48 protein-coding genes, 1 tRNA gene and 1 pseudogene (1 of these 50 cut by a window edge) are annotated in these 57,671 nt (G+C 61.3%); 31 read left to right on the forward strand and 19 right to left on the reverse strand.

Annotated elements, in window-relative coordinates; all coding sequences use genetic code 11:
• Nucleotides 1–166: 166 nt before the first annotated feature.
• The gene (locus ACIPO9_RS17900; RefSeq protein ID WP_274136780.1) at nucleotides 167–796 is read right to left on the reverse strand and encodes a response regulator transcription factor; all 630 of its coding nucleotides are present in this window, start codon (nucleotides 794–796) and stop codon (nucleotides 167–169) included.
• On the reverse strand, nucleotides 793–2,808 hold the full coding sequence (locus ACIPO9_RS17905) for a histidine kinase (protein ID WP_400782531.1): 2,016 nt from the start codon (nucleotides 2,806–2,808) through the stop codon (nucleotides 793–795). Before ACIPO9_RS17905 ends, ACIPO9_RS17900 begins: the two co-directional genes overlap by 4 nt.
• 194 nt (nucleotides 2,809–3,002) lie before the next feature.
• Between ACIPO9_RS17905 and ACIPO9_RS17910 the strand changes: the two genes are divergently transcribed.
• A complete protein-coding gene (locus ACIPO9_RS17910; RefSeq protein ID WP_400782534.1) occupies nucleotides 3,003–3,974 on the forward strand; it encodes an alpha/beta hydrolase family protein in 972 nt (323 codons plus the stop codon).
• A gap of 227 nt (nucleotides 3,975–4,201) precedes the next feature.
• Here the strand turns inward: ACIPO9_RS17910 and ACIPO9_RS17915 are convergent, their stop codons facing one another.
• Genes ACIPO9_RS17915 through ACIPO9_RS17925 form a run of 3 tightly spaced genes read right to left on the reverse strand, consistent with a single transcriptional unit; the run spans nucleotide 4,202 to nucleotide 6,719 of the window.
• Complete coding sequence (locus tag ACIPO9_RS17915; RefSeq protein ID WP_400782535.1) at nucleotides 4,202–4,972, reverse strand: TerB family tellurite resistance protein; 771 nt, start codon at nucleotides 4,970–4,972, stop codon at nucleotides 4,202–4,204.
• Nucleotides 4,973–5,641, reverse strand: a complete 669-nt coding sequence (gene murU, locus ACIPO9_RS17920; RefSeq protein ID WP_274131438.1) for an N-acetylmuramate alpha-1-phosphate uridylyltransferase MurU — start codon at nucleotides 5,639–5,641, stop codon at nucleotides 4,973–4,975.
• A gap of 55 nt (nucleotides 5,642–5,696) precedes the next feature.
• Nucleotides 5,697–6,719 (reverse strand): aminoglycoside phosphotransferase family protein, encoded by a 1,023-nt coding sequence (locus ACIPO9_RS17925; protein ID WP_400782537.1) that lies wholly within the window; start codon nucleotides 6,717–6,719, stop codon nucleotides 5,697–5,699.
• Nucleotides 6,720–6,848: 129 nt separating this feature from the next.
• On the opposite strand from ACIPO9_RS17925, the gene ACIPO9_RS17930 reads away from it, so the two are divergent.
• The 11 genes from ACIPO9_RS17930 to ACIPO9_RS17980 all read left to right on the forward strand — a co-directional run bounded on the left by ACIPO9_RS17930 (nucleotide 6,849) and on the right by ACIPO9_RS17980 (nucleotide 21,012).
• The gene (locus ACIPO9_RS17930) at nucleotides 6,849–9,653 is read left to right on the forward strand and encodes an LPS-assembly protein LptD (RefSeq protein ID WP_274131442.1); all 2,805 of its coding nucleotides are present in this window, start codon (nucleotides 6,849–6,851) and stop codon (nucleotides 9,651–9,653) included.
• The gene (locus ACIPO9_RS17935; RefSeq protein ID WP_274131445.1) at nucleotides 9,634–10,956 is read left to right on the forward strand and encodes a peptidylprolyl isomerase; all 1,323 of its coding nucleotides are present in this window, start codon (nucleotides 9,634–9,636) and stop codon (nucleotides 10,954–10,956) included. Before ACIPO9_RS17930 ends, ACIPO9_RS17935 begins: the two co-directional genes overlap by 20 nt.
• The gene (gene pdxA, locus ACIPO9_RS17940; protein WP_400782539.1) at nucleotides 10,953–11,942 is read left to right on the forward strand and encodes a 4-hydroxythreonine-4-phosphate dehydrogenase PdxA; all 990 of its coding nucleotides are present in this window, start codon (nucleotides 10,953–10,955) and stop codon (nucleotides 11,940–11,942) included. The genes ACIPO9_RS17935 and pdxA (ACIPO9_RS17940) overlap by 4 nt, the downstream gene beginning before the upstream one ends.
• Nucleotides 11,939–12,742, forward strand: coding sequence for a 16S rRNA (adenine(1518)-N(6)/adenine(1519)-N(6))-dimethyltransferase RsmA (gene rsmA, locus ACIPO9_RS17945; protein WP_274131449.1), 804 nt, complete (start codon nucleotides 11,939–11,941; stop codon nucleotides 12,740–12,742). Before pdxA (ACIPO9_RS17940) ends, rsmA begins: the two co-directional genes overlap by 4 nt.
• Nucleotides 12,743–12,861: 119 nt before the next feature.
• On the forward strand, nucleotides 12,862–13,242 hold the full coding sequence (gene apaG / locus ACIPO9_RS17950; protein ID WP_400608606.1) for a Co2+/Mg2+ efflux protein ApaG: 381 nt from the start codon (nucleotides 12,862–12,864) through the stop codon (nucleotides 13,240–13,242).
• The gene (locus ACIPO9_RS17955; RefSeq protein WP_274131453.1) at nucleotides 13,242–14,123 is read left to right on the forward strand and encodes a symmetrical bis(5'-nucleosyl)-tetraphosphatase; all 882 of its coding nucleotides are present in this window, start codon (nucleotides 13,242–13,244) and stop codon (nucleotides 14,121–14,123) included. Before apaG ends, ACIPO9_RS17955 begins: the two co-directional genes overlap by 1 nt.
• A 56-nt stretch (nucleotides 14,124–14,179) precedes the next feature.
• Nucleotides 14,180–14,500 (forward strand): thiosulfate sulfurtransferase GlpE, encoded by a 321-nt coding sequence (gene glpE / locus ACIPO9_RS17960; RefSeq protein ID WP_400782542.1) that lies wholly within the window; start codon nucleotides 14,180–14,182, stop codon nucleotides 14,498–14,500.
• Between the two features lie 287 nt (nucleotides 14,501–14,787).
• Nucleotides 14,788–16,710: a PrkA family serine protein kinase gene (locus tag ACIPO9_RS17965; protein WP_274131456.1), complete on the forward strand. Its 1,923-nt coding sequence runs from the start codon at nucleotides 14,788–14,790 to the stop codon at nucleotides 16,708–16,710.
• Between the two features lie 169 nt (nucleotides 16,711–16,879).
• Nucleotides 16,880–18,151 (forward strand): YeaH/YhbH family protein, encoded by a 1,272-nt coding sequence (locus ACIPO9_RS17970; RefSeq protein ID WP_274131458.1) that lies wholly within the window; start codon nucleotides 16,880–16,882, stop codon nucleotides 18,149–18,151.
• On the forward strand, nucleotides 18,148–19,710 hold the full coding sequence (locus tag ACIPO9_RS17975) for a SpoVR family protein (RefSeq protein ID WP_274131459.1): 1,563 nt from the start codon (nucleotides 18,148–18,150) through the stop codon (nucleotides 19,708–19,710). The genes ACIPO9_RS17970 and ACIPO9_RS17975 overlap by 4 nt, the downstream gene beginning before the upstream one ends.
• Nucleotides 19,711–19,782: 72 nt before the next feature.
• Nucleotides 19,783–21,012 carry a multifunctional CCA addition/repair protein gene (locus tag ACIPO9_RS17980; RefSeq protein ID WP_400782545.1) on the forward strand — a complete coding sequence of 410 codons (1,230 nt, stop codon included), beginning with the start codon at nucleotides 19,783–19,785 and terminating at the stop codon, nucleotides 21,010–21,012.
• A 101-nt stretch (nucleotides 21,013–21,113) separates the two neighbouring features.
• Here ACIPO9_RS17980 and folK read toward each other — a convergent pair whose 3' ends face one another.
• Nucleotides 21,114–21,641: a 2-amino-4-hydroxy-6-hydroxymethyldihydropteridine diphosphokinase gene (gene folK, locus ACIPO9_RS17985; protein ID WP_400782547.1), complete on the reverse strand. Its 528-nt coding sequence runs from the start codon at nucleotides 21,639–21,641 to the stop codon at nucleotides 21,114–21,116.
• Nucleotides 21,632–21,985 (reverse strand): dihydroneopterin aldolase, encoded by a 354-nt coding sequence (folB, locus tag ACIPO9_RS17990; protein WP_274131462.1) that lies wholly within the window; start codon nucleotides 21,983–21,985, stop codon nucleotides 21,632–21,634. The genes folK and folB overlap by 10 nt, the downstream gene beginning before the upstream one ends.
• Before the next feature lie 74 nt (nucleotides 21,986–22,059).
• Here folB and plsY point away from each other — a divergent pair, with 74 nt between their 5' ends.
• Nucleotides 22,060–22,629, forward strand: coding sequence for a glycerol-3-phosphate 1-O-acyltransferase PlsY (gene plsY, locus ACIPO9_RS17995; RefSeq protein WP_400608611.1), 570 nt, complete (start codon nucleotides 22,060–22,062; stop codon nucleotides 22,627–22,629).
• Between the two features lie 54 nt (nucleotides 22,630–22,683).
• Here the strand turns inward: plsY and tsaD are convergent, their stop codons facing one another.
• Complete coding sequence (gene tsaD / locus ACIPO9_RS18000) at nucleotides 22,684–23,709, reverse strand: tRNA (adenosine(37)-N6)-threonylcarbamoyltransferase complex transferase subunit TsaD (RefSeq protein ID WP_400782550.1); 1,026 nt, start codon at nucleotides 23,707–23,709, stop codon at nucleotides 22,684–22,686.
• A 196-nt stretch (nucleotides 23,710–23,905) separates the two neighbouring features.
• Between tsaD and rpsU the strand changes: the two genes are divergently transcribed.
• From rpsU to ACIPO9_RS18030, 6 genes and pseudogenes are all read left to right on the forward strand, one after another.
• Nucleotides 23,906–24,121, forward strand: a complete 216-nt coding sequence (rpsU, locus tag ACIPO9_RS18005; RefSeq protein WP_002551877.1) for a 30S ribosomal protein S21 — start codon at nucleotides 23,906–23,908, stop codon at nucleotides 24,119–24,121.
• A gap of 246 nt (nucleotides 24,122–24,367) precedes the next feature.
• On the forward strand, nucleotides 24,368–26,338 hold the full coding sequence (gene dnaG / locus ACIPO9_RS18010) for a DNA primase (RefSeq protein ID WP_400782553.1): 1,971 nt from the start codon (nucleotides 24,368–24,370) through the stop codon (nucleotides 26,336–26,338).
• Nucleotides 26,339–26,405: 67 nt separating this feature from the next.
• Complete coding sequence (rpoD, locus tag ACIPO9_RS18015; protein ID WP_274131466.1) at nucleotides 26,406–28,253, forward strand: RNA polymerase sigma factor RpoD; 1,848 nt, start codon at nucleotides 26,406–26,408, stop codon at nucleotides 28,251–28,253.
• Between the two features lie 429 nt (nucleotides 28,254–28,682).
• Nucleotides 28,683–31,640: pseudogene (locus ACIPO9_RS18020) on the forward strand (EAL domain-containing protein); the annotation flags it as partial.
• Nucleotides 31,641–31,656: 16 nt separating this feature from the next.
• Nucleotides 31,657–31,733 (forward strand) — tRNA-Ile (locus ACIPO9_RS18025).
• A gap of 62 nt (nucleotides 31,734–31,795) precedes the next feature.
• Nucleotides 31,796–32,425, forward strand: a complete 630-nt coding sequence (locus tag ACIPO9_RS18030; RefSeq protein WP_400782554.1) for a hypothetical protein — start codon at nucleotides 31,796–31,798, stop codon at nucleotides 32,423–32,425.
• Here the strand turns inward: ACIPO9_RS18030 and ACIPO9_RS18035 are convergent.
• On the reverse strand, nucleotides 32,422–33,114 hold the full coding sequence (locus ACIPO9_RS18035; protein WP_400782556.1) for a CatB-related O-acetyltransferase: 693 nt from the start codon (nucleotides 33,112–33,114) through the stop codon (nucleotides 32,422–32,424). The two genes, ACIPO9_RS18030 and ACIPO9_RS18035, sit on opposite strands and share 4 nt — an antisense overlap.
• A gap of 119 nt (nucleotides 33,115–33,233) precedes the next feature.
• Here ACIPO9_RS18035 and ACIPO9_RS18040 point away from each other — a divergent pair, with 119 nt between their 5' ends.
• A complete protein-coding gene (locus ACIPO9_RS18040; RefSeq protein WP_400782558.1) occupies nucleotides 33,234–34,280 on the forward strand; it encodes an FUSC family protein in 1,047 nt (348 codons plus the stop codon).
• Nucleotides 34,281–34,829: 549 nt separating this feature from the next.
• Here the strand turns inward: ACIPO9_RS18040 and ppk2 are convergent.
• The 5 genes from ppk2 to ACIPO9_RS18065 all read right to left on the reverse strand — a co-directional run bounded on the left by ppk2 (nucleotide 34,830) and on the right by ACIPO9_RS18065 (nucleotide 40,005).
• The gene (ppk2, locus tag ACIPO9_RS18045) at nucleotides 34,830–35,741 is read right to left on the reverse strand and encodes a polyphosphate kinase 2 (RefSeq protein ID WP_274131476.1); all 912 of its coding nucleotides are present in this window, start codon (nucleotides 35,739–35,741) and stop codon (nucleotides 34,830–34,832) included.
• A gap of 154 nt (nucleotides 35,742–35,895) precedes the next feature.
• On the reverse strand, nucleotides 35,896–36,666 hold the full coding sequence (locus ACIPO9_RS18050; protein WP_400608619.1) for a DeoR/GlpR family DNA-binding transcription regulator: 771 nt from the start codon (nucleotides 36,664–36,666) through the stop codon (nucleotides 35,896–35,898).
• A gap of 54 nt (nucleotides 36,667–36,720) precedes the next feature.
• Nucleotides 36,721–37,722: a 4-hydroxythreonine-4-phosphate dehydrogenase PdxA gene (pdxA, locus tag ACIPO9_RS18055; protein WP_274131480.1), complete on the reverse strand. Its 1,002-nt coding sequence runs from the start codon at nucleotides 37,720–37,722 to the stop codon at nucleotides 36,721–36,723.
• On the reverse strand, nucleotides 37,715–39,004 hold the full coding sequence (locus ACIPO9_RS18060) for a four-carbon acid sugar kinase family protein (protein WP_400782561.1): 1,290 nt from the start codon (nucleotides 39,002–39,004) through the stop codon (nucleotides 37,715–37,717). The genes pdxA (ACIPO9_RS18055) and ACIPO9_RS18060 overlap by 8 nt, the downstream gene beginning before the upstream one ends.
• Nucleotides 39,001–40,005 (reverse strand): 2-keto-3-deoxygluconate permease, encoded by a 1,005-nt coding sequence (locus ACIPO9_RS18065; protein WP_400782563.1) that lies wholly within the window; start codon nucleotides 40,003–40,005, stop codon nucleotides 39,001–39,003. Before ACIPO9_RS18065 ends, ACIPO9_RS18060 begins: the two co-directional genes overlap by 4 nt.
• 263 nt (nucleotides 40,006–40,268) lie before the next feature.
• Here ACIPO9_RS18065 and ACIPO9_RS18070 point away from each other — a divergent pair, with 263 nt between their 5' ends.
• The 10 genes from ACIPO9_RS18070 to ACIPO9_RS18115 all read left to right on the forward strand — a co-directional run bounded on the left by ACIPO9_RS18070 (nucleotide 40,269) and on the right by ACIPO9_RS18115 (nucleotide 51,202).
• Nucleotides 40,269–40,730 (forward strand): Lrp/AsnC family transcriptional regulator, encoded by a 462-nt coding sequence (locus ACIPO9_RS18070; RefSeq protein WP_274131486.1) that lies wholly within the window; start codon nucleotides 40,269–40,271, stop codon nucleotides 40,728–40,730.
• Nucleotides 40,731–40,849: 119 nt separating this feature from the next.
• Complete coding sequence (locus ACIPO9_RS18075) at nucleotides 40,850–42,544, forward strand: flavin monoamine oxidase family protein (RefSeq protein WP_400782564.1); 1,695 nt, start codon at nucleotides 40,850–40,852, stop codon at nucleotides 42,542–42,544.
• Between the two features lie 10 nt (nucleotides 42,545–42,554).
• A complete protein-coding gene (locus tag ACIPO9_RS18080) occupies nucleotides 42,555–43,355 on the forward strand; it encodes a carbon-nitrogen hydrolase family protein (protein ID WP_400782567.1) in 801 nt (266 codons plus the stop codon).
• Nucleotides 43,356–43,537: 182 nt separating this feature from the next.
• The gene (pqqF, locus tag ACIPO9_RS18085) at nucleotides 43,538–45,943 is read left to right on the forward strand and encodes a pyrroloquinoline quinone biosynthesis protein PqqF (protein ID WP_400782568.1); all 2,406 of its coding nucleotides are present in this window, start codon (nucleotides 43,538–43,540) and stop codon (nucleotides 45,941–45,943) included.
• A 174-nt stretch (nucleotides 45,944–46,117) separates the two neighbouring features.
• Nucleotides 46,118–46,189, forward strand: coding sequence for a pyrroloquinoline quinone precursor peptide PqqA (pqqA, locus tag ACIPO9_RS18090; protein ID WP_008365141.1), 72 nt, complete (start codon nucleotides 46,118–46,120; stop codon nucleotides 46,187–46,189).
• Nucleotides 46,190–46,287: 98 nt separating this feature from the next.
• Entirely contained in the window at nucleotides 46,288–47,199 is a 912-nt protein-coding gene (pqqB, locus tag ACIPO9_RS18095) for a pyrroloquinoline quinone biosynthesis protein PqqB (RefSeq protein WP_400782570.1), read from the forward strand.
• A 9-nt stretch (nucleotides 47,200–47,208) separates the two neighbouring features.
• On the forward strand, nucleotides 47,209–47,964 hold the full coding sequence (gene pqqC, locus ACIPO9_RS18100; protein WP_400782573.1) for a pyrroloquinoline-quinone synthase PqqC: 756 nt from the start codon (nucleotides 47,209–47,211) through the stop codon (nucleotides 47,962–47,964).
• Nucleotides 47,961–48,236, forward strand: a complete 276-nt coding sequence (gene pqqD, locus ACIPO9_RS18105; RefSeq protein WP_274131494.1) for a pyrroloquinoline quinone biosynthesis peptide chaperone PqqD — start codon at nucleotides 47,961–47,963, stop codon at nucleotides 48,234–48,236. Before pqqC ends, pqqD begins: the two co-directional genes overlap by 4 nt.
• The gene (gene pqqE / locus ACIPO9_RS18110) at nucleotides 48,208–49,410 is read left to right on the forward strand and encodes a pyrroloquinoline quinone biosynthesis protein PqqE (protein WP_400782575.1); all 1,203 of its coding nucleotides are present in this window, start codon (nucleotides 48,208–48,210) and stop codon (nucleotides 49,408–49,410) included. The genes pqqD and pqqE overlap by 29 nt, the downstream gene beginning before the upstream one ends.
• Nucleotides 49,376–51,202, forward strand: a complete 1,827-nt coding sequence (locus ACIPO9_RS18115) for a prolyl oligopeptidase family serine peptidase (protein WP_400782576.1) — start codon at nucleotides 49,376–49,378, stop codon at nucleotides 51,200–51,202. Before pqqE ends, ACIPO9_RS18115 begins: the two co-directional genes overlap by 35 nt.
• 205 nt (nucleotides 51,203–51,407) lie before the next feature.
• On the opposite strand, the gene ACIPO9_RS18120 is transcribed toward ACIPO9_RS18115, so the two are convergent.
• Both ACIPO9_RS18120 and ACIPO9_RS18125 read right to left on the reverse strand, forming a co-directional pair.
• The gene (locus tag ACIPO9_RS18120; protein WP_274131500.1) at nucleotides 51,408–51,569 is read right to left on the reverse strand and encodes a YqaE/Pmp3 family membrane protein; all 162 of its coding nucleotides are present in this window, start codon (nucleotides 51,567–51,569) and stop codon (nucleotides 51,408–51,410) included.
• Nucleotides 51,570–51,742: 173 nt separating this feature from the next.
• Nucleotides 51,743–52,399 (reverse strand): aminotransferase class III-fold pyridoxal phosphate-dependent enzyme, encoded by a 657-nt coding sequence (locus ACIPO9_RS18125; protein WP_400782578.1) that lies wholly within the window; start codon nucleotides 52,397–52,399, stop codon nucleotides 51,743–51,745.
• A gap of 162 nt (nucleotides 52,400–52,561) precedes the next feature.
• Between ACIPO9_RS18125 and ACIPO9_RS18130 the strand changes: the two genes are divergently transcribed.
• Complete coding sequence (locus tag ACIPO9_RS18130; protein WP_274131502.1) at nucleotides 52,562–53,470, forward strand: LysR family transcriptional regulator; 909 nt, start codon at nucleotides 52,562–52,564, stop codon at nucleotides 53,468–53,470.
• 245 nt (nucleotides 53,471–53,715) lie between these two features.
• On the opposite strand, the gene ACIPO9_RS18135 is transcribed toward ACIPO9_RS18130, so the two are convergent.
• From ACIPO9_RS18135 to ACIPO9_RS18145, 3 genes are all read right to left on the reverse strand, one after another.
• Complete coding sequence (locus ACIPO9_RS18135; protein WP_400782580.1) at nucleotides 53,716–55,494, reverse strand: acyl-CoA dehydrogenase C-terminal domain-containing protein; 1,779 nt, start codon at nucleotides 55,492–55,494, stop codon at nucleotides 53,716–53,718.
• Between the two features lie 221 nt (nucleotides 55,495–55,715).
• Complete coding sequence (locus ACIPO9_RS18140; protein ID WP_400608630.1) at nucleotides 55,716–57,011, reverse strand: GGDEF domain-containing protein; 1,296 nt, start codon at nucleotides 57,009–57,011, stop codon at nucleotides 55,716–55,718.
• A gap of 317 nt (nucleotides 57,012–57,328) precedes the next feature.
• Nucleotides 57,329–57,671: the end of a phenylacyl-CoA dehydrogenase gene (locus ACIPO9_RS18145; protein ID WP_274131508.1), read on the reverse strand. It continues 1,463 nt past the right edge of the window; 343 of the gene's 1,806 nt are visible here — the last part of the coding sequence; its start codon lies off the right edge, out of view; its stop codon occupies nucleotides 57,329–57,331.

Here is a 57,671-nt window from a genome sequence, read left to right on the forward strand (position 1 = left end):
GGGGGGGGTTTTTTTTTTTTTTTTTTTTTTTTTTTTTTGGGGGGGGGGGGGCGGGGGGGGGGGCGGGGCGCCCGCTGGGGGTTTTGGGGGGGTTTTTGGGGCCGCCCCCCCCCCCCCCGCGACAGCGATTCAACTCACATCGCAAGGGTCGTTTTTAGGCACGCCCTCAGACCAGCTTGTGCTCCATCGCGTACTTCACCAATTCAGCCAGCGACGTGATATTGAGCTTCTGCATCAACCGCGCCTTGTGGGTGCTGATGGTCTTGCTGCTCAGCGCCAGTTGCTGGGCGATGTCATTGACGTTGGCCCCTTGGGCGAGGCGTTCGAATACCGAAAACTCACGCTCGGACAACAACGAGTGCAGAGGCCGGCTGTCGGTCAGGCCCACCTCGAACACCATGCGGTCGGCCAGGTCAGGGTCGATGTAGCGCCCACCCGACGCCACCCGTCGGATCGCCGTCAGCAGCAGCGCGGGGTCGCTGTCTTTGGTGGCGTAGCCGGCGGCACCGATCTTCAGGGCGCGCGCGGCCATCTGCGCCTCATCGTGCATCGACAGCACCAGAATCGCTGGCGGATTGTTCAGCGCGCGAATCCGGGGAATCGCTTCCAGGCCGTTGACGCCGGGCATGGAGATATCCAGCAGCACCACTTCGCATTCGATATGACGCAGGGCCTCCAGAAGCTGTTCGCCATTCGCGGCCTCCCCCGCCACCTGAAGATCCTTGGCCAGGCCGATCAACTGCTTGATGCCCTCACGGACGATGGTGTGATCTTCGGCGACCAATACACGAATCACTGCACTTGCTCCTGCGCGACCTGTTCCAGCGGAATCTGGATACGCAAGGTTGTGCCTTCTCCCAGCGTGCTGTCCAGATGCAATCGTCCGCCCATGATCAGCACCCGCTCGCGCATGCCCACCAGACCAAACGACGCCGGGCGGTCCGCCGCCTGATCGAAGCCCTTGCCATCGTCCGCCACGCTCATGCACAGCACGCCCGCCTTGAGGCTCAGGTTCAGCTCGACCGAATGCGCCTCGGCATGCCGCATGACGTTGGTCAGCGCCTCCTGAAGAATGCGAAACAGGCCGATGGCCGTCGCATCGGCAAGCCTTGGCAGGTTGTCCGGCACCTGCACCAGACACGGAATCTGCGTGCGCGCCTCGAAGCGCCGGGCCTGCCACTCGATGGCGGACGCGATGCCCGCGTCCAGGATCGGCGGACGCAACGCCGTGGCCACGTCCCGCACCAGTTGGAACAGTTGGGCGATCAGGCGCTTCATGCTGTTGAGCCGCTCGCGCAATCCGGGATCAAGATCCGCGTAGGCCAGTTCGCACATGGAGGTTTCCAGCTTGAGCACGGTCAGCATCTGACCCAGCTCGTCGTGAACTTCCCGGGCGATGCGGGCCTTTTCCTCTTCCCGTACCGTTTCCAGGTGGGCCGACAACTCGCGCAACTGCTCGGCCAGCACCTGCAGGCGCGCCTCGCTTTCCTGCAATGCCGCCAGGGAACGTCGGCGCTCGGTGACGTCGGTGATGAATACCACCAGGTATTCAGCGGAGCGAAAGCGCAGGAAACTCAGGGAGACGTCAGCCGGGAGAATGCTGCCATCGGCGCGTACGCAATTGCTTTCGAAGTTCTGCGGCGCGTCGTCGCTGGCCCGGGCGTTCTTCCACAGGTTGAGCCAGCGGTCCATGTTCAGGCCCGGCTCGAAGTCGATCAACGGCCGGTCCACCACCCCGCCGCGCCCGTAGCCCAGCATGCTTTCGGCCGCCTGATTGGCGTAGCGCACGTGGCTGTCCCAGTTGACCCAGAGAATGCCCACGGTGCTCTGGTCGATGGAGAACTGCGCCAGACGCAGCGCCTCTTCGCCGGCCAGCCGCCTGGTGATGTCTTCGCGGGCGGCCAGCAACTCACGTTCGAGGGTCTGCTGCTGTTTGCGCTGCCAGTAGACAATCGCCGCGCTGGCCAGGAACAGCACCAGGAACAGCAGCGCGAGGTTCTTCCACAGCCCCGGCGACTCGCTGACCCGCGCGTACTTGGGCTGCAGCCACTGGGCATGCAATTGATCCAGATCCTTGGGGGCAATCGCGTTCAGCGCCTGGCTGATGATGTCGGCCAGTTCCGGCGCATCGCGTCGCGAGGCCACGCGCAACAGTTGCGGGAAGCCGATATCGCCCACCACCGCCAGATCGGCGAACTCGTTTTCCCGGGACAGGCGGCTGAGCTGGGCCTCATCGACCACGGCGTAGCGTGCCTGCTGGCTGAGCAGCAGTTGCAGGGCCTGGCGATCCAGCGGCACGCCCTGCAGATTCAGATGGGTGTAGTTGGAACGCAGGTAGTCAGCAGTCGCGCTGGGCATGCGCACGGCGATTCGCACCTGTTCGCCGAGCTTCTCAAGATCCACGGCGCCCGCACCGTCCCGCTCGCCCACGATCAGTTGCGGCACGCGCATGTAAGGGTCGGAAAACAGCCACATGCGCAGGCCCGCCGGGGTCTGGGTCAGGCCCGGGGCGAAATCGATCTGTCCCTCGGCGAGGGCTTTCTCAAGCTCGGCCTGATCGGAGAAGTTGCGCCACAGCAATTCGACCTGCAGGGTCCTGGCCATCAGGTTGACCAGATCCACGTTGGCCCCCGACAACACCTGCGCCCTGCGGTCGAACTGGGCATAGGGCGCCTGCAACACCAGGCCGACGCGCAGTTGTCCATGCTGGTTGAGCCAGTCACGCTGGGCGGCATTGAGCGGATCCGGCGGCGCGGGCGCCACGCCAGCCTGCGCCAGGCAGGACATGGCAATCAGCAGCACGCCCATCAAGAGCGCTCCCGGACAGCCGATAACCCGAAGGCACAGCACGCGGATTCTCAATCTGTCATCCCCACTTCCCTGAATCCTCGATCAATCATCTGGTGTGCATGGCGCCTGAAAGCGGGCGGCGCTACCCGGCCTGACAAACCGTCATCAACCCTTTAGGCTGCCAGAATTGTTTCTGGCCTTTGGAATATTCGATGTCCTACACCATTCGCGCAATGTTTCCCGCGATTTGCCTGACACTGATCTTACCTTGCTCGCAGATGACACTGGCGGCAGATCCAGCCCCGGCCAGCGGCGCGAAGCCTGAAGAAAAGGCGCCGGAACGTGCCGTGCTGCCATCACGCAGCCAGGAGGACTCACTGGCGCTGGAGCGGCGGATTCCTCAGATCGAACAGCAGCAGTTGCAGGCCGGCGATGAAAGTTTTCTGGCGTTGTGGAAGCCTGCCAACGTCGACGAGCCCAAGGGCGCGGTGGTGATCGTTCCTGGCGCGGGAGAGTCGGCGGACTGGCCCAACGCGGTCGGCCCACTGCGCAACAAACTGCCGGACGTGGGCTGGGCCAGCTTGAGCCTGACCCTTCCGGATGCTTACGAAGACGGCGTTTTCGCCCGGGCCGCCGAAGCGCCTGCCACCGACGACAAGGCCGCCGCTGACAAGGACAAGGCCAAAGCGCCGGACCCTGCGGCCAGCGCAGAAGCCGATGCTGCTGCGGCCGCCGCACAGGCTGCAGCCCAGGTGGAGCGGGACAAGGCGATTGCCGAGAAGATCTTCGCCCGCATCGACAGCGCCGTGACCTTCGCTCAACAGAACAAGGCCCATAGCGTGGTGCTGCTGGGACACGGAACGGGGGCCTATTGGGCAGCACGCTACATGAGCGAGCGACCTGCGCCGGCGGTGCAGAAACTGGTCATGGTGACGGCAGTGCAGACCAATCAGCAGACGCCAACGCTGCTGCAATTGCTGCCCACCCTCAAAGTGCCGACGGCGGACTTCGTCAACCGCGAACTGGCCGTGCCTCGGCAACAAGCCAAGGATCGCCTGGACGTGAGCAAACGCATCAAGAACGCCCGTTTCACCCAGGTCGCGCTCAACGCCATCCCCGGCAATACCGCAGGCGAGCAGGACCAGTTGTTCCGCCGGGTTCGCGGGTGGCTGGAGAGCGAATAAGCGCAACGCCGGTGAATCTCGCACCGTAGTAGTCCGGCTTGCCGGCGGGGGCGATCTTGAGGGCGCCTCGCCGGCAAGCCGGACTGCTACGGGGAGTGGGGTCGCTCACAAGTTTTCGGCACATCAGGCTGTAGGAGCGCGCTTGCCCGCGACGGCGGTGTGTCAGCCCGCTGATGAGGTGCAGGCAAAACCCCCATCGCGGGCAAGCGCGCTCCTACAATCAGGGATCAGCGGAACCCGCGGCGGTCGCGAATCACGGCGTAGGCGTTGTGCAGTTCGCGGGTTTTTTCGGTGGCGTCGCGCACCTGGGTCTGACTGGCGCCGGACCCTGCGATCTTGTCGGGATGGTGGCGACTGAGCAAACGCCGATACGCACGCTTGATCTGCGCCGGCTCCGAATCCGAGCGCACACCCAGCAGGCGCAACGCCTCCTGGTACTCCCCGCCACTGCTGGCAGGCGCACGGGTCCGTTGTTCATCCTCGGTAGCCGACAACGCTTCGACCCGCTCTGGCGTCCAGCCCAGCCACTTGCCCCACAGCACGATCAGACTGCGCTCGGCCCGTGAAGCCCTGCCGTCTGCCCACGCCATGCGCCAACTGGCGCGCAGCAAACCTTCGGCAGCATGGGGCTGGGTTTTCAGGCGATGCAGATGCACCTGCAGATTGTCGCGCCCATCCTTGCCACGATTGAACGCCGCAATCGCACGCCGCGTCGCCGCCTCGCTCAGGTCCAGGCGGCGCATTTCCACCCGGGCCTGCTGAATGTGACCGTCGACCACCCGGCCATCACTCTTGGCCACGCGCCCCAACAGGATGAACAGCAGCTCTTCATCCTGCGGAACGCTACGCCCTCGGGCGCGCTCCCACAGCTCCGCCAGGCTCTGCACATGCAGGCGCCGGTCCAGCGCCTGGCCGAGCAACGCGCCCAGCATGGCGCCCGGAATGCTGGCGATCGCATACCCGGTACCGCCGCCGATCACCGTGAATGGCCAAAGCATTTAGGACTTCACCGCAAGGATCTGCTCGACTTCCGCCAACCGCTCGTGGGTGCCGACATCCACCCAACGCCCGCTCAGGTGCTCACCGCTCACCTGCCCCTTGGCCATGGCGTCACGCAACAACGGCGCAAGCTTGAAAGCGCCCTCGCTGCATTCGGCAAACAGCTGCGGATGCAGGATGGCAATGCCGCTGTAGGTCAGGCGCGGCAAACTGGCGTCGTCCAGCACCTTGCCATCGACCAGCGCGAAATCGCCAGCCGGGTGATGCGCAGGATTATCCACCAGCACCAGATGCGCCAGGCCCTGAATGGGGCGGTTCAACCCGGCGAAATCACACTCGGTCCAGATGTCGCCATTGACCACCAGAAACGGCTCATCGCCCAGCAGTGGCAGCGCACGGAAGATGCCGCCACCGGTCTCCAGCGGTTCGCCTTCGGGCGAATAGCGGATGCTCAGGCCCAACTGCTCACCATCCCCCAGGTAATCTTCGATCTGCTGCCCGAGCCAGGCATGGTTGATGACCACATCGGTGAAGCCTGCGCGCTTGAGTGCGCGCAAGTGGTACTCGATCAGCGGCACGCCACCGGCGCGCACCAGCGGCTTGGGCGTGTGCAGGGTCAAGGGACGCAGGCGCTCGCCTTTGCCGGCGGCCAGAATCATCGCTTTCATGGGTTCCTCTTGGAAACAGTCTTCACATCCGTACCTTCAAAGCAGCAATTGATGCTCAGGCTTCTTGTTTTGGCTGGCCCAGGCTGGTCAGCAGGTTATTCAGTTCCACCAGCTCCGGCCGGCGAGCCAGCACGGCTTCTATATAAGAGAAGAAACGCGGGACATCGGCGACGTACCGCGGCTTGCCATCACGATGGCAAATGCGGGCAAAGATGCCGATTACCTTCAAGTGACGCTGAACCCCCATCAAATCACTGGCGCGGCGAAACTCCTGGAAATCATCCTGCACGGGAATGCCCAGTGCCACGGCCTTGTCCCAATACAGCTTGAGCCAACCCGCCACACGCTCTTCGGGCCAGCTCAGGAACGCATCCTTGAACAGGCAGGTGATGTCGTAGGTCACCGGGCCGTACACCGCATCCTGGAAATCCAGCACGCCGGGGTTGGGCTCGCTGAGCATCAGGTTTCGCGGCATGTAGTCGCGGTGAACCAGCACTTTGGGCTGCGCCAGGGCGTTCTCGATCAACAGTTCACTGACCCGCTGCCAACTGGCCTGCTGCGATGGGTCGAATTCCACACCCAGATGACGCTTCACGTACCACTCGGGAAAAAGCTCGAGCTCGCGGCGCAACAAGGCAACGTCGTAACTGGGCAGCGGTGCCTGCATCGGCAATTGCTGATAGGCAACCAGCGCGTCGATGGCATCGGCGAACAGTTGATCGGCATTTTGCTCATCGATCACATCCAGATAGGTTTTTCGCCCCAGATCATTGAGTAGCAAAAAGCCTTGATTCAGGTCTTCGGCATAAATTATCGGAACATTAATTCCCGATTCGCTCAATAAATGAGCGATATCCACGAACGGTTTGCAGTTTTCCTGAGGGGGCGGCGCATCCATCACAATAAAAGTGCGACCCTCGCCTTCCCAGCGGAAGTAACGACGGAAACTGGCGTCACTGCTGGCCGCAGTCAACGTGGCCGGGGGTACGGCGCCCCAGCCCTGTGCAGAAAACAATTTTGGCAGCTGCTCATCGAGCCAAACTTTCAGGTGTTGCAGGCGTACATCTTGATCTGGCATTGCAAGGGTCTCCGACGGCGCTAGCCGTCAAGCGGGTCATGCTTTATTATCCGACATCTTTTTCAGCCCATCGAGAGGCGTGCGGCCCCCCCGCGGGCAGATGGCGCGCAGGAAGCCCGGACTAATAAGATGGCATTGAAATCCCCCGCGTTTCGTAAAAAATTTCCGTTGCTGGTAACCGGCAGTTTGCTGGCGATGCAACCCCTGGCCACCCAGTACGTGGTTGCAGCTGAACAGTATGACTGCTCGGTGTCGGCAACAGGTTCCTGGGATTGCGCTCCAAAATCCAACGCAGCCCAGTTGCCTCCGCGGCCTGTGCACGACGCCAACAGCGTGTCGTCCAACAGCAGCACGGCGACTGAGAGCACAACGACCACCGAAAGCGGTGAAGTCGTGCCCAAGACGATGCTGGTCACCGAGGCCAAGGGCCGTGGCCTGAAATCGCGCAGCGCAGACTACAGCCATCTGGACTGGGTGCCACGCGAGAAGTTGACCGCTGCCCAACTGGCAGAGACCGGTCCTTACTGCTCCGGTGCCTACATCGAGCCTATTCGCCCTGGCATGGACGACAAGACCGCCAAGAGCGACGCGCCGACCTTCATCGGTGCCAAGGCCTCGCGCTACCAGCAGGAAGAACAGATCGCAACGCTGGCCGGTGACGTCGTCATGCGCCAGGGTTCGATGCAGGTCGAGTCCGACGAAGCCAGCCTGCACCAGGCCGAGAACCGTGGCGAGCTGAACGGCGATGTCCGTCTGCGCGACAACGGCGCCCTGATCGTGGGTGACCATGCTGAAATCCAGCTGGACACCGGCGAGGCGAAAGTCGACAACGCCGAGTACGTGCTGCACAAATCCAACGTGCGTGGTAACGCGCTGTACGCCCGTCGTGCAGAGAACGCGATCATCCGCCTCAAGGACGGTACGTACACCACGTGCGAACCGAACAGCAACGCCTGGACGGTCAAGGGCAACAACATCACCCTGAACCCGGCCACCGGCTTCGGTACCGCGACCAACGCAACCCTGCGCGTGAAGGACATTCCGATCCTCTACACGCCGTACATCTATTTCCCGATCGACGACCGTCGCCAGTCCGGCTTCCTGCCACCGACCATCGGTGCCAACAGCGACACCGGCTTCTCGTTGCTCACCCCGTACTACTTCAACCTGGCGCCTAACTACGACGCCACGTTGTACCCGACCTACATGGCCAAGCGCGGCCTGTTGCTCGAAGGCGAGTTCCGCTACCTGACCAAGAGCAGTGAAGGTCAGTTCGGTGCCGCTTACCTGAACGACGACAACGATGATCGCAAGCTGCAGTCCGATTACAAGGACACACGCTGGATGATCAACTGGCAGAACCGCAGCGGCCTGGATGAGCGCCTCACTGCCAAGGTCGACTACACCAGGGTCAGCGATCCTTACTACTTCAAGGATCTGAAAAGCGGTCAGGAAGGGGTCAGCACCCATGACTACCTGAACCAGCAAGGGGCTCTGGTCTACCGTGGCGACACCTACACCGCCGGGCTCAACGTCCAGCAGTACCAGTTGACCACAGTGACCCAGACCACGCCTTATGGCCGTCTGCCGCAACTGACCCTCAACGGTACGCTGCCGTACAACCCTGGCGGACTGCGATTCGGGTATGAATCCGAGCTGGTCCGGTTCGATCGTGACCTGCGCACTGGCCAGTACAGTGACGAAGACGGAATCTTGTCGAACCGACTGGACCGCTCCGTGTTCGGCATCGAACGCGCCAACGGCACCCGCCTGAACCTGGCGCCATCCATCAGCCTGCCGATGTCGGCGAGCTATGGTTACGTATTGCCGAAGCTGAAATACGTTTACACCAAGTACGATCTGGACCTGGATGGGCAGGGCAAGGCTGACCTGCTGACGGCCCGCAACCAGGGCGCCGGCTACCAGGAAAACTTCGACAGTGGCGTAGACCGCGCCGTGCCGATCTTCAGCGTGGACAGCGGCCTGTACTTCGACCGCAACACCAACTGGTTCGGCAAGAACTACCGCCAGACCCTGGAACCGCGTCTGTACTACCTCTACGTTCCGGAGAAGGATCAGAAAGACATCCCGATCTTCGACACGGGTGAAACCACGTTCAACTACGGTTCGCTGTTCCGCGACAACCGCTTTGTCGGCTCCGACCGCATCGGTGACGAGAACAAGCTGTCCCTGGGCGTGACCAACCGCTGGATCGAGGAAAACGGCTTCGAACGTCAGCGTTTCAGTATCGGCCAGGCGCTGTACTTCAAGGATCGCAAGGTTCAATTGCCGGGTATCGATGCAGACACCCGCAAGGACTCGCAATCCGACGTATCGCCGTATGCACTGGAATACGAATACCGCTTCAACCGTGACTGGCGTGCCACGTCGGACTTCAACTGGGACCCGGACAGCCGCAGCACCCGCTCCGGCAGCGCCATGGTTCACTACCAGCCTGAAGACGAGCCGGGCAAGATCATCAACGCAGGTTACCGGTACCGTAACGACCAGATCCGCTACGACCAGACCACCGGTCGCTGGACCGTGGGCGGCGGCGACGCGGTTCTGCCAGACGGCTCGGTCATCAAGGACTACTACAAGATCCAGCAGCACGACTTCTCGGTCATCTGGCCAGTCGTGCCGCAGTGGAGCGCCATTGCTCGTTGGCAGTTCGACTACAACCGCAACCGTACCCTCGAGGCCTTCGGTGGTTTCGAATACGACAACTGCTGCTGGAAGCTGCGTTTGATCAACCGCTACTGGGTTGACTACGACGAATCCACTCAAGAAGTTGCGAGCAACGAGAAAGGCGACCGCGGCATCTTCCTACAAATCGTGTTGAAGGGACTTGGCGGCGTTGTTGGCCAAAAAGTTGAAAGCTTCCTCGACAAAGGCATCCAAGGTTATCGTGAACGTGAAGACCAAGCTTTCTGATTGTCTGCGCCCGCTGATGCTGGGCGCGCTGCTCATCGGTACCGTAGCGCACGCTGAAGTGCGCTCCATCGACAAGGTTGTAGCCATCGTCGACAACGACGTGGTCATGCAAAGCCAGCTCGACCAACGCACCCGTGAAGTTCAGCAAACCATCGCCAAGCGCGGCCAGGGCGTCCCCCCGGCCAGCGCACTGGAATCCCAAGTCCTGGATCGTCTGATCCTGGAAAACCTGCAGTTGCAGATCGGCGAGCGCTCCGGCATTCGAATCACCGACGAAGAACTGAACCAGGCGGTCGGCACCATCGCTCAACGCAACAACATGAGCATCGAGCAGTTCAAGGCGGCGCTGGCCCACGACGGCCTGTCGTACAACACCGCCCGTGAGCAGATCCGCCGTGAAATGGTCATCAGCCGGGTGCGTCAGCGCCGGGTCGCCGAGCGTATCCAGGTGTCGGAACAGGAAGTGAAGAACTTCCTGGCTTCGGACCTGGGCAAGGCGCAGTTCTCCGAAGAATTCCACTTGGCCAACATCCTGATTCCTACCCCTGACAGCGCCTCTTCGGACCAGATCCAGGCAGCCGCGGTCAAGGCCAAGGACATCTACGGCAAGTTGCAGCAAGGCGCCAACTTCGAACAACTGGCGATCTCTTCCTCGGCCAGCGAAAGCGCTCTGGACGGCGGCGACATGGGCTGGCGTAAAGCCGCTCAACTGCCACCGCCATTCGGCGACATGCTCAACTCGATGAGCCCGGGCGAAGTGACACCTCCTGCCCGTACCCCAGGCGGTTTCATCATCCTCAAGTTGCTGGCAAAACGCGGCGGCGAGAATCAGACCCAGATGCGCGACGAAGTCCATGTTCGTCACATCCTGATCAAGCCAAGCGAAATCCGCAGCGAAGCTGAAACCAAGATGCTCGCGCAGCGCATCTACGACCGTATCCAGAATGGCGAAGACTTTGCAGAACTTGCGAAGAACTTCTCCGAAGACCCGGGTTCGGCGCTCAACGGCGGCGACATGAACTGGGTTGATCCGCGCACGCTGGTACCGGAATTCCGCGATGTGATGAACGAGACCCCGCAAGGTGTCGTTTCCAAGCCGTTCCAGACTCAATTCGGCTGGCACGTTCTGGAAGTGTTGGGCCGTCGTGCAACCGACAGCACCAACCAGGCTCGCGAGCAACAGGCCATGACCGTACTGCGTAACCGCAAATACGACGAAGAGCTGCAAACCTGGCTGCGTCAGATCCGCGACGAAGCCTATGTAGAAATCAAGCTCCCTGGCGCTGACCAGGCTGCCAAGTGAAACCCCAGCGTTTCGCCCTGACACCCGGCGAGCCCGCCGGCATTGGTCCTGACCTCTGCCTGCTGCTCGCCGCGCAGTCCCAGCCTCATCCCCTGATTGCCATCACCAGTTGCGACCTGCTCAACGAGCGGGCCGCGCAACTGGGCGTGGCCGTCAGCCTGATTCCCGTCACGCCGGATGCCTTTCCCGACCTGCCCGCCCCTGCCGGCAGTCTGTATGTGTGGGACACCCCGCTGGGTGCGCCTGTCATCACCGGGCAACTGGACAAGGCCAACGGCAGTTTCGTACTTGAAACCCTGACCCGCGCCGGGCAAGGCTGCATCGACGGCCAGTTCGCCGGAATGATTACCGCACCGGTGCACAAGGGCGTCATCAACGAAAGCGGCATCCCGTTCTCCGGGCATACCGAATTCCTGGCCGAACTGACCCACACCGAACAGGTGGTGATGATGCTCGCCACTGGCGATCTGCGGGTGGCACTGGTGACCACTCACCTGCCCCTGCGTGACATCGCCGATGCGATCACCCCGGACCGGCTGGAGCGCGTCACGCGCATTCTCCACGCTGACCTGGTCAACAAGTTCGGCATCGCCCATCCGCGCATTCTGGTCTGTGGCCTGAATCCGCACGCGGGCGAAGGCGGCCATCTGGGCCGCGAAGAAATCGACATCATCGAACCAACCCTGGAGCGTCTGCGCAGCGATGGCCTGGATTTGCGCGGCCCGCTGCCCGCCGACACTCTGTTTACCCCCAAATATCTGGAGCACTGCGACGCAGTGCTGGCGATGTACCACGACCAGGGCCTGCCCGTGCTCAAGTACAAAGGCTTCGGGGCCGCCGTCAACGTCACCCTTGGCCTGCCGATCATCCGCACATCCGTGGACCACGGCACGGCGCTGGACCTGGCAGGCAGCGGCAAGATCGACACCGGCAGCCTCAAGGTCGCGTTGCACACCGCCTATCAGATGGCCGAGACCCGTAAATGACCGAGCAATACCAACACAAGGCGCGCAAGCGCTTCGGCCAGAACTTCCTGCACGACGCAGGCGTTATCGACAAGATCCTGCGCTCGATCCGCGCCAAGGCCGAGGACCGCATGCTGGAAATCGGCCCGGGCCAGGGCGCCCTGACCGAAGGCCTGCTGAGCAGCGGCGCGCAACTGGACGTCGTCGAGCTGGACAAGGATCTGGTGCCGATCCTGATGCAGCAGTTCAGCCACCTGAGCAACTTCAACCTGCACCAGGGCGATGCGCTGAAGTTCGACTTCACCAGCCTGAACGCGGCCCCCAGCAGCCTGCGCGTGGTCGGTAACCTGCCGTATAACATTTCCACGCCGCTGATTTTCCATCTGCTGCAGAACGCCCACTTGATCCGCGACATGCACTTCATGCTGCAGAAAGAAGTGGTCGAGCGCCTGGCCGCAGGGCCTGGCGGTGGCGATTGGGGCCGTCTGTCGATCATGGTCCAGTACCACTGCCGCGTGGAGCATCTGTTCAACGTAGGCCCGGGCGCGTTCAACCCGCCGCCGAAAGTCGACTCGGCCATCGTGCGCCTGGTGCCGCACGAAACCCTGCCGCACCCGGCCAAGGATCACCGCGTGCTTGAGCGCGTGGTGCGCGAGGCGTTCAACCAGCGCCGCAAGACCCTGCGCAACACGCTCAAGGCGCTGCTCACCAGCGAGGAAATTTCCGAAGCTGGCGTAGACGGCAGCCTGCGCCCCGAGCAGCTGGATCTGGCTGCGTTCGTGCGCCTGGCTGACAAACTCAGCGACAAGCCTGTCGTCTGATACCTGCAAGGACATGTCCGGGGCCAAGCCGCCATTGGTTTTTTACCCGTGACATGTCCTAGACTGAACCCTTTCCGGGCTTTTCCGGCTTTTTCCGCTCCCGCTTTAAGGCCTCTCGCATGTCCGATCCTCGTTATCAGGTCGACGTCAGCGTCGTTACCCGCTTCCTCGCCGAACAGTCTCAGCCCGAGCAGAACCGCTTTGCGTTCGCGTACACCATCACCGTGCACAACAACGGTGAACTGCCTGCCAAGCTGCTGTCGCGTCACTGGGTGATCACCGACGGCGACGGCCATGTCGAAGAAGTTCGCGGCGAGGGCGTCGTGGGCCAGCAGCCGCTGATCCAGGCCGGAGAAAGCCACACCTACAGCAGCGGCACCGTGATGACGACCAAGGTCGGCAACATGCAGGGCACTTATCAGATGCTCGCCGAAGACGGCAAACGCTTCGACGCGGTCATCGCCCCCTTCCGGCTGGCGGTACCGGGGGCGCTTCACTGATGACGGTTTACGCGGTCGGCGATCTGCAAGGTTGCCTTGAACCTCTGAAATGCCTGCTGGAGCGCGTTTCGTTCGAACGTGGCAAAGACACACTCTGGCTGGTGGGCGACCTGGTCAATCGCGGTCCCCAGTCGCTGGAAACCCTGCGTTACCTCTATGCCATGCGCGACTCCGTGGTCTGCGTGCTGGGCAATCACGACCTGCACCTGCTGGCTGCCGGGCGCAACATCGAACGCCTGAAAAAGGGCGACACCCTGCGCGAAATCCTCGAAGCGCCCGATGCCAGGGACCTGCTCGACTGGCTGCGCCAGCAGAAGCTGCTGCACTACGACGCCGAGCGTGACATCGCCCTGGTGCACGCAGGGATCCCGCCGCAGTGGACCTTGAAGAAGGCCCTGCGCTGCGCCGAAGAAGTCGAAGAGGCCCTGCGCGACGACAACCTGTTCGAGCCGTTTCTGGATGGGATGTACGGCAACGAGCCGGCCAAGTGGGACAAGGACCTGCACGGCGTCACGCGGCTGCGGGTCATCACCAATTACTTCACGCGCATGCGCTTCTGCACCGCTGACGGCAAGCTGGACCTCAAGAGCAAGGAAGGCCTGGACAGCGCTCCAGATGGCTACCTGCCATGGTTCAGCCACAAGGATCGCAAGACCCGCGGCCTGAACATCATCTTCGGCCATTGGGCTGCCCTAGAAGGGCGATGCGAAGAGCCTGGCGTCTACGCCCTGGACACCGGCTGCGTGTGGGGCGGCAGGATGCGCATGCTCAACGTCGATACCCGACAGTTGATCCACTGCGACTGCGACGAGCGCGGCAACCTTGCCCCTTCAACATCCAGCAACCCTGGCACTGGCGACTCCATCGCAGCCCGGCGTTAGAATTCCCTTTTCCGTTCTCGAACCGTCGAGAACCCAACGGCCCAGGAGCCCACGCCATGACCGACTTCAAACGCATTCCGCCGGAGCAGGCCCAGGTCCTGCGTGAAAAAGGCGCGGTGCTGGTCGATGTTCGCGACGCACAGACGTTCGCCAGCAACCACATCCCCGACTCGCATCATCTGGACAATCATTCCATTGCCGATTTCATCCGCAATGCCGATCTCGACAAACCGCTCGTCGTCGTCTGCTACCACGGCAACTCCAGCCAGAGCGCCGCAGCCTATCTTGTAGGTCAGGGCTTCTCCGAGGTCTACAGCATGGATGGCGGTTTCGAACTGTGGAAAACCACTTTCCCCGCAGAAACCGCACAAGGCTGATTCGAAAATATTTTTTTGACGCCCGATCCCGCGTTCTACGCGGGCTCGCGCCCTCAACTGACGAACGGTAAGCCTGCCTTCACGCGCATTCCTTCTTTGTATGCGCGATTCCGATCTATCCTTACCTCAGGCCATCCGAATCAGGGGAGAGCCGGTACACCGGCGCGCGGGTCATCGGTAGCTACTTTTATGGTGTTTGGGGGGTAAATGGTTGTCGAGTGATCGGCGTCCATCCAACATCGACTGACGATCCGCCGCCGGCTCCACGTATCGAGCGAGGTGACGTCATGAGTATTTTTAGCCACTTCCAACAACGCTTTGAATCGACACGCCAGGAAGAGCTCTCGCTACAGGAGTACCTGGAGCTTTGCAAAACCGATCGCAGCGCATACGCCTCAGCCGCAGAGCGTCTTCTGATGGCCATTGGCGAGCCTGAGTTGTTCGACACCTCGACCAACTCCCGGCTATCACGAATCTTCTCCAACAAGGTCATCCGGCGCTATCCGGCGTTCGAGGATTTCCACGGCATGGAGGACTGCATCGAGCAAATCGTCTCGTACTTCCGCCATGCGGCCCAGGGCCTGGAAGAGAAGAAACAGATCCTTTACCTGCTCGGCCCTGTAGGCGGCGGCAAGTCGTCCCTGGCTGAAAAACTCAAACAGCTGGTCGAAAAAATACCTTTCTACGCCATCAAGGGCTCGCCGGTTTTCGAATCGCCCTTGGGCCTGTTCAAACCCACTGAAGACGGGACGATCCTCGAAGAGGACTACGGCATCCCGCGCCGCTACCTCAACACCATCATGTCGCCATGGGCGACCAAACGACTGGCCGAGTTCGGGGGCGACATCAGCCAGTTCAAGGTGGTCAAACTCTATCCGTCGATCCTCAACCAGATCGCCGTGGCCAAGACCGAACCTGGTGATGAAAACAACCAGGACATCTCGGCGCTCGTCGGCAAGGTCGACATCCGCAAGCTCGAGGAATACCCACAGAACGACGCCGATGCCTACAGCTACTCGGGCGCGCTGTGCCGGGCCAACCAGGGCCTGATGGAATTCGTGGAGATGTTCAAGGCGCCGATCAAGGTCCTGCACCCACTGCTCACCGCCACCCAGGAAGGTAACTACAACAGTACCGAAGGCCTGGGCGCGATCCCGTTCACCGGTATCCTGCTGGCCCACTCCAACGAATCGGAGTGGCACACCTTCCGCAACAACAAGAACAACGAAGCCTTCATCGACCGGATCTACATCGTCAAGGTGCCGTACTGCCTGCGCGTCAGCGACGAGATCAAGATCTACGACAAGCTTCTGTTCAACAGCTCGCTGGCCAAGGCCCATTGCGCGCCCGACACACTGAAAATGCTCGCTCAGTTCACTGTGCTGTCGCGCCTCAAGGAGCCTGAAAACTCGAACATCTACTCCAAGATGCGGGTCTACGACGGCGAGAACCTCAAGGACACCGATCCCAAGGCCAAGTCGATCCAGGAATATCGCGACAGCGCCGGCGTGGATGAAGGCATGAATGGCCTGTCCACCCGCTTTGCCTTCAAGATTCTGTCGAAAGTCTTCAACTTCGATCCGCACGAAGTGGCCGCCAACCCGGTTCACCTGCTGTACGTGCTGGAGCAGCAGATCGAGCAGGAACAGTTCCAGGCCGAAACCCGCGAGCGCTACCTGCGCTTCATCAAGGAATACCTGGCGCCGCGCTACATCGAATTCATCGGCAAGGAAATCCAGACGGCGTACCTGGAGTCCTACAGCGAGTACGGCCAGAACATCTTCGACCGCTATGTGCTCTACGCGGACTTCTGGATTCAGGATCAGGAGTATCGCGATCCGGAAACCGGGGAAATCCTCAACCGCGTGGCCCTGAACGAAGAACTGGAGAAGATCGAGAAACCCGCTGGCATCAGCAATCCGAAGGATTTCCGCAACGAGATCGTCAACTTCGTGCTGCGTGCCCGTGCCAACAACAACGGCAAGAACCCGACCTGGCTCAGCTACGAGAAGCTGCGCGTGGTGATCGAGAAGAAAATGTTCTCCAACACCGAGGATCTGCTGCCGGTCATCAGCTTCAACGCAAAAGCCAGCAAAGAGGATCAACAGAAGCACAACGACTTCGTTACCCGAATGGTCGAAAGGGGCTACACCGACAAACAGGTTCGCTTGCTCTCCGAGTGGTACCTGCGGGTCAGGAAATCCCAATAAGCAGCAACGAAGCAGCGACAAGTTGCAAGCTTCAAGCTGCAAGCCAAGAGCAATCCGGTGCGCTGGATAAGGCACCGGCATACTTGAGGCCTGCCGCTTGGGGCGGGTAATTTGCAATCAAACTTGCAGCTTGCGGCTTAAAGCTTGCAGCTCCCCGAAGGGGCCCCCTATGAGCTACGTGATCGACCGACGTCTCAATGGCAAGAACAAGAGCACGGTGAACCGGCAGCGTTTCCTGCGCCGCTACCGTGACCACATCAAGAAAGCAGTGGAAGAAGCCGTCAGCCGCCGCTCCATTACCGATATGGAGCACGGCGAACAGATCAGCATTCCCGGCCGCGACATCGACGAGCCGGTGCTTCACCACGGGCGCGGCGGCAAACAGACCGTCGTGCACCCCGGCAACAAAGAATTCACCACCGGTGAACACATCGCCCGCCCGCAAGGTGGCGGCGGTGGCAAAGGGCCTGGCAAGGCGAGCAATTCCGGCGAAGGCATGGACGAGTTCGTGTTCCAGATCACCCAGGAAGAATTCCTCGAATTCATGTTCGAAGACCTCGAACTGCCCAACCTGGTCAAACGCAACCTCAGCGGCACCGACACCTTCAAGACCGTGCGCGCGGGCATCAGCAACGAAGGCAACCCGTCACGCATCAATATCATTCGCACGCTGCGTTCGGCACACGCCCGCCGCATCGCGCTGTCTGGCAGCAGCCGGGCCAAACTCAAGGAAGTACTCGCCGAACTCGAGCGCCTGAAACGCGAGGAGCCAGACAACTTCGGCGACATCCAGGAGCTGGAAATCGAAGCCGAACGTCTGCAGGCACGGATCAAGCGCGTACCCTACCTGGACACTTTCGACCTCAAGTACAACCTGCTGGTCAAGCAACCCAACCCCAGCTCCAAGGCCGTCATGTTCTGCCTTATGGACGTCTCGGGCTCCATGACCCAGGCGACCAAGGACATCGCCAAGCGCTTCTTCATCCTGCTGTACCTGTTCCTGAAGCGGAACTACGACAAGATCGAAGTGGTGTTCATCCGCCATCACACCAGTGCGCGGGAAGTGGACGAAGAGGAGTTTTTCTATTCCCGGGAAACCGGCGGCACCATCGTCTCCAGCGCCCTGAAACTGATGCAGGAAATCATGGCCGAGCGCTACCCCACCAACGAGTGGAACATCTACGCAGCCCAGGCCTCGGACGGCGACAACTGGAACGACGACTCGCCCATCTGCCGCGACATTCTCATCAACCAGATCATGCCGTTCGTGCAGTACTACACTTACGTCGAAATCACCCCACGCGAGCATCAGGCGCTGTGGTTCGAATACGAGCGCATCGGCGAAGCCTTCGCCGACACGTTCGCCCAGCAGCAGCTGGTCTCTGCCGGTGACATCTATCCGGTATTCCGTGAACTCTTCCAGCGCAGGTTAGTGACATGACCGGTAGAGAGCAGAAACGCCAACCCCTTTCCACGGGTTCAGAGTGGACGTTCGAACTGATCCAGGCCTATGACCGGGAGATCAGCCGCATCGCCGAGCGTTATGCCCTGGACACCTACCCCAACCAGATCGAGGTGATCACCGCCGAGCAGATGATGGACGCCTATGCGTCGGTCGGCATGCCGCTGGGCTATCACCATTGGTCCTACGGCAAGCATTTCCTGAGCACCGAAAAATCCTACTCACGCGGGCAGATGGGTCTGGCCTACGAGATCGTCATCAACTCCGATCCGTGCATCGCTTATCTGATGGAAGAAAACACCATCTGCATGCAGGCCCTGGTCGTGGCCCATGCCTGCTATGGCCACAACAGCTTCTTCAAGGGCAATTACCTGTTCCGCACCTGGACCGACGCCAGCTCGATCATCGATTACCTGGTGTTCGCCAAGCAGTACATCATGCAATGCGAGGAGCGCCACGGCATCGACGCCGTCGAGGACCTGCTCGACTCCTGCCACGCGCTGATGAATTACGGCGTCGACCGCTACAAGCGCCCCTACCCTATCTCGGCCGAAGAAGAACGCCGCCGGCAGAAGGATCGGGAAGAGCATCTGCAGAAGCAGATCAACGATCTGTGGCGCACCATCCCGAAAAACGCCAACAAGAACGACAAGGAGGATTACTCGCGCTTCCCCGCAGAACCGCAGGAAAACATCCTCTATTTCATTGAAAAGCACGCGCCCTTGCTGGAGCCATGGCAGCGTGAAGTGGTGCGCATCGTGCGCAAGATCGCGCAGTATTTTTATCCACAGCGCCAGACCCAAGTCATGAACGAAGGCTGGGCGACGTTCTGGCACTACACCTTGATGAATGATTTGTACGACGAAGGCCTGGTCACTGACGGATTCATGCTCGAATTCTTGCAGTCCCACACCAGCGTGGTGTTCCAGCCCGGCTTCGACAGCCCGTACTACAGCGGGATCAACCCCTACACCCTGGGCTTTGCGATGTACCAGGACATCCGCCGCATGTGCGAACACCCAACCGAAGAGGATCGCCGCTGGTTCCCCGAACTTGCTGGCACAGACTGGCTCACTGCCGTGAAGTTCGCCATGAGCAGCTTCAAGGACGAGAGCTTCATCCTGCAGTACCTGTCACCCAAGGTCATTCGTGACCTGAAGCTGTTCAGCATCCTGGATGACGACCAGAAAGACGATCTGCTGGTGCCTGCCATCCATGACGAAACCGGCTACAGAACCATTAGAGAGACTCTGGCCGCCCAGTACAATCTGGGCAATCGTGAACCCAACGTTCAGATCTACAGCATCGACCGTCGGGGCGACCGCTCCCTGACCCTGCGCCACCAGCAGCATGACCGCAAACCGCTGGGCGACTCCACCGACGAGGTGCTCAAACACCTGCATCGCCTGTGGGGTTTCGATATCCATCTGGAAACGCTCCAGGGCGACCAGATCATGAAAGTCCACCACGTGCCACCGAGAAGCGAACACGCTGACAGTGAATATCCCCGGCTCGACCTCGCGGTCGTTCACCTTTAGGGGATAACGCAATTGCCGCCTCCGCACGCGTGACATTAGGTTTATCCTGTCGCGCTTACGGAGGCTTTTTTTATGCAGATCTATAAAGTTGGCGGCGCCGTGCGTGATCGCCTGCTGGGCAAACCTGTGGCTGACACTGACTGGGTGGTCGTCGGTGCGACAACCGACGAGATGCTCATCAAGGGCTATCGGCCGGTCGGAACAGACTTCCCGGTATTTCTGCACCCGCTGACCGGTGAGGAATATGCCCTGGCCCGTACCGAGCGCAAGACCGCTCCGGGCTATGGCGGATTCGTGTTTCACGCAGACCCTGAAGTCACGCTCGAAGAGGATCTGATCCGCCGCGACCTGACCATCAATGCCATTGCAGAAGACAAGGACGGCCACCTGACCGATCCCTTCCATGGCCAGCGTGATCTTGAACTGCGCATTTTGCGTCACGTATCGCCGGCGTTCGAAGAAGATCCCCTTCGTGTCTTGCGGGTTGCGCGCTTCGCTGCCCGCTATGCCCCTGACGGTTTCACCATCGCGCCTGAGACCCTGGACCTGATGCGCAGGCTCTGCGGCTCGGGCGAACTGCAGGCCTTGACGCCCGAGCGCAGCTGGAAGGAAATTTCCCGCGCCTTGATGGAAAAAGAGCCTCAGGTGTTCATCCAGGTCCTGCGTGACTGCGGGGCGCTCAAGGTGCTGATGCCGGAGATCGACACCCTGTTCGGCATCCCTCAGCCTGAAGCCCATCACCCTGAAATTGATACCGGCCTGCATGTGCTGAGCGTTCTGCATCAGGCGGCGCTGCATGAACAACCCTTGAGCGTGCGCTGGGCCTGCCTGCTCCATGACTTGGGCAAGGGCCTGACGCCCGAAGAAGAATGGCCTCGGCATATCGCCCATGAGCACAAAGGGCTCAAGGCGATCAAGGCGGTTAACCTTCGCTTCAAGGTGCCAAGGGATTGCCAGGAACTGGCGCTGCTAGTTGGCCAGTATCACACCCATGGCCACCGTGCCCTGGAGCTTAAGCCATCGACGCTGCTCGACCTGCTGCAGAGCTTCGACGTCTATCGCCGGCCACAGCGCTTCGAGGAGTTTATCGTTTCCTGCGAGATGGACGCCCGGGGGCGTAAGGGATTCGAAGACCGCAGTTATCCACAGGCGCAGTACCTGCGCGGCGCCGCCGAGGCCGCCCGGCAAGTCGCGGTGCAGCCGTTGCTCGACCAGGGTTTTCAAGGACAGGAGCTGGGTGAAGCGCTCAAACGCGAGCGGCTGGATACCCTGACGGCCTACAAGGCCTCATACCAACCCTGAGATACCCCCGTAGCAGCACGGCTTGCCGGCGGGGGCGGTGTATCAGTCGATTCATCTGTGACAGACACACCGCCCCCGCCGGCAAGCCGTGCTGCTACGGGTCAGTGGGTGATCAACAACGCCTCTGGCGTCAGTTGATCACCGCGCCATTCGAACGCCACTGGCCACAACTGCTGATCGATCTGCGTATCAGCCCACAACCGCGCAAACGGCACACCCACCCCCGGGTGCAAACGTTCCGGCGCAATCAGCGACAGCGGCCACAACACGAACGCATTCTTCAGAATCTCGGCCCGCGGGAGCACCAGTCCGTCGAAATTGCCGACATGTTCGTCGAACAGCAGCACATCGATATCCAGCGGCAAGCCTTTGCGATCCGGCGCATACCGGCCGTTATCGGCCTCGATGAACTTCAAGCGGCGGTCCAGTTCGATCAGCGGCAAGTCCGTGAGCGCCGACACCACCAGATTGAAGAACGGCCCGCTCTTGATTCCCACCGGATGGCTCTCGAACACCGGCGAGCAGCTCATGTCAGTGAGAAAGCCGGCCAGTGCATCGAGCCCGGCGCACAGGTGCTGCTCGCGGTCGATATTGCTGCCCAGGCCCAGGAAAATCCGTGTCAGCGACATCCGCGCTCGATCTCCACACCCACGCCCTTGGCGGCTGGAACGGCGCCCGGCTTGGTCAGCTTGAGGTGCATCCAGGGAATGTTGAACTCGCTCATCAGCACCTCGCACAGGCGCTCGGCGAAGGTCTCGACCAGTTCGAACTTCGAAACTTCGGCAAACGCCTGAATACGGGCAGAAACGCTGGCGTAGTCGAGCGCCTTGCTCAGGTCGTCACCGGCTGCCGCAGGGCGGTTGTCCCAGGCAAAACTCAGGTCCAGACGCAGGCACTGGCGAATGCTGCGTTCCCAGTCGTAGGCGCCGATCACCGTGTCGACTTCCAGACCCTCAATGAAAACTCTGTCCAAGCCTTTCTCTCCGTTGCACGACAAGGGCGCGATGCGCCGTTAGAATCAAGCCATCCTCGCCCGGAATGGTTAGCATGTTTTGGTCACTGGCGATCGTCGCCTACCTGCTCGGCTCACTGTCCTTCGCCATCCTGCTCAGCCGCATCACCGGCAGTCCGGACCCGCGCGCCAGCGGTTCAGGCAACGCCGGCGCTACCAACATGCTGCGCCTGGCGGGCAAGAAGCTCGCGATCCTGACCCTGATCGGCGACGTCTGCAAAGGGCTTTTGCCCGTGCTGCTCGCCAGCTGGATCGGACTGGATCCTCGTCAACAGGCCTGGATCGGCGTTTGCGCCGTTCTGGGGCACCTGTTTCCGCTGTACTTCCGCTTCCGTGGCGGCAAGGGTGTTGCCACCGCTGCCGGCATGCTGCTGGGACTCTACTTCCCCGCCGCCTTGCTGGCCATCGCCGCCTGGCTGCTGACGTTCTACCTGACCCGCACCAGCTCACTGGCTTCGTTGATCGCAACGCCGCTGACCCTGCCACTACTGGCCTGGCAGCAACCCCACGCACTGGTGCCGATGAGCGTGCTGACCTTGCTGATCGTCTGGCGACATCGCGGCAATTTACGCGACCTGTTCGCCGGGCGCGAACGGCATTTTTAATCCCATAAGCTGAAAAAGGCTCATTCGAGCCTTTTTCGTCGACCAGCCCCTGCATTACAGGCCCGGCAATTGCTCCATCGGCCAACGGGCCTGGACGATAATGCTCAGGTCTTCCTTCTGGCCCGCCTGCAAACGCTGGCAACCGGCGAACGCGATCATCGCGCCGTTATCGGTGCAGAACTCGGGCCGTGCGTAATACACATTGCCGCCCAGGCCGTCGAGCATCTGCTCCAGCGAAGCGCGCAACGCACGGTTGGCACTCACACCGCCGGCGATCACCAGACGCTTGAGGCCGGTCTGCTTCAGGGCGCGCTTGCACTTGATGGTGAGAGTCTCCACCACCGCCTGCTGGAAGGCCAGCGCGATGTCGCAACGGGTCTGCTCGCTGTCGTCTCCAGCACTCTGGCACTGCTGCCAGGTGTTCAGGGCGGAGGTTTTCAGGCCGCTGAAGCTGAAAGTCAGGCCCGGACGGTCGGTCATTGGCCGCGGGAAGGTGAAACGCCCCTCGACGCCCTTGAGTGCCAGACGGGAGATTTCCGGGCCACCCGGATAATTCAGGCCCATCATTTTTGCGGTCTTGTCGAAAGCTTCGCCGGCGGCGTCATCCAGGGTCTCGCCCAACAGCTCGTAATGGCCGATGCCATCGACACGAACCAGTTGGGTATGGCCACCGGAAACCAACAAAGCGACGAACGGAAACTCTGGCGGCGTTTCTTCCAGCATCGGCGCCAGAAGATGCCCTTCCATGTGGTGTACACCCAGCGCCGGAATGTCCCAGGCGAAGGCCAGCGCCTGGGCGCAGGAAGCCCCCACCAGCAGCGCGCCGACCAGGCCCGGGCCTGCGGTGTAGGCGATGGCGTCGATCTCGGTGGCCGCGCAGTCGGCTTCGGCCAGCACTTGCCGGATCAGCGGCAGCATGCGTTTGACGTGATCGCGCGAGGCAAGCTCGGGCACCACCCCGCCGTAGACACGGTGCAGGTCGATCTGACTGAACAATGCATCGGCGAGCAGGCCACGTTCGCTGTCGTACAGCGCAACGCCGGTTTCGTCGCAAGAGGTTTCCAGACCCAGTACTAACATGGGATACGCCTTGTTGAGGCCAAATTCGAAGGCGCGCATAATAGTCGCCGCTCATGCCTGCGACCAGCGGTTTTCGATCAGAGGCTTTGCATTCCTCGCGACAAGGGGTTAACATCCGCAACCCTTAAAAACCGACGTACTTAGTGCAAGCGTTGCACGAGGCGTTGACCCCGGTAATGAATGAAGGTAGCTCTGGATGCCAGCCGTCAAAGTTAAAGAGAACGAACCCTTCGACGTAGCTCTGCGTCGTTTCAAGCGCTCCTGCGAAAAAGCCGGTGTTCTGGCTGAAGTTCGTAGCCGCGAATTTTACGAGAAGCCGACTTCTGAGCGTAAGCGCAAGGCAGCTGCTGCTGTCAAACGTCACGCCAAGAAAGTACAGCGCGAACAGCGCCGCGCCGTTCGTCTGTACTAATACAGACGTTCGTCGCAAGCTTCTGCCTCGCCCGGCCCACAAGCCGGGCTGCCGGCAGTTGCAGTTTTAGCCTCACGCTACACAGACCGAGGCTGTCGACGCCGCAGATGCGACCTAGACACACTCCGTCGAACTCTTCCTGCCTGCTTCAGGCATCGCTGGCCGGTCTACACTGACCGAGCAACCGTCGTTACGCTTTGGATTCGCCACGATCGTTCTGGCGGGGCGCCTGATGATGAGAACGCCATGGCCGGACTGATCCCTCAAGGTTTTATTGACGACCTCCTGAACCGCACCGACATCGTCGATGTTGTCAGCTCACGCGTTCAATTAAAGAAAACCGGCAAGAACTTCAGCGCCTGCTGTCCTTTCCACAAGGAAAAGACACCGTCGTTCAGTGTCAGCCCCGACAAACAGTTCTATTACTGCTTTGGCTGTGGCGCAGGTGGCAACGCCCTCGGCTTCATCATGGACCACGACAACCTGGATTTCCCCCAGGCCGTCGAAGATCTTGCCAAAGCCGCCGGCATGGAAGTACCCCGCGAACAGGGCGTACGCGGCCAAAAGCCCCGGCAACCCGTTGATTCGCCGCTTTACCCGTTATTGACCGCCGCCGCCGATTTCTACCGTGCCGCGCTGAAAAGCCATCCGACACGAAAATCCGCAGTGGACTACCTCAAAGGCCGTGGCCTTTCGGGGGAGATTGCCCGCGACTTCGGCCTGGGGTTCGCCCCGCCGGGCTGGGACAACCTCTACAAGCACCTGAGCAGCGACACCCTTCAGCAGAAGGCCATGATCGATGCCGGCCTGCTGATCGAAAATGCCGAAACCGGCAAACGCTACGACCGCTTCCGCGACCGGGTGATGTTTCCCATTCGCGACTCGCGCGGCCGGGTGATCGCCTTTGGCGGCCGCGTACTGGGCGACGACAAGCCCAAATACCTGAACTCGCCGGAAACACCGGTGTTTCACAAGGGTCAGGAACTGTACGGGCTGTTCGAAGCACGCAAACACAATCGCAACCTCGACGAGATCATCGTTGTCGAAGGTTACATGGACGTCATCGCACTGGCCCAACAAGGCCTGCGCAATGCCGTCGCGACACTGGGCACCGCAACCAGCGAAGAGCATTTGAAGCGCCTGTACCGCGTAGTGCCCAACGTGCTGTTCTGTTTCGACGGTGACCAGGCAGGGCGAAACGCGGCCTGGCGAGCGCTGGAAGCTACACTTTCAAGCTTGCAGGATGGTCGTCGCGCGCGGTTCCTGTTTTTGCCCGAGGGCGAAGACCCGGACACCCTGGTGCGCGCCGAAGGCACCGATGCGTTCAAGGCAAGGATCAACCAGCACGCACAGCCGCTGGCCGATTACTTCTTCGAGCAGTTGACCAAGGAAGCGGACCCGCGCTCGCTGGAAGGCAAGGCGCACATGGTCACCCTGGCCGCACCGCTGATCGAGAAAGTACCGGGTGCCAACCTGCGCGAACTGATGCGTCGGCGCCTCAAGGAAATCACCGGGCTGGATACCGCAGCGGTCAATCAGTTGGTGCAGAGCGCACCACCTGAGGCTCCGCCGGCATACGACCCGGGCTTCGACTACGACTCGGTGCCCGATTACGGCGATTACCAGCCGCATGACGCCTACGAGCCGCAGCAGGAATGGACACCGCAGGCACCGGGTGGCCAGAAGAAGAAATGGGAAAACAAGCCGTGGGAAAAGGGCAAGAAGTGGGACAAGAACGGCAAGCGGCCGGATTTTGAACCTCGCGCCCCGCGTACCCCGGCCACGGTCGAGCCACCGACACTGACGGCACTCAGGACCTTGCTGCACCATCCTGACCTGTCGCAGAAAGTGGAAGATACCAGCCATTTCGCAGCCGAAGACAACGTTTACTCGCAATTGCTGGTGGCGTTGCTGGAAGCCTTGCAGAAAAACCCGAAGCTGCGATCGCTGCAACTGATCGCACGCTGGCACGGGACCGATCAGGGACGATTATTACGACAACTGGCGGAAAAGGAATGGCTGATCTCGGCCGATAACCTTGAACAACAGTTTTTCGACACTATAACTAGCTTGTCTGCCCGCCAACGCGAGCGAAGCCTGGATCAGTTAATCAGGAAGGAACGGCAGTCAGGGTTGAGCGCGGACGAAAAAGTTCAGCTACTCAACCTGTTAAATCGCAAAGTTCCTGCACAAACCCCGACCTCAACTGGCGCGTGAGGTCCTAGCTCGGGTATAATCCTCGGCTTGTTTTTTGCCCGCCAAGACCTTCAGTGGATAGGGTGTTATGTCCGGAAAAGCGCAACAGCAGTCTCGCCTCAAAGAGTTGATCAGCCGTGGTCGTGAGCAGGGTTACCTGACTTACGCGGAGGTCAACGACCACCTGCCGGAGGATATTTCAGATCCGGAACAGGTGGAAGACATCATCCGCATGATTAACGACATGGGGATCAACGTATTCGAGAGCGCTCCGGATGCGGACGCCCTTCTGTTGGCTGAAGCCGACACCGACGAGGCAGCCGCTGAAGAAGCAGCCGCAGCGTTGGCGGCCGTCGAAACCGACATCGGTCGCACAACCGACCCGGTGCGCATGTACATGCGCGAAATGGGTACGGTCGAGCTTCTGACACGCGAAGGCGAAATCGAAATCGCCAAGCGTATCGAGGAAGGCATCCGTGAAGTGATGGGCGCCATCGCGCACTTCCCTGGCACGGTCGAGCACATTCTCTCCGAGTATGATCGCGTTACCAGCGAAGGCGGTCGGCTGTCCGACGTCCTGAGCGGTTACATCGACCCGGACGACGGCATCGCGCCGCCTGCCGAAGCGCCGATCCCTGTCGATCAGAAAGCCGCCAAGGCTGACGATTCCGACGATGACGACGAAGAATCCGCCGACGGAGATGACGAGGAAGAGGCCGAAAGCGGCCCGGATCCTGTCATCGCCGCACAGCGCTTCGGTGCAGTCTCCGATCAGATGGCGATCACCCTCAAGGCCCTGAAAAAGCACGGTCGTGGCAGCAAGCAGGCCAACGACGAGCTGCTGGCTCTGGCCGAGCTGTTCATGCCGATCAAACTGGTACCCAAGCAGTTTGAAAACCTGGTCGAGACCGTTCGCAGTGCCCTGGAGCGTCTGCGCGCCCAGGAACGCGCCATCATGCAACTGTGCGTTCGTGATGCCCGCATGCCGCGCGCCGACTTCCTGCGCCAGTTCCCTGGCAACGAAGTCGACCAGAGCTGGACCGACGCACTGGCCAAAGGCAAGAGCAAATACGCCGAAGCCATTGGTCGCCTGCAAGCCGACATCCAGCGTTGCCAGCAGAAGCTGACCGCACTGGAAGAAGAAACCGGCCTGACCGTCCTGGAAATCAAGGACATCAACCGTCGCATGTCGATCGGCGAGGCCAAGGCCCGTCGCGCGAAGAAAGAGATGGTTGAGGCGAACCTGCGTCTGGTGATCTCGATCGCCAAGAAGTACACCAACCGCGGCCTGCAGTTCCTGGACCTGATCCAGGAAGGCAACATCGGCCTGATGAAGGCGGTGGACAAGTTCGAATACCGTCGTGGTTACAAGTTCTCGACCTATGCCACCTGGTGGATCCGTCAGGCGATCACTCGCTCGATCGCCGACCAGGCACGCACCATCCGTATTCCGGTGCACATGATCGAGACGATCAACAAGCTCAACCGCATTTCCCGCCAGATGTTGCAGGAAATGGGTCGCGAACCGACCCCGGAAGAGCTGGGTGAGCGCATGGAGATGCCTGAGGACAAGATCCGCAAGGTTCTGAAGATCGCCAAAGAGCCGATCTCCATGGAAACCCCGATCGGTGACGACGAAGATTCGCATCTGGGTGACTTCATCGAAGACTCGACCATGCAGTCGCCAATCGATGTGGCAACCGTCGAGAGCCTCAAGGAAGCGACTCGCGAAGTCCTCTCGGGCCTGACCGCCCGTGAAGCCAAGGTGCTGCGCATGCGCTTCGGCATCGACATGAATACCGACCACACCCTGGAGGAAGTCGGTAAGCAGTTCGATGTAACCCGTGAGCGTATTCGTCAGATCGAGGCCAAGGCCCTGCGCAAATTGCGTCACCCGACCAGAAGCGAACACCTGCGTTCGTTCCTGGACGAGTAAGCAAACGCTGCGTCACGCTGCATTACAAGAACCCCGGCCCATGCCGGGGTTTTTGCATTTCAGGGAATCGGATTTTTGGCAGTATGCCAGTGGCTATCAGCGAGGCTACACTCGACTCATTCTCAACGCTGAAACCTTTTGAGGCCTGCCATGTTTCGGATGCCGGCCATTGTTTTCTTGTGCTTGATGGGGTCGACGACAGTCGACGCGCAGGTGCTCCCTCAAGGGGAAACCTGGCAGGGCGTGCACGGGGACTCAATGCAGAGTAAGGAAGCTGCACTGCCCGACATCGAACGAGCTCCCACCTCGCAGCGCGATGACGTGGGCGCGGGTCTTTCGAACATGGACGACGCGCTGCACACGGCGCTGGCCGCAAATGAAGCGCCGTACCCCGATAGCCCCTCGCCTTCCGCTGGAGAGCCCGGCAGATTCTGGCGCGACTTCGTACTCTATGGCCTTCCGGGCCTGCTTCTGCTGTCCACCGTACTGGCGGTCATGGTGCGCATCAACCGCCGGCTCAGCTCGGAAATCTCCCGGCGCGTAGCCCTGGAACAAGAGCTTCGCAGCAGCGAATACCACTACCGCGGCATGATCGAGAGCCTATCGGCCATTGCCTGGGAAGCCAACACCCACGATTTCTCCTACAGCTACGTCTCGCCACACGCCGAGAACCTGCTGGGCTATCCGCTTCACCAGTGGCGCAGGCACGGTTTCTGGCGCGGCATCGTCCACCCCGCCGATGTGGACCGCGCAGAAGGCTTCTGCCATCAGGAGATCGCCCAGGGCAACGACCACAGCCTCGATTACCGAGTCATCGCTGCCGATGGCCGGGTGGTCTGGGTACGCGACATCGTCAGCCTCATCAGCTATGGCCATGAGCCTGTCATGCGCGGCCTGATGATCGACATCAGCGAAGCCAAGCAGACCGAAGAGGCCCTGCGCCGCTCCGAAGGCAAGTTCGCGTCGGTATTCGCCCAGTGTCCGGACATTCTGGTGATCGCCCGGCTGTCGGACGGCCGCTTCCTGGAGGCCAACCAGGCCTTCGTCGAACAGATCGGCCTGGCGCCCGACCAGGTGATTGGCAAGACCCCGAGCGAGCTGGACATCTGGGGCATCCCGGACATCGGCAGCAGCCTGCTGCAGCGCCTGCAAAAAGGCAGCATCCGCAACCTGGAAATGCCCTTCCGCCGCAGCAATGGCCGCACCTTCACCGGCCTGCTGTCTGCCGAGCCGTTCGACTTGGACTCCACCCCCGCCGTCGTTCTTGTGGTGCGTGACATCACCCCGCTCAAGGAGGCGCAACAGCAACTGCAGTTGTCCGAAGAGAAATTCGCCAAGGCCTTCCACTCCTCACCCGATGGCATGCTGATCACCCGGCAAAGCGACGGCCTGCTGGTGGAAATCAACGACGGCTTCAGCCGCATCACCGGCTACCACAGCTCGCTGTCCCTTGATCGCTCAACCCTTGACCTGGGCATCTGGGTCGACCTCAACGAGCGCCAGCAGCTGCTGGAGCAGCTCAATCGCGACGGGTTCGTGAAGGACTTCCCCAGCCACATTCGTCGCAGGGACGGTCAGGTCAGGCTGTGTGAAATTTCCTCGCGCCCACTGCCCATCGGCGGTGAAGACTGCATGCTGACCATCGCCCGGGATATCACCGAACGGCACCAGATGCAGGAAAAACTGCAACTGGCCGCAACCGTGTTCGAGAGCACGGCAGAGGGCGTTCTGATCACCGACACCCGCCAGCGCATCAACGCCGTCAACCGCGCCTTCAGCGAAATCACCGGCTACAGCGAAGGCGAGACCATCGGCCAGACCCCTCGCCTGCTCGCCTCCGGCCTGCACGACAGCGCCTTCTACGCAGCCATGTGGTACCAACTGACGGCCGAGGGGCACTGGCAGGGGGAAATCAGCAACCGGCGCAAAAACGGCGAGATCTACCCTGCCTGGCTGACCATCAGCGCCGTGCGCAACCGCGACAAGTTCATCACCCACTTCGTCGCGGTGTTTGCAGACATTTCCAGCCTCAAGCAAGCCCAGGCCCGACTGGACTACCAGGCCCACCATGACCCACTGACCGGCCTGCCAAACCGCACCCTGTTCGAGAGCCGGTTGCATGCCGCCCTGAACCACAGCCGGGATGCGCACAGCTTGGGCGCGGTGCTGTTTCTCGACCTGGACCGCTTCAAGCACATCAACGACAGCCTCGGGCATCCGGTGGGTGACCTGCTGCTCAAAGGCATCGCCCATCGCCTCAAAGAGAACCTGCGGGACATCGACACCGTGGCGCGCCTGGGCGGCGATGAATTCATCATCCTGCTGCCTGGACTGCAAACCGCCCACGATGCAGAAACCATCGCCACCAAACTGCTGCACAGCTTCTCGGCGCCCTTCCAGGCGGGCGAGCACGAGTTCTTCATCAGCACCAGCATCGGCACCGCGCTGTTCCCGACCGACGGCTCGGACGTCGCCACCATCATCAAGAACGCCGACGCCGCGATGTACCGCTCCAAAGCCAAGGGCCGCAACCGCGTCGAAAGCTACACCCGCGACCTGACCGCCCAGGCCAGCGAGCGCGTGGCCCTGGAACACGAACTGCGCCGCGCCATCGAACGCAACGAATTCACACTTTCCTACCAGCCCAAGGTCAGCCTTCTGACACAGAGACTGGTCGGAGCCGAGGCACTGATTCGCTGGAGCCACCCCACTTTCGGAGAAGTCCCACCCGAGCGCTTCATTCCCCTGGCCGAAGAGAACGGCATGATCCTGCAGATCGGCGAGTGGGTGCTGGAACAGGCCTGCCAGCAACTGCACCGCTGGAACCAGACCTACGACATCTTCGGCCCGCTCTCGGTCAACCTGGCAGGTGCCCAATTGCGCCAGCCGAACCTGGTCAACCGCATCGAGCAACTGCTCAATCAGTACCAACTGCAACCGGGCTGCCTGCAACTGGAGATCACCGAAAACTTCATCATGTCCCAAACCGAAGAAGCATTGTCCGTCCTGCATCGCCTGAAAAAACTCGGCGTGCAACTGGCCATCGACGACTTCGGCACCGGCTACTCCTCGCTCAGCTACCTCAAGCGACTGCCGCTGGACATCCTGAAAATCGACCAGTCCTTCGTCCGCGGCCTGCCCGACGACCCCCACGACGCCGCCATCGTCCGCGCCATCATCGCCCTGGGCCGCAGCATGCAACTGACCGTCATCGCCGAAGGCGTTGAAACCATCGAGCAGCAGCAATTCCTCGCCGACGAAGGCTGCGAACAGATACAGGGCTACATCGTCAGCCTGCCCCTGCGCCCCGATGAATTTTGCGCGACGTTTCTTCGTATGACACTTTCGGACTTTTCGGATAGCCCGGCACGCAAACCATCGTTATAATCCGCGGCCAGACTGGGGGCCTATAGCTCAGTTGGTTAGAGCAGAGGACTCATAATCCTTTGGTCCACGGTTCGAGTCCGTGTGGGCCCACCACCTTTGAAAGCCGCGCATTGCGCGGCTTTTTTTCGCCCCGATACCCGGTTGAGGACCACCCCATGCCTCTACAAAACCGCGTCACCCCAACCTCACAACTCTGCGCCAACACCAGCCGCGGCACCTTCATGGGCAATCGTGGCCTGCTGCACAACGAGCACCGGCAGATCACTCGCCACTGGGCGCTGGAGCGGTGGATTACCTGCGTGCTGGAGTTCAAGGGTGTGCGGCGTCAGGTGATGTCGCCGGGGCGTTATACCGAGTTGTTCTTTCTTGATGAGGCCACGAGCTACGCGGCCGGGCATCGGCCGTGCAGCTATTGCCGCCGTGCATCCTACAAACATTTTCAGACGCTTTGGGCACAGGTGTTTCCCGAAACGGATCGATCCGCCGTCGGCATTGACCGGGTCCTGCATGGGGAGCGGTTGAACGCTGACGGCAGCCAGCGGACCTGGCGGGCAAGGTTGGGAAGTTTGCCGGACGGGACGATGATCGAGGCTGACGGCCAGGCCATTCTGGTGTGGCGGGGCAAGCAGTGGCGCTGGTCGTTTGAAGGGTACGAGCCCCTTCGCGAAAAGATGTCGCCGGACGAACAGGTCGTCGTGCTGACACCGGAACACGTGGTGCAGCTGTTCCGCGCAGGATTGTCAGCCGATCTGGTTGTGCACCGTTCAGCCGCAGGCGACGCTTAAATCTCCCGGCATCCGTCGCGGCTTATACTGAGCTTGCGGTAACGAGCCAGGGTGCTGGCGCGGCCGGCCTCCAGCGCTTGCAAGAACAGCTCGGGCTGGTCCATGGGTAGGGTTTTCAACTCACTCACATCACGCTCCCACCACTGGCTGGCCAGCAGGCGTTCGATGATGTCCGGCGCGTGGCGATAGCGGATGATCTTCGCCGGAAAGCCCGCGACGATGGCGTACGGCGGCACATCCTGGGTGACCACGGCGCGAGTCGCGATGATGGCGCCAGTTCCCACAGTGACGCCTTCCATGATCATGGCGCTGTGGCCGATCCAGACGTCATGGCCAATGACGGCCAGTTCGGTTGGCGCGGTATAGGTCAGTGGCGAGTCGGTGTACTGGAAGGGGTGCGAACTGGTCCAGTCGCTGGGATGGGTGTATTTCTCCTGGCCGATGTAGACATCCGAGGCGATAGAACAGAAACGTCCGATGGACGACACCAGCGACAGGTGCGTTCCGCTGCGAATGTAGGTGTGGGCCCCGATTTCGACGTGACCTGTGCGCAACTCTAAATGTCCCAGTTCGACGTGATCCTCGATGACCAGCTCACAGCGCTTGCTCAACGACGGCAAACCACCGGCCAGCTTGGCGCCGCGTTTTCTGATCCAGCGTTTCCAGTACAGATCTTTCAGGTATTGCAATTGGTTATTCCTCGTCGCTCGGCCAGCGGACCTGTCATGTCGCCAGCCTACCAGAAGCTCTGGGCCGGCCGTTTGCTAGTTATCCGGATACATTCGCCACTTTCAGGGTCTGTTACCCCATGAATATCCTCTCCCTGCCCGCCTTTCTGCGCCCGCTGCTGCGTCCTTTGCTGGACCCATACCGCCGCTATCTGTACGCGCGCTACATTCACGCCGGTCGCATCGTGGTCGGCCTGATCGTGTCGATTCTGCTGACCACCGGCATTCATCTGCCCCACGGCGAATGGGCGTCGGTCACGATGCTGATCGTGATCGGCGGATTGCAGCATCACGGCAATATCGGCAAGAAGTCGGTGGAGCGGGCCTATGGCACCCTGATCGGCGCGGCGCTCGGGTTGATGGTGGTGGCGCAGCAGATGTACCTGGGCATGCCGTTGCTGACGTACTGCATCATGGCGCTGATCTGCGGGTTCTTCGCCTATCACGCCATCGGCAAGGGCGGTTACACGGCGCTGCTCTCGGCCATTACGCTGTTCATCGTCGCGGGCCATGGCGACAACCCGATCACCGATGGGCTGTGGCGCACTGTGGATATCCTGATCGGCATCGTGCTGGCCCTGGCGTTCTCTTTCGCCCTGCCGCTGTACGCGGTGTACTCGTGGCGCTACAACCTGGCCAAGGGTTTGCGCAATTGCGCCAAGGTGTACGAACGCATTTGCAGCGGGCAGTCGATCACGGCTGACGAGCATCTGAAACTGACGGCCAAGCTCAACGCAACGATGCTGCAGTTAAGGTCGCTGATGCCATCGGTGTCCAAGGAAGTGAGGATCTCGGCGGTGGAGCTGGACGCGATTCAGGGGCATTTCCGGATGTGTCTGAGCACCCTGGAAATTCTTTCCAATCTTCGCCCGTTGGACATGGGGGCGACCGGCCTGGACGCCGAACAACGGCGTATCCGGCGCATGCTGATCGGCATGGCTCGCGCGTTGCAAAGCGGCGCGACAGAGCGCCTGAAGCGGCCGACCGAATCTTTGTCGGTGGGTCCGGAAGCGCCTGCAGCCTCGGCTGAAATGCTGGGTTATCAGTTGATGAACCGGCAGTTGGCCTTGAACCTCGAAGGGCTGCAACAGCGTCTGGCGAAGACGGCGAGGAAGTGGAAGATCTGATTCCGAGCTCGCCGCCTCTAGCCGTTCGCCTATGAGGTGATGGCGACCTTCAAAACGTCGACGCCGGCAAACCGGACTGCTACGGGGTTGAGGTGAAGCACCAAACGTGTCTCTGACCGAAGCTGTAGGAGCGCGCTTGCCCGCGATGAGGCCGGGACATTCATACACATCTGCATCGCCTGATAGACCCAATCGCGGGCAAGCGCGCTCCTACAGGTGTGCGCTGATCTTGAGGGTCTCCTCGCCGGCAAGCCGGACTGCTACGGGGTTGAGGTGAAGCCCCAAGCGTGTCTCTGACCGACGCTGTAGGAGCGCGCTTGCCCGTGATGAGGCCGGGACTTTCAAACACATCTGCATCGCCTGATAGACCCAATCGCGGGCAAGCGCGCTCCTACAGATGTGCGCTGATCTTGAGGGCTTCCCCGCCGGCAAGCCGTGCTGCTACGGGATCGGGGGAGGCGCGAATCTTCGTGACAACCAAATCCCCGTAGCAGCCGGGCTTGCCCGCGGGAGCGATCTTGAGCACGCCTCCGCCAGCAGGCAGCGTCCTCAGTAAACCGAAGGCACCACCATGTTGCGCGGCACGGGGGCGCGCAGGTAGTTGGCGTTGTATTCGCGCTCCGGCAGGATCACCTGCGGCGCCTCGACTTCACCACGCGGGATCTGCTCCAGCAAATGATGGATGCAGTTGAGCCGCGCGCGTTTCTTGTCGTCGGCCTCCACGATCCACCACGGCGCCACGTCGGTGTGCGAGCGGGTGAGCATTTCTTCCTTGGCGCGTGTGTAGTCTTCCCAGCGACGGCGCGATTCCAGGTCCATCGGCGAGAGCTTCCACTGTTTCAGCGGATCGTGGATGCGCATCAGGAACCGGCGATACTGCTCGTCATCGGTGATCGAGAACCAGTATTTGATGAGAATGATGCCCGAGCGCACCAGCATCTTTTCGAACTCGGGAACGGTGCGGAAAAACTCTTCGTATTCTTCGTTATCGCAGAACCCCATGACCCGCTCGACGCCCGCGCGGTTGTACCAGCTACGGTCGAACAGCACCATTTCGCCCGCCGCCGGAAGGTGCGAAACGTAGCGCTGGAAGTACCACTGGGTGCGCTCGCGCTCGCTCGGTGCGGTCAGCGCGGCGACTCGGCAGACCCGAGGATTGAGGCGCTGGGTGATGCGCTTGATCGCGCCGCCCTTGCCCGCCGCGTCACGGCCTTCGAACAACACGACCACCTTGAGCTTCTGGCTGACCACCCAATCCTGCAGCTTGACCAGCTCGCCTTGCAGGCGCAGCAGTTCGCGGAAATACACGCGACGGTCGATGCCTTTAGGGACTTCCTCACCCAGGTCCGCAAGCAGACCGTCAAGACGTGCGTCGTCGTATTCCATCTCCAGTTCTTCGTCGAAGCTGTCGAGGATGTCGGCTTGGATGTAGCGGGCGGTTTCGGAAATATCCAGACTCATGAGAGGGCTCCCAGCGTGGATTCAGAGGGTCAGGGAGCCGATTTAGACATGCCGGGAGTGACAGCTGAATGACAAAGCGGTGACAGCAGGGAAAAGTCCTACAAATATTGGGGAAACAGCCTACGAACGCCAGTAAACGCAGGTCCTTTGGCGCTCAGGCGTCTGCAGTTTCCACCGAGATCTGCTGCATCGCCTTGAACGGCGCCAGCAACGACTCATCCGCCTCACCGGAGGTGATCAGCGTCCACTCGCGCTCGATGGGGGTCCAGTGTTGCTGGCGGGCGCGACCCAGCTTGTCTACATCCGCCAGCACGAACACCTGGGCGGCGCGCTTGATGATGCACTCCTTGAGATAGGCCTGCTGATCACTGGCTTCGCAGAGCCCGAACTCCGCCACCACGCCGTCCGCGCCCAGGAACGCCTTGTCCACGCTCAAGCGGCTGAGGGTCAGCTCGGCCAGCGGGCCCAGGGTGCTCATGCTCGAACCGCGCAGGTCACCGCCGATCAACGTCAGACGAATTCCCGGTGCGTTGGCCAGGGTCATCACTGCCAGCAGGTTATTGGTCACCACGTGTACGTTCTGCCGCGAGCACAGGTGCAAGGCCAGCGCCGCGCAGGTGGTGCCGCCATCGAGCAGCACGGTGTCACCCTCTTCGACATGCATCGCCGCCGCCTTGGCGATGGCGTCTTTCTGGTCGCGCTGGGCGGACTTGCGTTCCTCCAGCGAGGCTTCCGGCTCATGCACGCCGATCAGCGCAGTGGCACCACCATGGGTGCGCACCAGGTGGCGCTGCTTGGCGAGCATGGTCAGGTCGCGCCGCACCGTCGCCTCCGACACACCCAGGGCAGCGCTCAATTGCTCGACGTTGGTGTCGCGGGCGCGAACCAGTTCGAGAATGGCGCGGTGACGGTCGGTGGCTTTCATGGGTGGCCTCGTGGGGGGAAGGCCGCTGATCTTACACGACCGGGCCACACGTCCTCACCCCCGCCGCGTCGCCAGCTCGGCGCCCTGGCGCAGGGCTTCGAGCAGGCTGCGCTCGTCCGCGATGCCTTTACCGGCGATGTCGAACGCGGTGCCGTGGTCGACCGAGGTACGAATCACTTCCAGGCCCACCGTGACATTGACGCCCGCTTCCAGGCCCAGCACCTTGACCGGGCCATGACCCTGGTCGTGGTACATCGCTACCACCAGGTCGAAATCGCCCCGGCCAGCGCGGAAGAACAGGGTGTCTGCCGGCAGCGGGCCGGTCACGTCCAGACCTTGCTCCTGCAACAGTTTGACCGCCGGAATGATCTTCTCTTCTTCCTCGCCATAACCGAACAGGCCGTTCTCGCCCGCATGCGGGTTGATGCCGCATACGCCGATGCGTGGCCGGGCAATGCCGGACTTGATGAGCGTGGCATTGCCGCGTTCGATGGTGCGCTGGACCAGGCCCGGCTCGATCTTGCGGATCGCATCGATGATGCCGATGTGAGTGGTCACGTGAATGACCCGCAGTTGCGGCGCCACCAGCATCATCGACACTTCGTCGACATTGGTCAGGTGGGCCAGCATCTCGGTGTGGCCGGGGTATTTGTGGCCACCGGCATGCAGTGCTTCCTTGTTCAGCGGCGCGGTGCAGATCGCGTCGATCTCGCCGGCTTCGGCCAGCTTCACCGCACGGGCGATGTACTGGTAGGCGCCGTCGCCGGCAATGGGTGACAACTCGCCAAAAGGCAGGTCGGCCGGGATCAGGTTCAGGTCGATGCAATCCACCACGCCCTTTTCGTACAGGGCCTGGGAGGCGTCGTCGATACGGCGGATCTTCAGGCTGCCCTTGACGATTTCATTGGCCAGCTCCAAACGCCCGGCATCGCCAATCACCAGCGGTCGGCACTGCTGATACACCACGTCGTGGGCGAGGCTCTTGACGATGCACTCAGGACCGACGCCAGTCGCGTCGCCCATGGTGATACCGATGACTGGCAAATAATTACTCATGATTCTTACCTTGTAGAGCAGGATTCGTTACAAGACCTGCGGACGATTCCACAGGCGCTACAGCGTTGTTCATATGCAGCCAGGCGGCGTAGAGCGCGTGATCGGTGCCGAACGCTCCGGCCTTGGTCACCACGCCCGGACGATGACCGTCCCGGCTTGCGATCGGGCGGCCAAAGGCAACACCCGCTTCGATTTCACAGAGCAATTGCAGGCTGCCGATCCCCACCGCGCCGAGCATGGCGCGGGCAGTTTCGCCACCGGTGGCCACCAGCCCGCCGACATGGGCGAAATGCGGCCGGACCAGCGCGGCCAGCAGCGTCGAAAGGCGCGCACCTTCGGCCGGATCGAATGCGTCGTCACGGCCGATGCGCAGCAGCAGATCTTCGCCGCGACGCAAACATTGGCCGATGCGCATTTCCCAACCAGCCCAGTCCGCATGGGCCATGCCGTGACGCAACACGGCAGGCGGGACAATCAATTCACCGATGCCGGAGCGCTCCTTGAGCAGCGCGCACTGGCGTTCGGAAACGCTGGACAGGCTGCCGACCAGAACCAGCGTCGGCGCGAACTTCTCAGGGGCTTGTGCAGGAACAGCCACCTGCTCAGACAGCGCAGCGATTTCCCGCGCCAGCCCGCCGGATCCGACCCAGAACAGCGCCAGCGCCTCAGTCATCTGCAGGGTAACGCTGGCCAAAATATGCAGATCGGCGGTGGTCTGCGCATCGACGATCAAGGCTTCGACGCCACTGCCGGCGATTTCGGCAATGTGCCTGACCAATGCAATGGAATCGCCTCGCAGCAGTTCAAGGTTCAGCTTCGCAGTGCGCAGGCCCTCACCCTCGAGCATCGAGGCGATGTCTGCCGAACGCTCGGCATGTTCCAGCTTCCAGGTGTCAGTGGTTTCCAGCGGCTGACCATTGACCAGCACCCGGCCCTCAAGAGTGGTGCGCCCGGTGGCAGGAAATGCCGGCGCGACAATCGCAAGGCCCGCCTGGGGTTGCAGGGCAGCGACTTCAGCCGCCCAGTTGCCGCGCAAGGTCGAATCGATCTTCTTGTACAGGTGCTGCCGGGGCCGGCGCAGCACTTGCCATGCCGACAGCGTGCGCTGACCTGCTGCATCGGCAGACAGGCGGCGGGTGTCGGTGTCGATGGCAACCACGCTGGCATCGCCGGTGTCGTGGGACGCATCGAGGGTCACCACCGTGCTCATCCCGGCGCCGGCGAAGGCAATTGCGCAGTCCGCCGCGCCCGACAGATCATCGGCAATGATCAGCAATGTCATCTCACCGCCTCCTGCTGCGCATTGACCTTCACCTGTTTTGCAGCGTGACGCTCTTTGTGACGCTTGGCGACGGACGCCGTAAGAATCGGCGACAGAACAGCCGTGACCACCACACAAGCGGCCACCAGCAGAGTCGCGGAATTCGCGGCCTCCGTATAGACAGGGTTAGCCGCGGCCACCAGCGCCGGCACTGCAGCAGCGTTACCCGCCGTGTTGGCGGCCGCCATCCCGGCAACACCGGTGCCGCCCGTGGCACGGTCGACGAAGTACAGCGGAATACCCGTCAGCACCACCACGGCCAGGCCCAGGCCGATGCCCAGCAGGCCGGCCTGCCAGACCTTGTGCAGGTCCAGGCTGGCACCCAGCGCCAGGGCGAAGAAGGGAATCATCACCGGCACGGCCTTGGCCAGGAAGTCGCGCATTTCGCGGTCCAGGTTACCCAGCAACATGCCCAGCATCAGTGGCAGGATCGCCCCCACCAGCGTCGGCCATGGGAAGGCCGCCAGGCCCGCAACGCCGAGGGTGACCATGGTCAGGAACGGGCCGGACTCCAGCGACATGACCGAGTAGGCGCCCACGTCTTCGGAACGCCCGTACTGGCCCATCAGCGCCATGTACAGACCACCGTTGGTGTCGTTCATCGCCGCCACGACAGCCAGCGTCGACAGCCCGGCGAACACCCCGGAACTGATCGGCTGCTCGCCCAGGAAGTGACCCATGACCACGCCAATCACCATGGCAGTGCCGACCTTGGTGGCAAACAGCACCCCGCCTTTCTTCAGCAGGTAAGGCGTGGCCTTGACGTCGATGCTCGCGCCCATGCACACATAGAACACCGCCAGGATCGGCAGCGAACCGGTGAACAGCGCATTGGTGAAGGAGCCGAAGAACTTCGGCATGTCAGGCAGAAACGTCGCGATCAGCGAGCCGATGAGCAACGGCACGATCATCATGCCGCCGGGTACACGTTCGATGGTGCGTTTGATTGGAATCTGGGCCACGGGAATACTCCTTATTTTTATGGTTGCAGCAATGGGTGTGGTGCAGGCGCTAAACACTCAAATCTGCGCGAAATGATCATCTTTGTGATCGATTTGCTCAGGCGAGCTTATGCCAATCAAAATAAATGCGCAATTCGATCAATAAAATGTTCATTTCGCGCAGACGAGCGGAGAAACAAGCACGCAGCTGCGCGCCACGAGGCGCAGGTCGGACACAAATCCCGGTAGCGGGTAATATTGCCCGCTTGCTGATGGAGATTCTCTTGTCCGACACCCGCCCTCCCGCTCTCGACGAAATCGATCGCCAGTTGATCGCGGCCCTGCAGATCAACGCTCGCGAGCCCGTCGCCAATCTGGCCCGGCAGTTGGGGATCGCACGTACCACTGTCACCTCTCGCCTGGCGCGCCTGGAGAAAACCCGAATCATCACCGGCTACGGCGTGCGCCTGAGCCAGCGGGTCGTCGATGGCGGCCTGCAGGCGTATGTCGGGATCACCGTGCAGCCTCGTTCGGGCAAGGAAGTGTTGCGGCGTTTGAGCGCGCTGGCGCAGGTTCAGCAGTTGTGCGCGGTCAGTGGCGAATTCGACTACGTGGCCTGGCTGCGCACCGATTCACCCGAACAGCTGGACCAGTTGCTGGACCTGATCGGCAGCGTCGACGGCGTGGAAAAGACCACCACCTCGATCATCCTCAGCAGCAAGATCGATCGCGGGCAGCCGGTCTGACCAAAAAGTTCGTCATTTTGACTGATTTATCTACACAACGACGACACTCTGCGTCTTATTAACGTCTCAACTGTTATCTAGACTTTCCTTTTCGCGCCACAGTCGAACAAGGTCAGTCCATGAAGAACAATCGCCACCCCGCCGACGGCAAAAAACCGATCACGATTTTCGGTCCGGACTTTCCGTTCGCCTTTGACGACTGGATCGAACACCCGGCCGGTCTGGGCAGCATTCCCCAGGAAAATCACGGCAAGGAAGTGGCCATCGTCGGCGCCGGTATCGCGGGGTTGGTCGCGGCTTACGAGTTGATGAAACTGGGCCTCAAGCCTGTCGTCTACGAAGCCTCGAAAATGGGCGGCCGCCTGCGCTCGCAGCAATTCGAAGGCGCCGAAGGCATCATTGCCGAGCTGGGCGGCATGCGCTTCCCGGTGTCCTCCACGGCGTTCTACCACTACGTCGACAAACTGGGTCTTGAATCAAAACCCTTCCCCAACCCGCTGACCGCAGCCTCTGGCAGCACTGTCATCGACCTGGAAGGCGCTACCCACTACGCACAGAAACTGTCGGACTTGCCTGCGCTGTTTCAGGAAGTGGCTGACGCCTGGGCCGATGCGCTGGAAGATGGCGCGCAGTTCGCCGACATTCAGCAAGCCATCCGCGACCGCGACGTGCCGCGCCTAAAGGAACTGTGGGACAAGCTGGTGCCGCTGTGGGACGACCGCACTTTCTACGATTTCGTCGCCACCTCAAAAGCCTTCGCCAAGCTGTCGTTCTATCACCGCGAAGTGTTCGGCCAGGTCGGTTTCGGCACCGGCGGCTGGGACTCGGACTTCCCCAACTCGATGCTGGAAATCTTTCGCGTGGTAATGACCAACTGCGACGATCACCAGCACCTCATCGTCGGCGGCGTCGAGCAAGTGCCGCTGGGGATCTGGCGTCACGCGCCGGAGCGGTGCGCTCACTGGCCGGAAGGCACCAGCCTCGCGACCCTGCACCACGGCGCGCCGCGTACCGGGGTCAAGCGCATTGCCCGCTCAGCCGACGGCCAGTTTGCCGTCACCGATAACTGGGGTGACACCCGGCATTACGACGCTGTGCTCGCCACCTGCCAGAGCTGGCTGCTGACCACCCAGATCGAATGCGAAGAGTCGCTGTTCTCGCAGAAGATGTGGATGGCCCTGGACCGTACCCGCTACATGCAGTCGTCGAAAACCTTTGTCATGGTCGATCGCCCGTTCTGGAAGGACAAGGACCCGGAAACCGGCCGCGACCTGATGAGCATGACCCTGACCGACCGCCTGACCCGCGGCACCTACCTGTTCGACAACGGCACCTACGCCAATGGCACCGAGAAGCCGGGCGTGATTTGTCTGTCGTACTCATGGATGAGCGATGCGCTGAAAATGCTGCCGCATCCGGTGGAAAAGCGCGTCAGCCTGGCCTTGGGCGCGCTGAAAAAGATCTACCCGAAGGTAGATATCGCCGCGCGCATCATCGGAGATCCGATCACGGTGTCGTGGGAAGCCGACCCGCATTTCCTTGGTGCCTTCAAGGGTGCACTGCCGGGGCACTACCGCTACAACCAGCGGATGTATGCGCACTTCATGCAGAAGGACATGCCTGACGATCAGCGCGGCATTTTCATCGCCGGCGACGACGTGTCATGGACGCCCGCCTGGGTCGAGGGCGCAGTGCAGACCTCGCTCAATGCGGTGTGGGGCATCATGACCCACTTCGGCGGCAAGACCCACGCCGAGAACCCGGGACCGGGTGACGTTTTCCACGAAATCGGCCCGGTCGTGTTGCCGGAATAAGAGGCTCTCCATGCGCGTCGCTTTGTATCAATGCCCACCCCTGCCGCTGGACATCAGCGGCAACCTGCAGCGCCTGAATACCCAGGCGATCGAAGCGGCGGCCCAAGGCGCTGCGCTGCTGGTCTGCCCGGAGATGTTTCTCAGTGGCTACAACATCGGCGCGCAGGCCGCACGTTCACTGGCCCAGCGCAGCGATGGCCCGGCGGCACAAGCCATCGCCACCATCACCCAGGCGACTGGCGTAGCGATTCTGTATGGCTATCCGGAGCTGGGCGAGAACGATCAGGTCTTCAACTCGGTGCAGTTGATCGACGCCAAAGGTGCACGCCTCTGCAATTACCGTAAGACACATCTCTACGGTGAGCTGGACAAGTCGATGTTCAGTGCAGGAGAGGAGCATTTTCCGGTGGTGGAATTCGACGGCTGGAAGCTGGGTTTCCTGATCTGCTATGACGTGGAATTTCCCGAGAACACCCGGCGGCTGGCGCTGGAAGGCGTGAACCTGATTCTGGTGCCGACCGCCAACATGGAGCCGTACGATTTTGTCGCCGAAGTCACCGTGCGTGCGCGCGCGTTCGAAAACCAGTGCTATCTGGTTTACGCCAACTATTGCGGCAGTGAAGGCCCGATTCATTACTGCGGACTGAGCAGCATTTGTGCGCCGGACGGCAAGCAGGTCGGGCTGGCGGGGCACGAGGAAGCCCTGGTGATGGCGGATCTGGATCGGCAGGTCATGAGCGAATCCCAAGCGATCAACACCTACTTCAATGACCGACGCCCCGGTTTCTATTCAGGGCTGAGCAAACCCTGAGTAGCACCTCACCCGTAGCAGCACGGCTTGCCGGCGGGAGTGGTGTGTCAGTCACTGCATTAATTACTGACACACCGCCCCCGCCGGCAAGCCGTGCTGCTACGGACCGCTGTATACATGCCGCCTGTTCTGTAATCCGCTAGCATGACCCTTCACTCTCCTACGCGACTGCGAAAATCGTCATGCCTGCACCCGATGCAACCACCCACCGCTCCCTGACCCTGCCCAACGGCCTGCGGGTGGAGCTGTGCTGTGCGCCGCGCCTGAAGCGTTCTGCAGCGGCACTGCGGGTGGCGGCGGGCAGCCATGATGTGGCGTCGCAATGGCCGGGGTTGGCGCACTTCCTCGAGCATCTGTTCTTTCTCGGCACGGAGCGATTTCCTGCCGATCAGAAGCTGATGGCCTACGTTCAGCGTCATGGCGGGCAACTCAACGCCAGCACTCGCGAACGCACTACCGACTTTTTCTTCGAGCTGGCGCCTGCTGCATTCGCCGGAGGTCTTGCGCGGCTGTGCGAAATGCTCGCGCATCCTCGTATGACGCTGGACGATCAGTTGCGGGAAAGGGAAGTGTTGCACGCAGAATTCATCGCCTGGTCGCGGGATGCCGCATCACGGGAACAGCTCAAGCGCTTGCAGCCGTTGTCGCCTCTGCACCCCTTGCGCGGATTCCACGCTGGTAATCGCTTCAGCTTGCCGGTCCCGCGTCAGGCATTTCAGCAGGCGCTGCGGGATTTTTATCGCACCTTCTATCAGGCCGGCCAGATGACCTTGAGCCTGGCCGGGCCGCAGCCGCTGGATGAGTTGGAGGCTCTGGCGCGGGCCCATGGCGGGTATTTCACAAAGGGCAGTCGGGTGGAGCAACAGATGCCCCCGGCGCTGCTGGATGGCCAGCGCGAATACAAGGCCGATACCGATCAGCGTCAGATTCATCTGATGTTCCCGTGCGAAGGGCTGCCCGAGGGGCACGAACAGACGGCGGCCTTTCTCTGCACGTGGATGAACAATACGCAACCGGGCGGGCTGGTGGCGCAATTGCGGGAGCGGGGGGTGATCGACTCGTTGAAGGCTCAGGTGGTGTATGAGTTCGCGGAGCAGGTGTTGCTGGAAGTTGAGGTCGCGCTTTCGGACGCCGTCGCGGGCAAGCGCGCTCCTACAGAAAATCGCGCACACCCTGTAGGAGCGCGCTTGCCCGCGACAACGCCAGACCAGGCAACACAGATCCAAAGCCTGATATGCCACTGGCTGACATTCTTCAAAACCCACTACCACAAACTCCTCGGCGAGCACGCGCGCCTGGAACAACGTCGCCTCGCCGTCAGCACCGCCCTGCCCCTGGCCCGGCACTACAGCGCCCAGCCAACGGACTTGAACGATAACGCGATCGACGCCCTTCTCGACCAGCTCACAGCCCAGGTCAATTTGCCATCCACGGCCTTGGGCGAGATCAACTGGCGCTTGCCTGAGGCCAACCCGTTCCTGCGCGCGCCATCCACGCCGATCAGCACCGCCATTACGCTGCCTGCCATGACCTTCAGCGGCGCCCTGCCGACGACAGGCGAGGGTGCCCTCTATCTGCGCTGGACGCTACCCGCGCCGCAGCCGATGCTGCACCGAATGCTCAACGCCAGCCTCAAGGCCCTGAGCGCAGATGCCCAACAGGCAGGCGTCACGCTGGCATTCACGGCCTACGGCAACTATTGGCAACTCAAATTGAGTGGCCTGGCCGAACCTGTACCGGCCGTGCTGGAAAAAGCGCTGCAATTGCTCTCACGTCCCGACGAGCAAACCCTGGCGAGATACGGTCAGCCGCTGACAGAACCCGCCCCCATTCCAATCCGTCAGTTGCTCGCCACCCTTGCTGATCACTTTTTGAACAGTACGCTTACCACGGAAACCAACGACCTGCAGAGCGTCTGGGCCAGCTCGCGCTGGATCGGGTTCGCCACAGGGGTCGGCCCCGCGCTGAACCACACCCTGCAACAGGTGCCCGGCAACCCGGATAACGCGCCGATAGAACCGGCTGGGCAGATCCCAGGCCAGCGCTGGCGCAGCGAGCCGTCGGACTCTTCTGAAAATGCCGTGCTGCTTTTCTACCCAACGCCTTCAAACAGCACCGAGGATGAAGCCATCTGGCGGCTATTCGCCCATCTGGTTCAGGCGCCGTTCTACCAACGTCTTCGGGTGGAAATGCAACTGGGCTACGCAGTTTTCAGCGGTTTCCGACAGATTGCCGGGCAAGGCGGGCTGTTGTTTGGCGTGCAATCTCCCAGCGCCGACGTTGAACAACTGGTAGGACACATCGAGACATTCCTGCAAACCTTGCCTGAGCTGGTCGCGCAAGCAGACCTGCCTGCGGAGCTCGGAACGCTGGCCGGCCAGATGGACCTTGGCGCCATGGAAATCCCCGCAGCGGCCGAGCTTCTCTGGCAGGCGCACCTGTGCGGGCACCCCCAGGATTACCTCGAGCGGCTGCAACATTCGTTTGCACATTTGACCCCAGCGATGCTGCGGGATGCCGCCAGTCGGATAGCGCTACCTCAGACGGCCCGCCTTTGCCTGGCAAACCGCCCTAACCCACGCGTCTAGCTGGCTGCAGCGAACCCATCGTTGCCTGATCTGTAAAAATCTTTATCGGATATTTCATCATTGAGTCGGCGTTATTTTTAGTAACATAGCTGCCTAAGCATTTGAACGTCTCCTCTCGTAGGTGTACTAAAGATGTACCCACCCACCGTTGCATTAACCCAGAAGGAGTCTTTTATGTGGACTAAACCTGCTTACACTGATCTGCGCATCGGCTTTGAAGTAACCATGTACTTCGCAAGCCGTTAATGTTTGCGCGGTGACAAGCCTCGGTTCGCCGGGGCTTTTTTGTTCCAGCACTCAAGATTTTTCTGGCCCGGCAGGCGGCCAATCGGCACGGAGTATCCATGCACATCCAGATTCTCGGCTCCGCTGCAGGCGGCGGTTTCCCCCAATGGAACTGCAACTGCGTCAATTGCGCAGGCTTTCGTGACGGCAGCCTGCGGGCACATGCTCGCACTCAGTCATCCATTGCCCTGTCAGATGACGGCGTGAATTGGGTACTGTGCAACGCCTCCCCCGACATCCGGGCGCAACTGCAAGGCTTTGCCCCCATGCAGCCCAATCGCGGCCTGCGCGACACCGGCATCAGCGCGATCATCCTGATGGACAGCCAGATCGACCACACCACGGGGCTTTTGAGCCTGCGCGAGGGTTGCCCGCATCAGGTGTGGTGTACCGACATGGTCCATGAAGACCTGACCACCGGCTTCCCGCTGTTCAACATGCTCAAGCACTGGAACGGTGGCCTTGTGTGGAACCGCATCGAACTGAAAGGCAGCTTCGTGATTCCGGCTTGCCCGAACCTGCGCTTTACGCCGTTTCCTCTGCGCAGCGCGGCGCCGCCCTACTCGCCGCACCGATTCGACCCACACCCGGGCGATAACATCGGGCTGATGGTCGAAGACCTCAGGACCGGCGGCAAGCTGTTCTACGCGCCGGGCCTGGGCAAGGTCGATGATGCCCTCATGGAGAAAATGAGCGGCGCCGACTGCTTGCTGGTGGACGGCACGATGTGGGACGACGACGAGATGAAGCGGCGCGGCGTGGGCACGCGCACCGGGACCGAAATGGGCCACCTGGCGCAGAATGGCCCGGGCGGAATGCTCGAAGTGCTGGAAAAGCTGCCACGCCAGCGCAAGGTGCTGATCCACATCAACAACACCAACCCGATCCTCGACGAAGACTCGCCCGAGCGCGCGGAACTGGCCCGCCGCGAAGTCGAAGTGGCCTTCGATGGCATGAGTATCGAGCTTTAAGGAGCCGACATGACCGAACGCGCTGCAATGTCTCCCGCCGAATTCGAACAGGCCCTCCGTGCCAAGGGCGCGTATTACCACATCTATCACCCGTATCACGTGGCGATGTATGAGGGCCGCGCCACTCGCGAGCAGATTCAGGGCTGGGTCGCCAATCGCTTCTATTACCAGGTGAACATTCCCCTGAAAGACGCGGCAATTCTGGCCAACTGTCCGGATCGCGAGATTCGTCGCGAGTGGATTCAGCGCCTGCTCGACCACGACGGCGCCCCCGGTGAAGACGGCGGCATCGAAGCCTGGTTGCGCCTGGGCCAGGCGGTCGGTCTGGACCCTGACCAACTGCGCTCGCAGGAATTGGTACTGCCAGGCGTAAGATTCGCTGTCGATGCCTATGTGAATTTCGCCCGGCGCGCCAACTGGCAGGAAGCGGCTAGCAGCTCCCTGACCGAACTGTTCGCCCCGCAGATCCACCAGTCCCGCCTCGACAGCTGGCCGCAGCATTACCCATGGATCGACCCGGCCGGCTACGAATACTTCCGCACCCGGCTAGGCCAGGCACGACGCGACGTGGAGCATGGTCTGGCGATCACGCTGGAGCACTACACGACCTGGGAAGGCCAGCAGCGCATGCTGGAAATTCTGCAGTTCAAACTCGACATTTTGTGGAGCATGCTCGATGCCATGAGCATGGCTTACGAGCTGAACCGACCGCCCTATCACAGCGTCACTGACCAGCGCGTCTGGCACAAAGGTATCGAGCTATGAGCTTCAATCGCGAACACGTCCCCACTTGGCGCCGTGGCTACCGCTTCCAGTTCGAACCGGCGCAGAATGGCCATGTGCTGCTGTACCCGGAAGGCATGATCAAGCTCAACGAGAGCGCCGCTGAAATTGGCGGCCTGATCGACGGCAAACGCAGCGTCGGTGCGATCATTGCCCTACTGGACGAGAAATTCCCCGGCGTTCCCGAGCTTGGCAGCGATGTCGAGCAATTCATGGAGGTCGCGCGTGCAGAACACTGGATCGAGCTTGCCTGACGCTGCAACCCAAGCCCCCGCGTCCGGCGAATCCAAGGTGCACATCCCGCCCACGCCCCCGGTCGGGCTGCCGCTGTGGCTGCTCGCGGAATTGACCTACCGCTGCCCACTGCAATGTCCGTACTGCTCCAATCCGCTGGACTTCGCCAGGCAGGGGCAGGAGCTGACAACCGAACAGTGGTTCAAGGTCATGGCCGAAGCCCGGCAAATGGGCGCGGCGCAAATCGGCTTTTCCGGCGGTGAGCCGCTGGTGCGCCAGGATCTTTCGCTATTGATCGCCGAAGCGCGGCGGCTGGGGTTTTACACCAACCTCATCACCTCCGGCATTGGCCTGACCGAGCAGAAAATCATCGATTTCAAGGAAGCCGGCCTGGACCACATCCAGATCAGCTTCCAGGCCAGCGACGAGCAAGTGAACAACATGCTCGCAGGCTCAAAAAAAGCCTTCGCCCAGAAGCTGGAAATGGCCCGTGCGGTGAAAAAGCACGGCTATCCGATGGTGCTCAACTTCGTGACCCACCGGCACAATATCGACCGCATCGACAAGATCATCGAGCTGTGTGTGGCGCTGGAGGCGGACTTCGTAGAATTGGCGACTTGCCAGTTCTACGGCTGGGCGCACCTGAACCGCGTCGGCCTTCTGCCGACCAAGGATCAACTGGTGCGCGCCGAACGCATCACCAACGAATACCGGGAGAAGCTTGCCGCCGAGAATCATCCGGTGAAGCTGATTTTCGTCACACCCGACTATTACGAAGAGCGCCCGAAAGCCTGCATGAACGGCTGGGGCAACCTGTTCCTGACCGTCACGCCGGATGGCACCGCCCTGCCCTGCCACGGCGCGCGGCAGATGCCGATCCAGTTCCCCAATGTGCGTGATCACAGCATGCAACACATCTGGTATGACTCTTTCGGCTTCAATCGCTTTCGCGGTTACGAATGGATGCCCGAGCCGTGCCGCTCCTGCGATGAAAAGGAAAAGGATTTCGGCGGCTGCCGTTGCCAGGCCTTCATGCTGACGGGCGATGCCAGCAACGCGGACCCTGTGTGCAGCAAATCACAGCACCACGGGCTGATCACCCAAGCCCGCGACGAAGCCGAGTATGCTAGCCAGACCATCGAGCAACTGGCTTTTCGCAATGAACGAAACTCACGACTCATCGCCAAATCCTGATCTGTTCTCTGCCGCCCAGGCTGTGGCGGCAGGCGTCGATTTTTCCGAGCTGAGCGTCAGCGCCGCCGGCCTCTTCTGGATCGAATTTCGCCCGCAGGATGCCGCCTCGCGCATCTGGCGCTGGAGCAACGGCCTCACCTCCTGCCTGACGCCCGAAGGTTTCAGCGTCCGCACCCGGGTCTACGAGTACGGCGGCGGGTCGTTCTGCCTGACTGACGGCGCGCTGGTGTTCGTCAACGAGGCCGACCAGCAGCTCTACCTCCAGGCGTTTGACTCCATCACCCCGCAGCCACTGACCCAGGGTGACAGGCGCTTTGCCGACCTGAGCGCGGCCCGCGGCCAGGTGTTCGCCGTGGAAGAGGATCAGGACACGCACCGTCTGGTGAGCATTGACCTGGCAGATGGCAGGCGTGAAGTGCTGGCCGAGGGTGCGGACTTTTATGCGGCACCCACCCTGAGCCCCGACGGCGAGCGGCTGGTGTGGATCGAGTGGTGGCGCCCGCACCAGCCCTGGACTTCGACGCGGCTGTTGAGTGTCGAGCGTCTGGCTGATGGTACGTGGGGACGCGCGCACTGCCTGGCGGGCGGGCTGGGGCTCGAAGCGTTGCAGCAACCGCGTTTCGACGAGCAAGGCACGCTGTATTGCATTACCGACCGGGGCGGGTTTTGGCAGCCCTGGGTCGAGACACTGGACGGCTTCAAGGCCCTGCCCGCCGCCAAGGCCGATCACGCGGACGCTCCTTGGCAAATGGGCGCTTCGAGCTGGCTGCCGACTGGTAATAATGGCTATCTGGCCACCTGGTCGGAGAATGGCGTTGGTGTGCTTGGCCTGCACAGGACTGACGGCTCGGTGGACGATTTCAGCGGCGATTACAACCGTTTTCGTAGCCTGGCGATGGATGATCAGTACATTTACTGCATCGCTGCGTCGGCAGTCAGCCTTGCGGCCGTGATCGCCATCAATCGACAGGACAAAACCGTCCAGTTGCTGGCAGGCGGGGTCACGCCCCTGCCCGCCGAGCGTATCAGCCGCCCGCAGACCTTGCGCTATCCAAGCGGCTCGGGCGAGGCACACGGCTACTTCTATCCGGTCATGAACGGCGACGCGAAACCGCCACTGGTGGTGTTCGTCCATGGCGGGCCGACCTCAGCCTGCTACCCGGTGCTGGACCCGCGCATCCAGTTCTGGACCCAGCGCGGGTTTGCCGTGGCCGACCTCAACTATCGCGGCAGCACCGGTTACGGCCGGGCGTATCGGCAGGCGCTGTTTCTGGAGTGGGGCGCGGTGGACGTCGAAGACGCCTGCGCCGTGGTCGGGCATCTGGCCGAACGCGGGCTGATCGACCCTAGCCAGGCCTTCATCCGTGGCAGCAGCGCGGGTGGATACACGACGCTCTGTGCGCTGGCGTTCAAGGATGTGTTTCGTGCAGGTGCCAGCTTGTATGGCGTGAGCGACCCGCTGGCCCTGGCCGAAGCGACCCACAAGTTCGAGGCGGATTATCTGGACTGGCTGATCGGCGATCCGGACATCGACATGGCGCGCTACAAAGAACGCACGCCGCTGTTACATGCTGACAGAATCAAGGTGCCGGTGATCTTCTTTCAGGGCGAGCTGGACGCGGTGGTCGTCCCCGCCCAGACCCGCGACATGCTCGAAGCGATGAGGGAACGGGGCATTCCGGCAGAAGGCCACTTTTACCCTGAAGAACGCCACGGTTTCCGCAAGGCCGAGAACCTTGCCCATGCGCTGGAAAGCGAATGGGCGTTTTATCGCAAGGTGATCGACAGCTGAGAAACCCGGACCGTAGCAGTCCGACTTGCCGGCGTGGCGGATTCAAGATCGCTCCCGCCGGCAAGCCGTGCTGCTACGAAGCGTTCGCCGAAAATCGCTGAATGGTCACCTCTCATCCCGTAGTAGTCCGGCTTGCCGGCGTGGCGGATTTAAAATCGCAATCGCTGGCAAGCCGGATGAAGACAGGGAAATCCAGGCGACGCTCTTACTTACGGCTGGCAATGATGTAGACCGCGTGGATGATCCCCGGGAAATAACCCAGCAGCGTCAGCAGAATATTCAGCCAGAACGCACCGCCGAATCCGACTTGCAGGAACACGCCCAGGGGTGGCAGCAGGATGGCGACGATGATGCGAATGATGTCCATGGGTGAAGCTCCTGATCGATAAGAGGCCTGTATGGCCCACACAGCTAATCGACCCTGGCGCGTTGGCGGGGTTCAACATCGCATGTCATCAAGCCATCACCCCGGAAAAAAAGCGCCCCGCTCCCAGAGATCCGGTGCGGGGCGAGGCGTACAAAACGCAAGACGGTATTCGGTTATGCAAACAGGCCGTGCAAAGCCTGGATATACGGCGCTGCCTTGGGTTGAGGTCTGGGCGCGGGCCTTGGCGCATGGTGGGAAACCGGCTCCGGCACAAAGCCCGGCAACCTGTCGAGATCAGCCGTGCAGGCATGGCCGCGCACCAGCAACGCCGCGCTGCGGGGGCTGCAATTGGAATGGTCGCCCAGCACCACGATATCGGCGCTGATGCCATAGGCCTCTTCGCACAGCAACCCGCCCTGCTGCCCGGTCGAGCCGCGGGCATCATTGAGAATCAGCAGGATGTTCAGCTCGTGGCACAGCGTGGCCACACCTTGCACATAAGCCTGAAAGGCAGGTGTCACGACGCTCTGCCCCTGGAACGGCTCAAGCACGATGGCAACAGTGGCGGAATCGACAGCCGCATCCACCGCAGCCAGGTCATTGAACGGCACCTTAAAACAGTCCGAAACCATCGACTCGATCAGCCCGTCGAAGCGTCCGCCGCTGGCGAGGACCACGCCACACTTGCCGCGCCGATGCCGCTGACCCCATTTGCGGGCCAGCGTCATCGCTCCCGCACAAGCGTCGGATTCACTGGCGAACAGGCCGGCTTCGTCACAGCCGGTGCGAAGGCGCAGACGCTGCAGAGGCGATAGAAGCGAGTGACCCAAACCCTGATCCGGATTTTTCGCTTTACCTATGTAAACACCCTTGGCACCAGCACTTGTCATCGCGTGTTATCGCTCTGTAACCCTCGTGAGTTGCGCGTAGACTAAGGGCCATCAGCCGAAACGACCATTTCGATTTTCCAGCCATTTCGATAAGTATTGCTTATGGATTTCCGCCAACTGCGTTATTTCGTCGCGGTCTACGAAGAGGGCCATGTAGGACGCGCTGCCGAGCGCCTTTCGCTCTCACAACCTGCGCTCTCCCAGCAGATCCGCCTGCTTGAGCACAGCCTGGACGTCAGCCTCTTTGAACGCAGCAGCAAACGCCTGCTGCCGACGCTGGCCGCGCACACCCTCTACAACCACGCGGTGCCGCTGCTCGAAGGCATGCAGCGGGCGCGGGATGCGCTGCGCAACTTCAAGGGCCAGTCCCAGCGCACCCTGGCCATCGGTGTGATGCAGACCGTGCATTCAAGTCTGGTGCCGCAAATGCTCGAACACGTGCGCAAGGCCCAGCCGCATCTGGTGGTGCAGATCTATGAATTGAGCGCGATGGAGATCGAGCGCCGCCTGCTCAACGGCTCGCTCGACATCGGCATCAGTTACCTGCCGCCGCGTCAGCCGGGTTTGCACGGCATGTTGCTGTACGAAGACGAACTCAAGCTGGTCATCCCGGCCAGTCATCCGCTGCGTGAATTCAAGAAGGTGTCGATGAGCCAGGCGGCGGAGATGCCGATGCTGTTGCTGGGCGAAGAGTTTCAGGTGCGGCAGATCTGGCAGAGCCAACTGGCCAACCTCGGTCGCCGCCCCCATGTGCAGGCCGAGCTGAACAACATGGCGGGCATTCTCGACAGCCTCACCCACATGAAGCTTGCGACGGTGTTGCCCGGGCGGGCGCAGAATATTCAGGAAGATGTCGAGCTCTTGTGGAAGCCGTTGAGCGAACCGCGGGTGCCGCTGCAGATTGGCCTGGTGTATCGGGATGCACAAAGACAGCAGGCGACTCTGGAGTTGCTCAAGTCGGTGCTCGATGAGGTGGAGAATCCCAAACCCCCACCGTTTGCAGGGACCTGAGCAGAGGCGAGATTTTGCAGGGCGCAGATAAAAGAAAACCCCGCCTAAGCGAGGTTTTCCAGACTGTTTCCCTGTGACTTCCCTTTCTTCCCGCCGTCCTGGCAGGTATTCCCTACGTGTCCATGTTATCTGTTTGCGCATCCTGCGCGACGTCCATGTGTGTAGATTAAACTTGGATCCGATTCCGCGATAGAGCTAAATGCCAGCACGTCGTGTAAGCAAATGCTTACACGAGCGCGACGGACTCAGAACTGCGCTGCGTCCAGCAGATACAGGGATTCGCTGCCGGCTTTCACCGACGCCGCAAGCGATTGAATTCGCGGCAAAAGACGCGCGAAGTAGAAACGTGCGGTGCCCATCTTGCTGGCATAGAAATCTTCCTGCGCCTCTTTGCCCAACGCCGCTTTTGCCGACATCGCCCACATGTAGGCGTAAGCCACATAACCGAACACGTGCAGATACTCGACAGAAGCCGCGCCGATCTCGTTTGGATTGCTGCGCGCACGGTCCAGAACCCAGTCGGTCAATTCATCGAGGGTGGTGAGAGCGGTGCCCAGCGGCTTGGTGAACTCACCCAGAGTCGCGTCGGATGCATCGATGAACTGACGCACTTCGTCACTGAACAATCTGTAGAAAGCCCCGCCGCTGGCGACGACCTTGCGCCCCATCAGATCCAGCGCCTGGATGCCGTTGGTGCCTTCGTAAATCTGGGTAATGCGCACATCGCGCACCAGTTGCTCCTGGCCCCATTCACGAATGTAGCCGTGGCCGCCGAACACTTGCTGGCCGTGAACGGTGGTTTCCAGCCCGACATCGGTCAAGAATGCTTTGGCCACCGGCGTCAGCAGCGCCACCAGCGAATCGGCGCGCTGACGGGTATCGGCGTCATCGCTGTACTTGGCGGTGTCCAGTTGCATCGCCACGTAGGTCGAGAACGCACGGCCGCCTTCGTTCAGCGCCTTCATGGTCAGCAGCATACGGCGCACGTCGGGGTGCACGATGATCGGGTCGGCGATGGTGTCTTTGGACTGGGCACCGGTAGGCGCACGGCTTTGCAGACGGTCGCGGGCGTATTCGATGGCGTTCTGGTACGAACGCTCGCCCGATGCCAGGCCCTGAATGCCGACGCCCAGGCGCTCGTAGTTCATCATGGTGAACATCGCCGCCAGGCCCTTGTTCGGCTCGCCGATCAGGTAGCCTTCTGCCTGATCGAAGTTCATCACGCAGGTGGCAGAGGCCTGGATGCCCATCTTGTGTTCGATGGAGCCGCAGGAGACGGTGTTGCGCGCGCCCAGGCTGCCGTCGTCATTGACCAGGAATTTCGGCACCAGGAACAGCGAAATACCTTTCGGGCCCGCCGGCGCGTCCGGCAGTTTTGCCAGCACCAGGTGGATGATGTTTTCGGTGAGGTCGTGCTCGCCGCCGGTGATGAAAATCTTGGTGCCGCTGATCCTGTAGGCGCCGTCGGTCTGCGGCTCGGCCTTGGTGCGGATGATGCCCAGGTCCGTGCCGGCGTGGGCTTCGGTCAGGCACATGGAACCGGCCCAGATGCCGGCATACATGTTGGGCAGGAACTTGGTTTTGAGCGCTTCGCTGGCATGGGTGTTGATCGACACGCAGGCGCCGGAGGTCAGCATCGGGTACAGGCCGAAAGCCAGGCTCGACGAGTTGACCATCTCCTCGACCTGCGCCGAAACGGCCTTGGGCATGCCCATGCCACCGAACTCGGGGTTGCCGCCCACACCGACCCAGCCGCCTTCGGCATAGGTCTTGTAGGCCTGGACGAAACCGGCCGGCGTGGTCACGGCGGTGTCCTTCCAGTGACAGCCTTCTTCATCGGCGGCGCGGCTCAGGGGCGCGACGGACTTGCTGGTGACCTTGCCCGCTTCCTCAAGAATGGCCTCGACGGTTTCGGCATCCACCACCTCGGCCAATTCAGGCAGCGTGGCCCAGAGGGAGGAGATGTCGAATACTTCATTGAGGACGAAGCGCATATCGCGCAGCGGCGCTTTGTAGTCAGCCATGGCAAACCTCGCAAACAGCAGCAGATAACCCGGGAAAAGACATCGCTTTCATCTTGCGACGTCAATGTGTCAGTTGATCCCGAGTGTACAGGAACACCATTTGCGACACATAGGGTCAAGTCATGACCATTTATCTATTTATAGTCACAGGTAAATGACGCAAATCGGTACGCCTCCACCCGTCGGTGGAGGCCTGTGATTTACATGTGGAAGGCGGGGGCTCAGCTGGCGGCAGCCATTCGCACGGCGCCGCGCTTGTTGGTCTGGCCGTGGGCGACCACGCAGTTGCGGCCTGCGCCTTTGGCGGCATAGAGCGCCTGGTCGGCGGCCTTGAGCACTTCTTCGGGGTTGCGGTGTTCGGGCTGACGCTCGGCCACGCCCATGCTTACGGTGACCGACACGGTCGAGGCCTGGGACCCGGCGCGGCGCTGACGGCCTTGCTGGTCATCCTGCGGGCGGTTCTCCTGGTTGCGCAGATGGATCGCGTACACCGCAATGGTTTCGCGAATCGCCTCCAGGTGCGGCATGCACTCTTCCAGCGTCTTGCCCGCGAACACGATGGCGAATTCCTCACCGCCATAGCGGTAGGCGCGCCCGCCGCCGTTGGTGATCTTCGACAGTTTGCTGGCCACCAGCCGCAGCACTTGGTCGCCGACGTCATGGCCGTGGGTGTCGTTGAATTTCTTGAAGTGGTCGACGTCGCTCATCGCCAGCACATAGTTGCGACCCAGACGCTGCATCCGCTCGTTGAGCGCGCGGCGCCCAGGCAGGCCGGTCAGCTCATCGCGGAAGGCCATCTGGTAGGCCTCGTGAGCCACCGCCGAAGCGAGCATCAACATCACCTGGCTGCACATGATGTTCAGGGTGAACGGCAGGATGAAGGTCTTGGGCAATGCCCAGAACAGGCCGAGCAAGCCCACCAGTTGCGCGGCATGCAGCGGGCGCGGCTTGCGCACGTACTGGAAGATCAGCACACCGAAGGCAATCATGAAGGTCGCGTAGGACAACTGGATCAGGCTCATCCACTCGCCATGCAGCGCTGGCCAGCGGATATCGGCGAGCCACGCCAGCAGGCTTTCCGGGAAGCTCTGCTCAAGGCCCAGAGCCACGCTGCCAACGGCGACGAATACCGCCAGCCGGGCCACCAGATCCTGGAACAGATGGGTGCGTTCTTCCCAGGCGGCGTACAGCGCGTACATCACCGGCAGCAACAGGCAACAGAGGTGGAAGATCACGGCGGCGTCTTCACGCACCTTGCCGTTGTCGCGGTAGAAATCGGTCTGGGTGTCGAGCAGATAGTACGCGACGTACACCGTAATCATCAGGAACAGTTCGCGCTGGCGTTTGTACACGCCGCAGTACGCACCGCCGAGCAGAAGCACCAGGGTGGGCAGTACGTTGAAGAGCGAGGTGAAGAACACGTTCAGGTCTTTCACGTAGGCAGCCGCGAGGCCGGCGAGCAGCAACCCCAATGACGGTAAAAAATGGCTGAGACGTGCGGCGGATGGGCGCTGCAAGAGGACTATCTCCTACCCGTGTGAAGCGAGTTCAAATCAAATGGCATTGTGCCTGTATCGGCCACCCGGCAGATTTGATGAGGAGAAATTGTGATTTGGGTCACTGTTTTTTTGCGTTCCAGCCTCACGGCATCGGAGGCAGGCTCGAGGGCGACCCGCCGGCAAGCCGTGCTGCTACGGGGGATCCGGTCGTTCACAAGATCGGGACCACTCCGAATCCGTAGCAGCACGGCTTGCCGGCGGGGGCGATCTTGCGGGCACAAAAAAGCCGCTGGTCCCGGAGGACTGGCGGCCTTGAGGTAAAAGCCGGCGGTGGCTTAGTAAGCCAGGCCGAAGTGCTCTTCGTTCATGTCCATCAGGTTATTGGCACCCGACAGCATGGCCGCAACGTGGGTGCGGGTGCGTGGCAGGATGCGCTGGAAGTAGAAGCGCGCGGTCTGCAACTTGGCGGTGTAGAAGGCTTCTTCGGTGGTACCGGCGGCCAGTTTCTCGGCAGCCAGGCGCGCCATGTCGGCCCAGAAGTAGGCCAGGCAGGCATAACCCGAGAACATCAGGTAATCCACCGAGGCGGCACCCACTTCTTCACGATCCTTCATGGCAGCCATGCCGACCTTCATGGTCAGTTCGCCCCACTCCTTGTTCAGTGCAGCCAAGGGTGCA

Origin of the sequence: Pseudomonas sp. NPDC090203 (genome assembly GCF_044746765.1) — a bacterium.
Taxonomy (GTDB): Bacteria; Pseudomonadota; Gammaproteobacteria; order Pseudomonadales; family Pseudomonadaceae; genus Aquipseudomonas; species Aquipseudomonas putida_AD.

Excerpts from the sequence above, each read along its gene's own strand:
- rsmA (WP_274131449.1), top strand. The coding sequence starts at position 11,939 with ATGACCGAGCAATACCAACACAAGGCGCGCAAGCGCTTCGGCCAGAAC.
- ACIPO9_RS18115 (WP_400782576.1), top strand. The coding sequence starts at position 49,376 with ATGAACGAAACTCACGACTCATCGCCAAATCCTGATCTGTTCTCTGCC.
- rpoD (WP_274131466.1), top strand. The coding sequence starts at position 26,406 with ATGTCCGGAAAAGCGCAACAGCAGTCTCGCCTCAAAGAGTTGATCAGC.
- ACIPO9_RS18080 (WP_400782567.1), top strand. The coding sequence starts at position 42,555 with ATGCGCGTCGCTTTGTATCAATGCCCACCCCTGCCGCTGGACATCAGC.
- ACIPO9_RS17905 (WP_400782531.1), bottom strand. The coding sequence starts at position 2,808 with ATGGGCGTGCTGCTGATTGCCATGTCCTGCCTGGCGCAGGCTGGCGTG.
- ACIPO9_RS17930 (WP_274131442.1), top strand. The coding sequence starts at position 6,849 with ATGGCATTGAAATCCCCCGCGTTTCGTAAAAAATTTCCGTTGCTGGTA.
- plsY (WP_400608611.1), top strand. The coding sequence starts at position 22,060 with ATGTTTTGGTCACTGGCGATCGTCGCCTACCTGCTCGGCTCACTGTCC.
- pdxA (WP_274131480.1), bottom strand. The coding sequence starts at position 37,722 with ATGAGTAATTATTTGCCAGTCATCGGTATCACCATGGGCGACGCGACT.
- ACIPO9_RS17980 (WP_400782545.1), top strand. The coding sequence starts at position 19,783 with ATGCAGATCTATAAAGTTGGCGGCGCCGTGCGTGATCGCCTGCTGGGC.
- glpE (WP_400782542.1), top strand. The coding sequence starts at position 14,180 with ATGACCGACTTCAAACGCATTCCGCCGGAGCAGGCCCAGGTCCTGCGT.
- dnaG (WP_400782553.1), top strand. The coding sequence starts at position 24,368 with ATGGCCGGACTGATCCCTCAAGGTTTTATTGACGACCTCCTGAACCGC.
- ACIPO9_RS17915 (WP_400782535.1), bottom strand. The coding sequence starts at position 4,972 with ATGCTTTGGCCATTCACGGTGATCGGCGGCGGTACCGGGTATGCGATC.
- pqqC (WP_400782573.1), top strand. The coding sequence starts at position 47,209 with ATGACCGAACGCGCTGCAATGTCTCCCGCCGAATTCGAACAGGCCCTC.
- rpsU (WP_002551877.1), top strand. The coding sequence starts at position 23,906 with ATGCCAGCCGTCAAAGTTAAAGAGAACGAACCCTTCGACGTAGCTCTG.
- pqqD (WP_274131494.1), top strand. The coding sequence starts at position 47,961 with ATGAGCTTCAATCGCGAACACGTCCCCACTTGGCGCCGTGGCTACCGC.
- ACIPO9_RS18120 (WP_274131500.1), bottom strand. The coding sequence starts at position 51,569 with ATGGACATCATTCGCATCATCGTCGCCATCCTGCTGCCACCCCTGGGC.
- ACIPO9_RS17955 (WP_274131453.1), top strand. The coding sequence starts at position 13,242 with ATGACGGTTTACGCGGTCGGCGATCTGCAAGGTTGCCTTGAACCTCTG.
- ppk2 (WP_274131476.1), bottom strand. The coding sequence starts at position 35,741 with ATGAGTCTGGATATTTCCGAAACCGCCCGCTACATCCAAGCCGACATC.
- ACIPO9_RS18130 (WP_274131502.1), top strand. The coding sequence starts at position 52,562 with ATGGATTTCCGCCAACTGCGTTATTTCGTCGCGGTCTACGAAGAGGGC.
- folK (WP_400782547.1), bottom strand. The coding sequence starts at position 21,641 with ATGTCGCTGACACGGATTTTCCTGGGCCTGGGCAGCAATATCGACCGC.
- tsaD (WP_400782550.1), bottom strand. The coding sequence starts at position 23,709 with ATGTTAGTACTGGGTCTGGAAACCTCTTGCGACGAAACCGGCGTTGCG.
- ACIPO9_RS17910 (WP_400782534.1), top strand. The coding sequence starts at position 3,003 with ATGTCCTACACCATTCGCGCAATGTTTCCCGCGATTTGCCTGACACTG.
- ACIPO9_RS17965 (WP_274131456.1), top strand. The coding sequence starts at position 14,788 with ATGAGTATTTTTAGCCACTTCCAACAACGCTTTGAATCGACACGCCAG.
- ACIPO9_RS17970 (WP_274131458.1), top strand. The coding sequence starts at position 16,880 with ATGAGCTACGTGATCGACCGACGTCTCAATGGCAAGAACAAGAGCACG.
- ACIPO9_RS18135 (WP_400782580.1), bottom strand. The coding sequence starts at position 55,494 with ATGGCTGACTACAAAGCGCCGCTGCGCGATATGCGCTTCGTCCTCAAT.
- ACIPO9_RS18075 (WP_400782564.1), top strand. The coding sequence starts at position 40,850 with ATGAAGAACAATCGCCACCCCGCCGACGGCAAAAAACCGATCACGATT.
- pqqB (WP_400782570.1), top strand. The coding sequence starts at position 46,288 with ATGCACATCCAGATTCTCGGCTCCGCTGCAGGCGGCGGTTTCCCCCAA.
- ACIPO9_RS18040 (WP_400782558.1), top strand. The coding sequence starts at position 33,234 with ATGAATATCCTCTCCCTGCCCGCCTTTCTGCGCCCGCTGCTGCGTCCT.
- murU (WP_274131438.1), bottom strand. The coding sequence starts at position 5,641 with ATGAAAGCGATGATTCTGGCCGCCGGCAAAGGCGAGCGCCTGCGTCCC.
- pqqF (WP_400782568.1), top strand. The coding sequence starts at position 43,538 with ATGCCTGCACCCGATGCAACCACCCACCGCTCCCTGACCCTGCCCAAC.
- ACIPO9_RS17925 (WP_400782537.1), bottom strand. The coding sequence starts at position 6,719 with ATGCCAGATCAAGATGTACGCCTGCAACACCTGAAAGTTTGGCTCGAT.
- ACIPO9_RS17975 (WP_274131459.1), top strand. The coding sequence starts at position 18,148 with ATGACCGGTAGAGAGCAGAAACGCCAACCCCTTTCCACGGGTTCAGAG.
- apaG (WP_400608606.1), top strand. The coding sequence starts at position 12,862 with ATGTCCGATCCTCGTTATCAGGTCGACGTCAGCGTCGTTACCCGCTTC.
- ACIPO9_RS18030 (WP_400782554.1), top strand. The coding sequence starts at position 31,796 with ATGCCTCTACAAAACCGCGTCACCCCAACCTCACAACTCTGCGCCAAC.
- ACIPO9_RS18060 (WP_400782561.1), bottom strand. The coding sequence starts at position 39,004 with ATGACATTGCTGATCATTGCCGATGATCTGTCGGGCGCGGCGGACTGC.
- ACIPO9_RS18050 (WP_400608619.1), bottom strand. The coding sequence starts at position 36,666 with ATGAAAGCCACCGACCGTCACCGCGCCATTCTCGAACTGGTTCGCGCC.